At 66.0% G+C, this 42,056-nt stretch carries 40 protein-coding genes; 30 read left to right on the top strand and 10 right to left on the bottom strand.

Annotation, left to right across the window (positions count from 1 at the left end):
• The first annotated feature begins 156 nt into the window (after positions 1-156).
• Entirely contained in the window at positions 157-570 is a 414-nt protein-coding gene (locus ACT4OC_RS03030; RefSeq protein WP_444837530.1) for a hypothetical protein, read from the top strand.
• A 349-nt stretch (positions 571-919) separates the two neighbouring features.
• Here ACT4OC_RS03030 and ACT4OC_RS03025 read toward each other — a convergent pair whose 3' ends face one another.
• On the bottom strand, positions 920-1,447 hold the full coding sequence (locus ACT4OC_RS03025) for a D-glycero-alpha-D-manno-heptose-1,7-bisphosphate 7-phosphatase (protein ID WP_444837529.1): 528 nt from the start codon (positions 1,445-1,447) through the stop codon (positions 920-922).
• Complete coding sequence (gene waaF / locus ACT4OC_RS03020) at positions 1,444-2,496, bottom strand: lipopolysaccharide heptosyltransferase II (protein ID WP_444837528.1); 1,053 nt, start codon at positions 2,494-2,496, stop codon at positions 1,444-1,446. Before waaF ends, ACT4OC_RS03025 begins: the two co-directional genes overlap by 4 nt.
• A gap of 164 nt (positions 2,497-2,660) precedes the next feature.
• Here waaF and rfaD point away from each other — a divergent pair, with 164 nt between their 5' ends.
• From rfaD to ACT4OC_RS02995, 5 genes are read left to right on the top strand one after another with little or no spacing between them, the layout of a single operon-like run.
• Positions 2,661-3,641 carry an ADP-glyceromanno-heptose 6-epimerase gene (gene rfaD, locus ACT4OC_RS03015; RefSeq protein ID WP_444837527.1) on the top strand — a complete coding sequence of 327 codons (981 nt, stop codon included), beginning with the start codon at positions 2,661-2,663 and terminating at the stop codon, positions 3,639-3,641.
• Between the two features lie 25 nt (positions 3,642-3,666).
• Positions 3,667-5,136, top strand: a complete 1,470-nt coding sequence (gene rfaE1 / locus ACT4OC_RS03010; RefSeq protein ID WP_444837526.1) for a D-glycero-beta-D-manno-heptose-7-phosphate kinase — start codon at positions 3,667-3,669, stop codon at positions 5,134-5,136.
• The gene (locus tag ACT4OC_RS03005; protein WP_444837525.1) at positions 5,133-6,419 is read left to right on the top strand and encodes an O-antigen ligase family protein; all 1,287 of its coding nucleotides are present in this window, start codon (positions 5,133-5,135) and stop codon (positions 6,417-6,419) included. The genes rfaE1 and ACT4OC_RS03005 overlap by 4 nt, the downstream gene beginning before the upstream one ends.
• Positions 6,416-7,747, top strand: coding sequence for an O-antigen ligase family protein (locus tag ACT4OC_RS03000; RefSeq protein WP_444837524.1), 1,332 nt, complete (start codon positions 6,416-6,418; stop codon positions 7,745-7,747). Before ACT4OC_RS03005 ends, ACT4OC_RS03000 begins: the two co-directional genes overlap by 4 nt.
• Positions 7,744-9,693, top strand: a complete 1,950-nt coding sequence (locus ACT4OC_RS02995) for an SDR family NAD(P)-dependent oxidoreductase (protein ID WP_444837523.1) — start codon at positions 7,744-7,746, stop codon at positions 9,691-9,693. The genes ACT4OC_RS03000 and ACT4OC_RS02995 overlap by 4 nt, the downstream gene beginning before the upstream one ends.
• Positions 9,694-9,713: 20 nt before the next feature.
• Here the strand turns inward: ACT4OC_RS02995 and ACT4OC_RS02990 are convergent, their stop codons facing one another.
• Complete coding sequence (locus ACT4OC_RS02990; RefSeq protein WP_444837522.1) at positions 9,714-10,457, bottom strand: glycosyltransferase family 2 protein; 744 nt, start codon at positions 10,455-10,457, stop codon at positions 9,714-9,716.
• 73 nt (positions 10,458-10,530) lie between these two features.
• Positions 10,531-11,499, bottom strand: coding sequence for a lysylphosphatidylglycerol synthase transmembrane domain-containing protein (locus ACT4OC_RS02985; RefSeq protein ID WP_444837521.1), 969 nt, complete (start codon positions 11,497-11,499; stop codon positions 10,531-10,533).
• Positions 11,500-11,685: 186 nt separating this feature from the next.
• Between ACT4OC_RS02985 and ACT4OC_RS02980 the strand changes: the two genes are divergently transcribed.
• The 10 genes from ACT4OC_RS02980 to ACT4OC_RS02935 all read left to right on the top strand — a co-directional run bounded on the left by ACT4OC_RS02980 (position 11,686) and on the right by ACT4OC_RS02935 (position 24,056).
• Entirely contained in the window at positions 11,686-12,672 is a 987-nt protein-coding gene (locus ACT4OC_RS02980) for an NAD-dependent epimerase/dehydratase family protein (protein ID WP_444837520.1), read from the top strand.
• A 7-nt stretch (positions 12,673-12,679) separates the two neighbouring features.
• Positions 12,680-14,092 carry a mannose-1-phosphate guanylyltransferase/mannose-6-phosphate isomerase gene (locus tag ACT4OC_RS02975; protein WP_444837519.1) on the top strand — a complete coding sequence of 471 codons (1,413 nt, stop codon included), beginning with the start codon at positions 12,680-12,682 and terminating at the stop codon, positions 14,090-14,092.
• Between the two features lie 236 nt (positions 14,093-14,328).
• Positions 14,329-15,333 (top strand): NAD-dependent epimerase/dehydratase family protein, encoded by a 1,005-nt coding sequence (locus ACT4OC_RS02970; protein WP_444837518.1) that lies wholly within the window; start codon positions 14,329-14,331, stop codon positions 15,331-15,333.
• Between the two features lie 67 nt (positions 15,334-15,400).
• Positions 15,401-15,955, top strand: a complete 555-nt coding sequence (locus ACT4OC_RS02965; protein ID WP_444837517.1) for a sugar transferase — start codon at positions 15,401-15,403, stop codon at positions 15,953-15,955.
• Between the two features lie 219 nt (positions 15,956-16,174).
• Complete coding sequence (locus ACT4OC_RS02960; RefSeq protein WP_444837516.1) at positions 16,175-17,140, top strand: Gfo/Idh/MocA family oxidoreductase; 966 nt, start codon at positions 16,175-16,177, stop codon at positions 17,138-17,140.
• A gap of 30 nt (positions 17,141-17,170) precedes the next feature.
• Positions 17,171-18,316, top strand: coding sequence for a DegT/DnrJ/EryC1/StrS family aminotransferase (locus ACT4OC_RS02955; protein ID WP_444837515.1), 1,146 nt, complete (start codon positions 17,171-17,173; stop codon positions 18,314-18,316).
• A 158-nt stretch (positions 18,317-18,474) separates the two neighbouring features.
• On the top strand, positions 18,475-19,998 hold the full coding sequence (gene murJ / locus ACT4OC_RS02950) for a murein biosynthesis integral membrane protein MurJ (protein ID WP_444837514.1): 1,524 nt from the start codon (positions 18,475-18,477) through the stop codon (positions 19,996-19,998).
• Between the two features lie 170 nt (positions 19,999-20,168).
• The gene (locus tag ACT4OC_RS02945; protein WP_444837513.1) at positions 20,169-21,020 is read left to right on the top strand and encodes an outer membrane protein; all 852 of its coding nucleotides are present in this window, start codon (positions 20,169-20,171) and stop codon (positions 21,018-21,020) included.
• A gap of 181 nt (positions 21,021-21,201) precedes the next feature.
• Positions 21,202-23,514 (top strand): xanthine dehydrogenase family protein molybdopterin-binding subunit, encoded by a 2,313-nt coding sequence (locus ACT4OC_RS02940; protein WP_444837512.1) that lies wholly within the window; start codon positions 21,202-21,204, stop codon positions 23,512-23,514.
• Positions 23,515-23,612: 98 nt separating this feature from the next.
• Positions 23,613-24,056, top strand: coding sequence for a cytochrome c (locus tag ACT4OC_RS02935; RefSeq protein WP_444837511.1), 444 nt, complete (start codon positions 23,613-23,615; stop codon positions 24,054-24,056).
• A 93-nt stretch (positions 24,057-24,149) separates the two neighbouring features.
• On the opposite strand, the gene ACT4OC_RS02930 is transcribed toward ACT4OC_RS02935, so the two are convergent.
• Positions 24,150-24,569 carry a CHRD domain-containing protein gene (locus ACT4OC_RS02930; RefSeq protein WP_444837510.1) on the bottom strand — a complete coding sequence of 140 codons (420 nt, stop codon included), beginning with the start codon at positions 24,567-24,569 and terminating at the stop codon, positions 24,150-24,152.
• A gap of 152 nt (positions 24,570-24,721) precedes the next feature.
• On the opposite strand from ACT4OC_RS02930, the gene ACT4OC_RS02925 reads away from it, so the two are divergent.
• The gene (locus ACT4OC_RS02925; protein ID WP_444837509.1) at positions 24,722-25,660 is read left to right on the top strand and encodes a c-type cytochrome; all 939 of its coding nucleotides are present in this window, start codon (positions 24,722-24,724) and stop codon (positions 25,658-25,660) included.
• A 20-nt stretch (positions 25,661-25,680) separates the two neighbouring features.
• Here ACT4OC_RS02925 and ACT4OC_RS02920 read toward each other — a convergent pair whose 3' ends face one another.
• The 3 genes from ACT4OC_RS02920 to ACT4OC_RS02910 all read right to left on the bottom strand — a co-directional run bounded on the left by ACT4OC_RS02920 (position 25,681) and on the right by ACT4OC_RS02910 (position 27,466).
• Complete coding sequence (locus tag ACT4OC_RS02920; RefSeq protein WP_444837508.1) at positions 25,681-26,526, bottom strand: DnaJ domain-containing protein; 846 nt, start codon at positions 26,524-26,526, stop codon at positions 25,681-25,683.
• A 205-nt stretch (positions 26,527-26,731) separates the two neighbouring features.
• Positions 26,732-27,088, bottom strand: coding sequence for a hypothetical protein (locus tag ACT4OC_RS02915; protein ID WP_444837507.1), 357 nt, complete (start codon positions 27,086-27,088; stop codon positions 26,732-26,734).
• A gap of 132 nt (positions 27,089-27,220) precedes the next feature.
• Positions 27,221-27,466, bottom strand: a complete 246-nt coding sequence (locus ACT4OC_RS02910; RefSeq protein ID WP_027556262.1) for an Lrp/AsnC ligand binding domain-containing protein — start codon at positions 27,464-27,466, stop codon at positions 27,221-27,223.
• Between the two features lie 162 nt (positions 27,467-27,628).
• On the opposite strand from ACT4OC_RS02910, the gene thiD reads away from it, so the two are divergent.
• The 4 genes from thiD (at position 27,629) to ACT4OC_RS02890 (ending at position 31,537) form a co-directional block, all read left to right on the top strand.
• The gene (thiD, locus tag ACT4OC_RS02905; protein WP_444837506.1) at positions 27,629-28,429 is read left to right on the top strand and encodes a bifunctional hydroxymethylpyrimidine kinase/phosphomethylpyrimidine kinase; all 801 of its coding nucleotides are present in this window, start codon (positions 27,629-27,631) and stop codon (positions 28,427-28,429) included.
• A gap of 208 nt (positions 28,430-28,637) precedes the next feature.
• A complete protein-coding gene (locus ACT4OC_RS02900; protein WP_444837505.1) occupies positions 28,638-29,450 on the top strand; it encodes a UDP-2,3-diacylglucosamine diphosphatase in 813 nt (270 codons plus the stop codon).
• Positions 29,450-30,505 (top strand): glycosyltransferase family 4 protein, encoded by a 1,056-nt coding sequence (locus ACT4OC_RS02895; protein ID WP_444837504.1) that lies wholly within the window; start codon positions 29,450-29,452, stop codon positions 30,503-30,505. The genes ACT4OC_RS02900 and ACT4OC_RS02895 overlap by 1 nt, the downstream gene beginning before the upstream one ends.
• Before the next feature lie 42 nt (positions 30,506-30,547).
• The gene (locus tag ACT4OC_RS02890; RefSeq protein WP_444837503.1) at positions 30,548-31,537 is read left to right on the top strand and encodes a threonine/serine dehydratase; all 990 of its coding nucleotides are present in this window, start codon (positions 30,548-30,550) and stop codon (positions 31,535-31,537) included.
• A 76-nt stretch (positions 31,538-31,613) separates the two neighbouring features.
• On the opposite strand, the gene ACT4OC_RS02885 is transcribed toward ACT4OC_RS02890, so the two are convergent.
• The gene (locus ACT4OC_RS02885; protein WP_444837502.1) at positions 31,614-33,425 is read right to left on the bottom strand and encodes a caspase family protein; all 1,812 of its coding nucleotides are present in this window, start codon (positions 33,423-33,425) and stop codon (positions 31,614-31,616) included.
• A gap of 155 nt (positions 33,426-33,580) precedes the next feature.
• Positions 33,581-34,840 (bottom strand): hypothetical protein, encoded by a 1,260-nt coding sequence (locus tag ACT4OC_RS02880; RefSeq protein WP_444837501.1) that lies wholly within the window; start codon positions 34,838-34,840, stop codon positions 33,581-33,583.
• 79 nt (positions 34,841-34,919) lie between these two features.
• On the opposite strand from ACT4OC_RS02880, the gene ACT4OC_RS02875 reads away from it, so the two are divergent.
• From ACT4OC_RS02875 to ACT4OC_RS02835, 9 genes are all read left to right on the top strand, one after another.
• Positions 34,920-36,119 carry an MFS transporter gene (locus ACT4OC_RS02875; RefSeq protein WP_444837500.1) on the top strand — a complete coding sequence of 400 codons (1,200 nt, stop codon included), beginning with the start codon at positions 34,920-34,922 and terminating at the stop codon, positions 36,117-36,119.
• A gap of 210 nt (positions 36,120-36,329) precedes the next feature.
• Complete coding sequence (locus ACT4OC_RS02870) at positions 36,330-37,466, top strand: MlaE family ABC transporter permease (RefSeq protein WP_444837499.1); 1,137 nt, start codon at positions 36,330-36,332, stop codon at positions 37,464-37,466.
• A 2-nt stretch (positions 37,467-37,468) separates the two neighbouring features.
• Positions 37,469-38,242, top strand: coding sequence for an ABC transporter ATP-binding protein (locus ACT4OC_RS02865; protein ID WP_444837498.1), 774 nt, complete (start codon positions 37,469-37,471; stop codon positions 38,240-38,242).
• Between the two features lie 9 nt (positions 38,243-38,251).
• Complete coding sequence (locus tag ACT4OC_RS02860) at positions 38,252-39,124, top strand: MlaD family protein (protein WP_444837497.1); 873 nt, start codon at positions 38,252-38,254, stop codon at positions 39,122-39,124.
• Positions 39,125-39,304: 180 nt separating this feature from the next.
• Positions 39,305-39,487, top strand: coding sequence for a hypothetical protein (locus ACT4OC_RS02855; protein ID WP_444837496.1), 183 nt, complete (start codon positions 39,305-39,307; stop codon positions 39,485-39,487).
• Positions 39,488-39,497: 10 nt separating this feature from the next.
• Positions 39,498-39,719 (top strand): hypothetical protein, encoded by a 222-nt coding sequence (locus tag ACT4OC_RS02850; RefSeq protein ID WP_444837495.1) that lies wholly within the window; start codon positions 39,498-39,500, stop codon positions 39,717-39,719.
• Positions 39,716-40,210, top strand: coding sequence for a hypothetical protein (locus ACT4OC_RS02845; RefSeq protein WP_444837494.1), 495 nt, complete (start codon positions 39,716-39,718; stop codon positions 40,208-40,210). The genes ACT4OC_RS02850 and ACT4OC_RS02845 overlap by 4 nt, the downstream gene beginning before the upstream one ends.
• A gap of 114 nt (positions 40,211-40,324) precedes the next feature.
• Positions 40,325-41,011 (top strand): LysR substrate-binding domain-containing protein, encoded by a 687-nt coding sequence (locus ACT4OC_RS02840; RefSeq protein ID WP_444837493.1) that lies wholly within the window; start codon positions 40,325-40,327, stop codon positions 41,009-41,011.
• 86 nt (positions 41,012-41,097) lie between these two features.
• Positions 41,098-41,526 (top strand): hypothetical protein, encoded by a 429-nt coding sequence (locus tag ACT4OC_RS02835; protein WP_444837492.1) that lies wholly within the window; start codon positions 41,098-41,100, stop codon positions 41,524-41,526.
• The last annotated feature ends 530 nt before the right edge of the window (positions 41,527-42,056 follow it).

Here is a 42,056-nt window from a genome sequence, read left to right as displayed (position 1 = left end):
GCGGCTGATCTGAGCAACTCCGACCGATCGGCGCTGCTGCGCAAAAGCCGCGCGCGAGCGCTTTTTCACCGGTCGAAGGGTTGAGACTTTTGTCCTTGCTTGGACGCGTGCCCGCCATTCTAATGGAGGTACTGGTGGGGACAGGGAGGACAACGCATGAGGAGATCTATTCTTGTGGCCGTGAGCGGTGTTGCGCTGCTGCTGGCTGCGTGCGGCAGAGACCCGGGGCCGAAGGGCGATCCGGGGCCACAAGGGCCTGCCGGACCGCAAGGCGCTCAAGGCATCCAGGGCGCGGTGGGGCCGCAAGGCCAGCCGGGTCCCCAGGGACCGCAAGGCCAGCCCGGTCCCCAGGGACCGCAAGGGCCGCAAGGACCGCAGGGGCCTCAGGGCGCGCCCGGCCCCAAGGGAGACTCTGGGCAGGCGGGGATCCGCTCGGTGCAGGCGGACGGCAGCGTCAGCTGCGATGCGAACGAGACGCTGGTGTCGGTATTTTGTCCCGCGGGCGGCGCGCCCGACGGAGCCAAGTGCGGCACGACGCCGACCGTCGGCCTCTGTCTGAAGAAGCCCTGATGCGGCAGTCGCCGTCGAGTCCGCCGGGTGTTGCCCGGCGGGCCGACCGGTCCGGAATTATTGCGTAAACACTACAAGCGATTTGGCTTAGCAGAACAGACATGTTCGTTGGGGAGGCCCCAATGAATACGGTGCTATTTCTTGTGCCAAACGTAGAGCCGCAGCATGTCGGGCGGCTGCCAAATCTCTCCAATACTACCTGTTCGGGTACCAAGGCCGCAATACACGGGAGGAAGAATGTCGCGGAGATATTCCGTGTTTTAGCTTCATCGTGATCCCGGCTTCCCCTTCGTCCTCAAAGCACGAGCTTTTTAGAGCTGCTTGCTCAGCATAGGCGACTTTGATCGGTCTACCGCCGCCGGCTGGTCAGGGCCATCACCTCGGCGACGAACGCGTCGAGATCGCCGCCGGCGAACAGGAAGCCGGGCAGGCCAGCGGCGCTTGCCGCCTCGAGATCGCTGTCGCGATCGCCGATGACGAAGCTGCCCTCGCGGCGCACCGGCCAGTGCTGCATCAGGTCGTGGATCATGCCGGGCGCCGGTTTGCGCCAGTGATGCTGCTCGAGATAGCCCTCGACGGTGCCGTCCGGATGATGCGGGCAATAGCGGATGTCGTCGATGCGGGCGCCTTGGGCCGACAGTTCGGCGCACATCCAGTCATGCAGGGCGTTGACGTCGGTCTCGGTGAAGAAGCCGCGGGCGACGCCGGACTGGTTGGTGAAGAAGAAGACGAGGTAGCCGGCATCGTTGAGCCGCCTGATCGCCTTCGCCGCATTGGGCATCCAGCGGATGCGCTCCTTGCTGCCCATGTAGCCGTCATCGTGATTGACGACGCCGTCGCGGTCGAGAAAGGCGGCGGGTCGCAGCAGCCCGGTCATGCCGCGCCGTTCGCGTTTGCCAGCACGGCTTGCGCGATCCCGACCACGTCGGCGGCGGATATGTCGCGCATGCAGTGGTGATCGTTCTGCCTGCAGACGGTGCTCTGACAGGGCTGGCAGGAGAGCTGCGTCTTGGTCTGCACGGTCGCGGCAAGTCCGTTGAGGGGCGCCCACAGATAGGGGCTGGTCGGGCCGAAGATGCCCATGGTCGGCGTGCCGACGGCGGCGGCAATGTGCATCAGGCCGGAATCGTTGGCGATGGCAACGCTGGCCGATGCCATCGCCAAAATGCCGTTGCGCAAGTCGTTGCCGGTGAGGTCGCGAACTTTCGGGCCTCCGGCGGCGACGATTTCCTGCGCCAGCGCCTTTTCTCCGGGGCCGCCGATCACCCAGACGTCCAGGCCCCGCTCGGCGAAGAGCCGCGCGGCCTCGGCGTAGTAGGTCCAGCGCTTGGAGGCGCCGACCGAGCCGGGCGCGAGCGCAACGGCCCGACCGCCGGGGAGCCCGTTGGCCTGTCGCCAGCGGTCGGCTTGCTCCGCGGGCACCATGAGCTGCGGCACCGGCCATTCCGGCGGCAACGGGGCGCCGTCGGGCAACGCAAGGGCGGCACACTTGTCGATGAAGCGGGGCAGGGCCTTTTCGCCCCAGCGCCACTGGTTGATCAGCCCGAACCGGACTTCCCCGACAAAGCCGACCCGTTCGGGGATGCCGGCCAGCGCCGGGGCAATGGCGGACTTCCAGGTGCGGGGCATCACGAGCACGGTGGTGTAAGCCTGCCGCCGGAGCTCCCCGGCGAGCTCCCGCTGCCTGGCGATTGCCAGCCGGCCGCGGGGCAGGTCCGCCAATATGCCCCTCCGGACGCCCGGCATGTAGTCCACCAGCGGGGCGCACAGCGAGGTTGTGAGCAGGTCCACCGGCCGGTTCGGCCAGCGCTCCTTCAACACCCGCACCACCGTTTGCCCGCGCACGAAATCGCCGATCCACATGTACGGAACGATCAGAATCGGCCTGACATCGGCCGGATCGGGTTGGATTGAATTATCGTTCATAATTTGGTGTGCGCCGGGCTCCGGCCCCGTCGGTAGCGGCTCCGGCGGGAGAGGTAAAGCGTTGGAAAAGCCTGTTCCGCCCTTCACCACATGGAACGACCCAGGTTGCCCCCCACGCGGGACTGGGGCAAAGGTGCCTGTGAATCATCAGGGCAGGGACAGGCATGTTGCTGGTGACCGGGGGCGCCGGTTTTATCGGATCGAATGTCGTGGCCGCGTTGAACGACGCGGGCCGCAGCGACGTCGTGGTTTGCGACCTGCTCGGCCATGACGGCAAGTGGCGCAACCTCGCCAAGCGGCAGCTCGCCGACATCGTGCCGCCGGCGCAGCTGGCGGATTGGCTGAAGGGCCGCAAGCTCGACGCCGTGATCCATCTCGGTGCGATCTCCGAGACCACGGCGACCGACGGCGATCTCGTGATCGAGACCAATTTCCGCTTCTCGATGCGGTTGCTCGACTGGTGCACGGGGAGTGCCGTGCCGTTCATCTATGCCTCGTCGGCCGCGACCTATGGCGACGGCGCGCAGGGGTTTGCCGACGATGCCTCGCCCACTGCGCTGAAGCAATTGCGGCCGATGAACCTCTACGGCTGGAGCAAGCACCTGTTCGACATGGCGGTGATCGACCGCGCCGCGCGCGGCGGGAAGCTGCCGCCGCAATGGGCGGGCCTGAAGTTCTTCAACGTGTTCGGGCCGAACGAGTACCACAAGGGCACGATGATGAGCGTGCTGGCGCGGCGTTTTGCCGACGTCAGGGCGGGTCGACCGGTGCAGCTGTTCAAGTCGCATCGCGAGGGGATCGCCGACGGCGACCAGCGCCGTGACTTCATCTATGTCGACGACGTCGTGCGCGTGATGATGTGGCTGCTGGCGACGCCGACGGTCTCCGGGCTGTTCAATGTCGGGACCGGTACGGCGCGCAGCTTCAAGGACATGATGCTCGCGGCCTACGCGGCGCTCGGAGCCTCGCCGAACATCCAGTACGTCGATATGCCCGAGCAGATCCGCGGCAGCTACCAGTATTTCACGGAAGGCAAGGTCGATCGCCTGCGCGGTGCAGGGTACAATGGCGGCTTCACGGCGCTCGAAGACGCGGTCGATCTATACGTCAAGGGGTTCCTCGATCGCGCCGACCGCTTCCGCTGAGCGGCGCAGGACGTAAAGTGTAGCGATGTTCGATTTCGACACTCTCGCGCAAGCGTTCGGCCGGCAGACGGTGCTCTGCGTCGGCGACCTCATGGTCGACGAGTTCGTCTATGGCGAGGTGTCGCGGATTTCGCCGGAGGCGCCCGCGCCCGTCATCGCCGCACAGCGCAGCGAGACCAATATCGGCGGCGCCGGCAATGTCGCGCGCAACATCGCTTCGCTCGGCGGACGCTGCATCTTCACCGGCCTGATCGGCGAGGACGAGGTGGGCGTGAAGCTCGCGGTGACGCTGGCGCAGGAGCCGGGCATCGAGAGCGTGCTGGTGCACGACAACGCTCGCCCGACCACGCGAAAAGTGCGCTTCGTCTCCGAGCATTTCTCCACCCACATGCTGCGCGCCGACTGGGAGCTGGCGCAGCCGGCCGCGGGCGAGATCGAGCAGAAGCTGATCGATGCGGTGCTGCCCAACATCGCGCGCGCCGACATCGTGCTGCTGTCGGACTATGCCAAGGGCGTGCTGACCGCGCGCGTGATCCGCAACGTGATCGAAGCGGCAAAGAGGCTCGGAAAGCGGGTGATCGTCGATCCCAAGAGTCCCAATCTTGCGATCTACCGGGGCGCGACCCTGCTGACGCCCAACCGCAAGGAATTTGCGGAGGCGACCCGCAGCCGCGCCGACAGCGACGCCGGTATTGCGGAGGCCGCCGGCGACGCCATCCATCTCGCCGATTGCGAGGCCATGCTGGTGACGCGGAGCGAGCACGGCATGACGCTGGTGACGCGCGAGGGCGAGTGCATCCACGTGCCGGCACTGCCGGTGAAAGTGCGCGACGTCTCCGGCGCGGGAGATACGGTTGCGGCGGCGCTGACGCTGGCGCTGGCGGCCGGCGCCGGTTGGGAAGCCGCGCTGCGGGTGGCGAATGCGGCGGCCGCGGTTGCCGTCGGCAAGAAGGGCACCGCGACGGTGACCCAGGCGGAGCTGCGGCGAAAGATCCTGCCGCACGCCTCGCTTGCGGCCGAAGAGAAGATCGCGCCGTCCGACGTGCTGGATGCGCAGCTCGCCGGATGGCGCAAGCAGGGGCTGCGGGTCGGCTTCACCAATGGCTGCTTCGACATCCTGCATCCCGGCCACGTCAAGGTGCTCACCGCGGCGCGCCGGGCCTGCGACCGCCTGGTGGTCGGCCTCAACAGCGACGCCTCGGTGCGGCGGCTCAAGGGCGATGACCGCCCCGTGCAGGACGAGCGGGCGCGCGCCGAAGTGCTGGCGGCGCTGGAGGCCGTCGACCTCGTCGTCGTCTTCGACGAGGACACGCCGGTCAGGCTGATCGAGCAGATCAGGCCGAGCGTGCTGGTCAAGGGCGGCGACTACACCCGCGAGCAGGTGGTCGGCCACGACCTCGTCGAGGCGCATGGCGGCGAGGTGCTGCTGGTCGACGTCCTCGAAGGCCACAGCACGACCTCGCTGGTGAAGCGCGCCCGCGAGGGACGGGCATGAGCGGCAGCGTTGCGGCAGCTCCCGCCTCGCCGCTGGCGGAATGGTGGCGGTGGCTGCGCCGGCCGGCCTTCTGGATGCCGGTGGCCGACACGTTCGCGGTGCTGACGGCGGCCTCGCTGCCGTGGTCGACGTCGCTGGTCGGGATCTTCACGGCATGCTGGCTCGGCGCGGCGGCGCTGACCATCGATTATCCGGTCTATCTCCGCTCGCTGAAGCGGCCGGCTTTCGCGCTGCCGCTGGCGCTGTTTGCGCTCGCCGCGGCCGGCACGCTGTGGTCGGAGGCCTCGTGGAACGCGCGGCTCTATGCCGTCGGCCCCGCGATCAAGCTCCTGTTCGTGCCGGCGCTGTTTCACTATTTCGAACGCTCCAGCCGCGGCATGTGGGTGTTCGTTGCGTTCCTGGTATCCTCCACGATGCTGATGGCGGTGTCCTGGCTGGTGCTGATCGAGCCGGGCCTTTCGCTCCAGAAGGTCAATCCGCAGCGCGGCATCTTCGTCAAGAACTACATCGATCAGGGGCAGGAGTTCGCGCTGTGCGCGGTGGCGCTGGCCTATCCGATCTACACCCTGCTGCGCGAGCGCAGGGTCTGGCCGGCGCTGCTCTTGCTCGGCATCGTGCTGGGCCTGCTCGCCAACATGACCTTCGTCATCGTCTCGCGCACGGCCATCGTGACGATGCCGATCATGCTGGCGGTGTTCGCGGCCCTTCACCTGAGGTGGCGAACCAGCGTGACGATCTTTGCCGCGGCTGCCTTGCTTGGCGGCGCGTCCTGGTTCGCATCGCCCCAGTTGCGCACGACGGTCGACAGCGCCTTTCGCGACTACCGACTCTACAAGGAAGAGAACGTTCCGACGTCGGTCGGCCTTCGCCTGGAATTCTGGCAGAAATCGTTGCGCTTCATCCGGGAAGCGCCGCTGGCCGGTCACGGAACCGGCTCGACGCGAACGCTGTTCGAACGGGTCGCCGTCGGCGACCCGACGGTACAGGCTTCGGCCAACGTGATCGGCAACCCGCACAACCAGACCCTCTATGTCGCCGTGCAGTGGGGCGCGATCGGCGCCGTCGTGCTGTGGGGGATGTGGCTCTCGCATCTGCTGCTGTTTCGCGGCGAGGGCCTGGTCGCCTGGATCGGACTGCTCGTCGTCGTCCAGAACGTCTTCACCTCGCTGTTCAACTCGCACATCTTCGATTTCCACCCGGGATGGATGTATGTGCTCGGCGTCGGCGTAGCCGGCGGCATGATGATGAAGCAGCGCGGCAACGCGACAGGCGGACCGCGATGAATATGGCAATTCCACCGCGCACCGCATCTTCGACGCGTTCCGTGCTCGCCACGATCTGGTCGGCCCGTCACGATCCGGCGTCGCGGATCCTGAACGTCGATCTGCTGGCCGTGCTGATGGCGGCGCTTCTGCCGTGGTCGACATCGGGGGTGGCGATCCTCAGCGTGCTGTGGCTGGCGGCGCTGCTCTGGACGCTCGAGATACGCGCCTTCGCGAACGCGCTGAAGCGGCCGGTCTTCTGGCTGCCGGTCGCGCTGTTCGCGCTGGCGGTAGCGGGAATCCTATGGTCCGATGCGCCGTGGTCCGTGCGGTTCCACGCAGCCGGTCAGGCCGTCAAACTGCTGTTCCTGCCCCTGATCATGTACCACTTCGAGCGGACGCCGCGGGGCAAATGGGTGTTCGTCGCCTTCCTCGCCTCATGCACGCTGATGCTGGCGATGTCGTGGATGGCGGCCGTCCTGCCCGCTTTCACGCTGAAGCCCGTGCGCGTCTGCGGTGTTTTCGTCAAGAACTATATCGACCAGAGCCAGGAATTCGCATTCTGCGTGCTGGCGTTAGCCTTTCCCGTGATGACGCTGTGGCAGGAAGGCAAGCGCCGGTCCGCGGCCTGGCTGATGGCGCTCGCGCTCGCATTCGTCGCCAACATGGTATTCGTGATCGCATCCCGCACCGCGCTGGCGACCATGCCGCTGCTGCTCGCGGTGTTTGCAATCCGCTATCTGCCGTGGCGCGGCATCCTCGTTCTCGGCATCGTCGGCGTCATTGCCGGCGCGGCATGGGCGATGGCGCCGCGGATGTGCCGTACCGTCGAGACGATCTCTCGCGACATCGCGCTCTATCAGCAGCAGAACGAGCCGACCTCCGCCGGCCTTCGCATGGAATACTGGAGCAAGTCGTTGCGCTTCATCCAGGAGGCGCCGCTGGTCGGGCACGGCACCGGCTCGATCCGCGGCTTGTTCGAAAAGGCGAGGGTCGGCCGGGCGGGAGGGGCCTCCGAACAGGTCGTCTCGAATCCGCACAATCAGACGCTGGCCGTCGCCATCCAGTGGGGCGCGATCGGCGTCATCCTGCTATACGCGATGTGGCTGTCGCATCTGCTGCTGTTCCGCGGCGGCGGTTTCGTGGCCTGGGTCGGACTGCTGGTGGTCGCGCAGAACGTCCTTTCCTCGCTGTTCAACTCGCATCTGTTCGATTTCCACGCAGGGTGGATGTATGTCCTGGGGGTTGGCGTTGCCGGCGGAACGGTGCTGGGCAGTGCTGGCACAGGCGGGCGAGATGGGGTATCAGCGGCCTCACTGCGGGAAAGCCGAGATTCCACCCGGTCATGACGAGCCTGAAGAACCTGACCCAGCGCAACGCGCTGATCGCCTTGCATGATGCGCTGGCGACGGCGGCGGCGCTGTTTGCCAGCTTCTTCCTGCGCTTCGACGGCGAGCTGTTCTGGAGCCGGGTGCCGCTGCTGCTGCAGATCCTGCCGTATTTCATCGCCTTCAGCGTAGTGGTCGCCTATGTCTTCAAGCTGACGACCACGAAGTGGCGGTTCATCTCGCTTCCCGACGCGCTCAACATCGTGCGCGTCGCCACCGTGCTGACGCTGGCGCTGGTCGTGCTGGACTACATTATCGTCGCTCCCGCCGCCGGCGGTACGTTCTTCCTCGGCCGCATCACCATTGTCCTGTACTGGTTCCTGGAAATCCTGTTCCTGGCCGCGCCGCGCTTTGCCTATCGCTATTTCCGCTACACGCGGGTGCGCCGCCATGCCAGGAGCGAGGGCGCCTCGCCGGCGCTGGTGATCGGCCGCGCCGCCGATGCCGAGGTGCTGCTGCGCGGCATCGAGAGCGGCGCCGTCAAGCAGCTCTGGCCGGTCGGCGTGCTGTCGCCGTCGCCCTCGGACCTCGGCCACACCATCCGCGACGTTCCCGTGCTCGGCGGCATCGACGACGTCGAGGACGTCATCCGCGACTACGAGCAGCGCGGCAAGCCGATCGCGCGCCTGGTGATGACGCCGTCGGCGTTCGAGCCGGAGGCGCGGCCCGAGGCGGTGCTGATGCGCGCCAAGCGGCTGGGGCTGATCGTCAGCCGCCTGCCGTCGCTGGAGAGCGGCGATGCGCCGCGCCTGACTGCGGTCGCGGTGGAGGACCTGCTGCTGCGGCCGAGCCACAATATCGACTATGCCAGGCTCGAGGCGCTGGTGAAGGGCAAGTCCGTCATCGTCACCGGCGGCGGCGGCTCGATCGGGTCGGAGATCTGCGACCGCGTCGCGACCTTCGGCGCCGCGCGCCTCCTGGTCATCGAGAATTCGGAGCCGGCGCTGTATGCCGTCACCGAGGCGCTCGGCGCGCGCGAAGGCATCGCCGCCGTCGAGGGCCGCATCGCCGACATCCGCGACCGCGAACGCGTCATGCGGCTGATGAGCGAGTTCAAGCCGGACATCGTGTTCCATGCCGCGGCGCTCAAGCACGTGCCGATCCTCGAGCGCGACTGGAGCGAGGGCGTCAAGACCAACATCTTCGGTTCCGTCAACGTTGCGGATGCGGCGCTCGCCGCCGGCGCCGAGGCGATGGTGATGATCTCGACCGACAAGGCGATCGAGCCGGTCTCGATGCTGGGGCTCACCAAGCGCTTTGCCGAGATGTACTGCCAGGCGCTCGATCACGAACTTGCCGCGCAGGTCGCTGGGCGGCCGCGCATGCGCCTGATCTCGGTGCGCTTCGGCAACGTGCTGGCGTCCAACGGCTCGGTCGTGCCGAAGTTCAAGGCGCAGATCGAGGCGGGCGGGCCGGTCACGGTGACCCATCCCGACATGGTCCGCTACTTCATGACCATCCGCGAGGCCTGCGATCTCGTGATCACCGCGGCGGCGCATGCGCTGGCGCCGGTGCGGCCGGACGTCTCGGTGTACGTGCTCAACATGGGCCAGCCGGTGAAGATCGTCGACCTCGCCGAGCGCATGATCCGCCTCTCCGGGCTCGAGCCCGGCCTCGACATCGAGATCGTCTTCAGCGGCATGCGGCCGGGCGAGCGGCTGAACGAGATACTGTTCGCCAACGAAGAGCCGACGGTGGAGATCGGCCTTGCCGGCATCATGGCGGCCAAGCCGAACGAGCCGCCGATGCCGACGTTGCGCAAATGGCTCGCGGCGCTGGAGCAGGCGATCGCCGGGGACGACCGCGCCACCATCAAGGCGGTGCTGAAGGACGCCATTCCGGAGTTCGGCGCGCCGCAGGCGCCGGCGCAGGAACCTGCCGCCGTCATCCGCCTGTCAAAGGCTTGATCGACTGAAGCGCGACAGGCTCATGCCCTGATCTGAAAGATCCGCCGCGCAAAGCGCAGGAAGAATGCCGCATCGATCGGCGGCGCGCCCAGGTGCTGGCGGCGCGAGCGCAGGCAATCGAGGTTGCCGCGGATGGTTACGCCGAGGCCGCGGGTCGAGATGCCGCCGATCTGGAAGTCGACGAAGACGCGCGGCAGATAGCGCGCGCGGAAATCGTGCAGCGCAAGCGCGCGCAGCATGTAGTCGTAGTCGGCCGTGGTAACGTAGCTGAGGTCGTAGTCGCCGACGGTCTCGGCGACCTTCCTTCGCATGTAGAAGGCCGGATGCGGCGGCACCCAGCCGAGCTGGAACGAGTAGCGGCGAAACGTGCCGCCATGCCAAACCCGCTTCAGCCGCTTGGTGCGATGATCGGTCACCATGTTGAGGTCGCCATAGACGACGTCGGCGTCCGCCAGCCCGGCGGCGACGTCGGCAAGCACGGCGGCGTCGTGGAAGGTGTCGTCGGAGTTGAGGAATCCCACCGCGTCGCCGCTGAAGCGGCGAAAGCCCTTGTTCATGGCGTCGTAGACGCCGTTGTCCGGCTCCGAGAAAGCGCGGATCTGCGGGCTGGCGAAGGATTCGACGATTTTGAGCGTGCCGTCGCGGGAAGCCCCGTCGACGATCAGCATCTCCTTGTCAGGATGCGTCTGCTTCAGGAAGGACTCGATGGTGAAGCCGATCGTCGCTTCCGAATTGAAGCTTGCTGTGACGACACTGATCTTCATGGATTTCCCGGCACGTCCATCATCTCATGTCCAGGCGACTGTTGTGTCGGCTTCGCTTCCGCTCCGGTTCGAATCATTGCGCCTGTTCGGGCAGGGCGATCGGGGCCGAGCCCTTGGCGGCCTTTTCCGCGCTGAGAATCCAGACCAGCCCCCCGAACGCGCCGACGACGAAGTAGACCGCGCCGAACAGCAGCGACACGTTCACGCCCTCATTGGCCAGCAGTCCCGCATAGCCGAACGCCAGGCCCATGGTGGCCTCGCGGACGCCCCAGCCGGCGATCGAGATCGGCACCATCGTGATCAGCATGACCGGCGGGACGAGCTGGAAGATCTGCCCGAACAGCACGGGGGCGGCGATCGAGCGCACCACGCACCAGGCGATCACCACCGTGAGCACGTGAACCAGCAGGGAGAGCGAGGCGATTTTAGGGCCGCGCTGGCGGCTGAAGAGCACGCGGTTGGCGATGACGGAGCAGGCATGCAGGTGGTGGGTGGCCCACCAGCGCTTCAGCCACGGCCATTGCAGCCGGCCGAGAACCAGAAAGCCGATTCCGCCGGCCAGCGCCGCGAAATCGACCAACAACAGCGCCGAGCGGCCGGCGGGATCAGATATCAGCCGGTAGCTCCAGGGCAGGCTCGCCACGATCACGATCGACAGCGCAATCAATCCGATGGCGCGGTCGACGAAGATGGAGTAGGTCGCAGCGCGCCAGCCGGCGCCGGCCCGCGCGACCAGCCATAGCCGCACCGCGTCGCCGCCGATCGAGGAGGGCAGCGTCTGGTTGAAGAAGGCGCCGATCAGGTTGAAGCGCATGGCCTGCGTCAGGGCGAGCGGCGCGCCACATTCGGCGCTGATCTCGCGCCAGCGCAGGACGCCGATGAATATCTGCAGCAGGGTCGCCGCGATCGCCAGCGCGATCCAGCCCAGGCTCGCCACGTTGAAGCGCGAGCCGAGCTCATGGAAATCGACCTTGCGCAGCGCCAGGTACAAAAGCGCGGCGGAAACGAGTATTTTCAGCGTGGAAAGCACAATCCGGCGCATCGGATAAGGACTGGATTCGGTTTGAGGAGGCCAAGAGCGCGGATCGCGGCAATCTGCGCCGAATTTGCCCGCCTTGGTATGGTTTCGTAACCGTTCTGGCAATAGCCGGCCGACGGGTATTGCGAGGTGCTCCGGGCGGCGGTTAAAGAGGCCCGCGGCCGGGCCAGGGGCGCCATCGGGGATTTGATGTCGGATCGGACGATATTGGTGACGGGTGCGGCGGGCTTCATCGGCTTCCATGTCGCCCGCGCCCTGCTGGGCGAAGGCCGGCGCGTCGTCGGCCTCGACAATCTCAACGCCTATTACGATCCGTCGCTGAAGGAGGCGCGCCTCGGCATCCTGCGCGCGCACGAAGGCTTCGAATTCCTACGCACCGATCTCGCCGACCGTGCGGCGATCTCGGAGGCTTTTTCAAGGCATGGCTTCGCAGCCGTGATCCATCTGGCGGCGCAGGCCGGCGTGCGCCATTCCATCGACTATCCGCATGCCTATTCCGACGCCAATCTCGAAGGTTTCATCAATATCCTCGAAGGCTGCCGGCGCAACGATTGCGGCCATCTGCTCTATGCTTCTTCATCGTCGGTCTACGGCGCCAACACGAAGCTGCCGTTCGCGGTTGGCGATCGCACCGATCATCCGGTCAGCCTTTACGCCGCGACCAAGAAGGCGAACGAGCTGATGGCCTATTCCTACAGCCATCTCTACCGCCTGCCGGTGACGGGCCTGCGTTTCTTCACCATCTACGGGCCGTGGGGCCGGCCCGACATGGCGTACTTCCTGTTTGCCAATGCGATCGTCGAGGGCAAGCCCATCAAGCTCTTCAACCACGGCAACATGCGCCGCGACTTCACCTATATCGACGACGTCACCCGGGTCGTGTCGCGCCTCGTCGACCAGGCGCCGCAGGAAGGCGCCGATGGCAGCCCGCCGGCGCGGATTTACAATGTCGGCAACAATCATCCGGAAGAGCTGTCCCGCCTGGTAGCCCTGCTGGAGAAGGAGTTGGGCCGCACCGCCGTAAGAGATATGTTGCCGATGCAGCCGGGCGACGTGACGGAAACCTACGCCGACGTCGGCGACCTGATGCGCGATGCCGGGTTCAGGCCGCAGACTCCGATCGAAGAGGGCATTCGCCGCTTCGTGAGCTGGTACCGCGAATACTACGGAATTTGAGGCGCCAATGGACGGACGAATTGTTCCACTGATCATGTGCGGCGGCGCCGGGACGCGGCTGTGGCCGGCGTCGCGCGAGGTCCATCCGAAGCAGTTCCTGCGCCTGTTCGGCAAGCACTCGACGTTCCAGGACACGCTGCTGCGGGTGTCCGACCGCACGCTGTTCGAGCGGCCGATCGTCATCACCAACGCGGCCTATCGCTTCATGGTGCTGGAGCAGCTCGCCGAGATCGCCCTGGAAGCCGACGTGCTGCTCGAGCCGGTGCGGCGGGATAGCGGTCCTGCGATCGCCGCGGGCGCCGCCTTCGCGCAGAGCCGCGACGAGGGTGCGATCATGCTGGCGCTCGCCGCGGACCACGTGGTTCGCGACGCCGCGGCCTTTGTCGCCGCCTGCCGCCAGGGGCTGGCTGCCGCAGCTGATGGCCGCATCGTGACCTTCGGCGTCCAGCCCGAGCGCGCCGCCACGGAGTACGGCTACATCAGCCCGGGCGCCGCCATTTCGGGCGACGTGCGCGCGGTCGCGAAGTTCGTCGAGAAGCCGGATCCCGCCACCGCCGCGGCCCATATCGAGGCCGGCTATCTCTGGAACAGCGGCAACTTCATGTTCCGCGCGGGCGTGCTGCTCGACGAGTATCGCAAGGTCGACGCGCAAAGCGTTGACGCGATTGCCGACTCCGTCGGCAAGGCCGGACGCGATCTCGGCTTCGTCACGCTCGATCCGGAAGCGTTCGGATCGGCCAAGGCGATCTCGATCGACTATGCGGTGATGGAAAAGACCTCGCTCGCCGCCGTCGTGCCGGTGGCCTGCGGCTGGTCCGACGTCGGTTCGTGGCACGCGGTGTGGGAGCTGTCGGCCAAGGACGCGCAGGGCAACGCCGCGCAGGGAGCGGCGGTCTTCGAGGACTCGCGCAACTGCAACGTCTCCACCGATCGGGCTCTGGTTGCGCTCGAGGGCGTCGACGATCTCGTGGTGGTCGCGACGCAGGATGCCGTGCTGGTGTCGCGCCAGAAGGACGCCAATGGATTGAAGCGGCTCGTCGCGCGACTGAAGGCCGTGGCACCCGAGGTGACCGAGAGTCACATCAGGGTGCATCGGCCCTGGGGCTCCTATCAGTCGGTCGACAATGGCGACCGGCACCAGGTCAAGCGGATCGTCGTCAAGCCGGGCGGGCGGCTGTCGCTGCAGAAGCATCATCATCGCGCCGAGCACTGGATCGTGGTGCGCGGAACCGCACAGGTGACGGTGAACGAACTGGTCAAGACCGTGCACGAGAACGAGTCGATCTACATACCGATCGGCGCAGTCCACCGGCTGGAAAACCCCGGCAAGATCCAGCTCGAGCTGATCGAGGTCCAGACCGGCAGCTATTTCGGCGAGGACGACATCATCCGCATCGAGGACGACTACCGGCGCGGGTGATGAGGGGGCCTCCATCGGAGCGACCGCCGTTCGGCTCCGTAACGGATTTATGACGGCCCCTTGGAACCAACGGATGGCTTGTCGGGCAGGTCGGCATGTAGTTGGATGCTATCCGGGGTTGCACAAGTGATTCGTTCAGGATAATCCGGAAAACGGACACCGGTTGCGCCGGGTGACGTGCGGCCGTTTATTGGCGGTTGTTCCGACGCGGAGCGGCTGGCTGGGTTCGGGCGGACGTGGCGCGGGCGCCGGCGTGGGACGGGCTGATCAAGGCAGCGGAAAAGATGATACTAGTCACCGGCGCCGGCGGGTTCGTTGGGACATCGTTGGTCTGCGAACTGGCAAGGCGGCGAATTCCCCACCGCGGGGTGACGCGCCGCGGCAAGAATCCCTTCGTCATTCCCAACATCGATGGGCAGACGGACTGGACGGCGGCGCTCGAAGGCGTCGATGTCATCGTTCACCTGGCGTCGCGCGCCCACTCCGACGGGACGGCGCCGCTCGACGAAGTGCAGGCCCAGCGCAATGACGTCGATGCGGCGCTCAATCTGGCGCGGCAGGCCGCCCGCTCCGGCGTAAAACGGTTCGTGTTCATCTCCTCCATCAAGGTCAACGGCGAGGCGACCACGGCGGGTCAACCATTCACCGCGGCTGATCGGCCCGATCCGCAAAACTCCTACGCGCAGGCCAAGCTCGATTCCGAACTCGGCCTGTTTGCGCTTTCGCGGGACACCGGTCTGGAAGTGACCGTGATCCGTCCGCCGCTCGTCTACGGCCCGGGCGTCAAGGCGAATTTCGGTACCATGATGCAATGGATCGATCGTGGCATTCCGATGCCGCTCGGTGCTGTCAACAACAAGCGGTCGTTCGTCTATGTCGGCAATCTGGTCGATCTGATCATCGTGGCGGCAGAGCATTCCGGGGCCGCCGGCGAGGTGTTCACGGTCAGCGACGGCGAGGACATGTCGACGACCGAACTGTACCGCCGCCTTGCGCGGGCGCTGGGACGGCAGTGCTGGGTCATGCCGGTCCCGACGTCGCTGTTGAAACTCGGCGCGACGATGCTCGGCAGGCGCGACGTTGCCAATCGACTGATCGACTCCTTGCAGGTCGATTGCAGCAAGACCCGCGAGATTCTCGGCTGGGTGCCGCGGATCGACGTGGACGACGGACTGCAGCGGACCGCCCGATCTTTTCAGCAGGCCGAGCTCGCCCTTGACCCGATAGCGAGATCGGCCTAGGCGGCTCGGGCAAGGTTTCCGGGCGCGCGCGATTCTTGGATGGCCGCTCGAGCCAGCGGTCAGGTTGATGAAGAGAGCGTTCGACTTCGTGGTTGCAGCGTTGGGGCTGGTCTTGCTCATGCCCGTGATGCTGATCATCGGCTATCTCGTGTCGAGATCGTCGCCGGGGGGCGCGCTGTTCGTGCAGGCGCGCGTCGGCAGGTCCGAGAAGCCGTTCGCCTGCTACAAGTTCCGCACCATGGCGCATGGCGCGCCGGTTGCGGGGTCGCATGAAGTGGCCGCGAGCTGGGTCACGCCGGTCGGCAAGCGGCTGCGCTCGCTCAAGCTCGACGAGCTGCCGCAACTATTCAACGTGCTGCGCGGCGACATGAGCCTCGTCGGCCCGCGGCCCTGCCTGCCCAACCAGGCAGAGGTCATCGCGGCGCGCCGCGCCCGCAACGTGTTTGCCATCCGCCCCGGCATTACCGGCATTGCGCAGCTCGCCTCCATCGACATGTCGATGCCGGAGAAGCTGGCGGAAGCCGACAGCCGCTACATGCAAGGCCGCAGCTTCCTCGGCGACCTCGGGATCATCGCCGCAACCGTGCTCGGTGGCGGGGCGGGGGACGCTCTCAAGGGCTGAATGCAAGGTGCGGGGCTGGCCGCGCCGGGTGTATGATCCACTGCCGGGCGTCCAGGGCTTGGTAATGGAGTGCAGCAAATTGTGTCTTCCAGAGCCGGGACCGGCCTGCTAAGCGGCTGATGGGGACAGCGGCGAAGCTTCGCCGCATTTTGGGATTCGCGAGCGTTTTGAACGGCTTGCGCTGGCGCTACCTGCGCGGGCGTTACAGAGGGGGACTGGATGCGAGTCGGCGTGATTGGCGCGGGCGTGATGGGGACCAACCACGCGCGCGTCTTCGGGGGACTGCCGAACACCACCATGGTCGGAATCGTCGATCCCTTGCCCGAGCACCGGACCCGGGCAACCGAGCTTGCCGGCTGCCGCGCATTCGAAACGCTCGACCAGCTGGTGGCCGAAGGCGTCAATGCCGTCACCATCGCAGCCCCCACGCACCTGCACCACGAGATCGCGCTCGCCTGCATCGCGCGCAGGATACACATCCTGGTGGAGAAGCCGGTAGCCTCCACGGTGGAAGAGGGGCGCGAGATCGTCGCCGCGGCCAGCCGCGCCGGCGTCACCCTGATGGTCGGTCATGTCGAGCGCTTCAATCCGGCGGTTGCCGCCATCAAGCAGGCCGTGGCGGGCGAGGACATCCTGTCGATCGCCATCACGCGCGTCGGACCGTTCCCGCCGCGGATGTCCAATGTCGGCGTGGTCATCGATCTTGCCGTGCACGACATCGACCTGATCCGCTGGTTCACCGAGTCCGACATCGTCGAGGTGCAGCCGCAGCTTTCAAGCGCGGTGGCCGAGCGCGAGGACATTGCGCTGCTGCAGTTCCGCACGGCGTCGGGCGTGCTCGCGCACATCAACACCAACTGGCTGACGCCGTTCAAGGCGCGCAACGTCACAGTGGCGACCCGCAACAAGTACATCATGGGCGATCTGCTGACGCGGCAGGTCACCGAATGCTTCGGCTTCAAGCCCGACGGCTCCTATTCGATGCGGCATCTGCCGGTCGGTCATGACGAGCCGCTGCGCGCCGAGCTGATCTCCTTCCTCAATGCCGTGCGCTCCGGCAGCGCGCCCGCGGTGACCGGCGACGAGGGCGTCGCCAGCCTTGAGATCGCGATCCGCTGCCTCGAGCATCCCGCCAGGCCCGCCGCCTCCGCCGAGCGCAAGGGTCCGCGCCGCGTGGTCGGCTGACCGTTCAATCCTGGAATTTTCGAAAGCATCATGAACCAGCACATGCCTCCGGAACCGGTCTCCTTCATCGACATCGGCGCACAGCGGCGGCGGCTCGGCAAGTCGATCGACGAGGCGGTCGGCCGCGTGCTCAGCCACTGCCAGTTCGTCAACGGCCCGGAAGTCACCGCGCTGGAGCAGGCGCTGGCAAACTATGCCGGCGCCCGGCATGTCGTGAGCTGCGCCAGCGGCACCGACGCGCTGGTGATGGTGCTGATGGCCGAAGGCATCGGCCGTGGCGACGCAGTGCTGTGCCCTTCCTTCACCTTCTGTGCGACCGGCGAGGCCGTGGCGCTGCTCGGCGCCACGCCGGTCTTCGTCGACGTGGACGAAGAGACCTTCAATATCGACGCGGCCTCGCTGGAGCGCGGCATCGCGACCGCGCGCAAGTGCGGCCTCAAGCCGCGGGCGGTGATCCCGGTCGACCTGTTCGGGCAGAGCGCCGATCACGATGGGGTCGCGGCCGTGGCGGAAGCCGAGGGCCTGTTCGTGCTGGACGATGCAGCCCAGGGCTTCGGCGCCAGCTACAAGGGCCGCCGGCTCGGTACATTCGGACGGGCGACCGCGACCAGCTTCTTCCCGGCAAAACCGCTCGGCTGCTACGGCGATGGCGGCGCCATCTTCACCGACGACGCCGATCTCGCCGCGCGGCTGCGCAGCATCCGCGTGCACGGGCAGGGCGCCGACAAATACGACAACGTCCGCCTCGGTCTCACCGGCCGGCTCGACACCATGCAGGCGGCGGTGCTGCTCGAGAAGCTCAAGATTTTCGACGACGAGATCGCCGCGCGCAATGAAGTTGCCAAGCGCTATGCGCGTGGGCTCGGCAATGTCGTGACCGTGCCGCATCTGGCCGCCGGCTGCACCTCGGTGTGGGCGCAATACACCATCCGCCTGCCAAAGGGCGTCGACCGCGACGGCTTTGCGGCGTCGCTGAAGGCCAAGGGCGTGCCGACCGCGATCTATTATCCGAAGTCGATGCACCAGCAGACCGCATACAGGGATTTTCCGGTCGCCGAAGGCGGCCTGCCGGTAAGTGAACAGCTCTCGTCCGACGTCATCAGCCTGCCGATGCACGCCTATCTCGACGAGCCGGCGCAGGAGCGCGTCATCGCCGCCGTGCGCGGCGCGCTTTAGGGGCAAGCCGATGCGCCGCCGGCATGGCGTTTTCATGCGAAGCCTGTCCCGCACTTGATGCGGGGCGGGTACCGGTTCGCATAACGCAAACGCGTCAAAGCGAGATTCGCAATTCGGCTCTGATGCAATCAGGGCCGAATTTGCTATAGAGGCAGCGAATGCTCGGACGTATTTTCACCGTCGGCGGCTATACGCTGCTCTCCCGGCTGACCGGCTTCGCGCGCGACATCATGCTCGCGGCGATCCTCGGCGCCGGCCCCGTGGCCGACGCCTTCTTCGTCGCGCTGCGGCTGCCCAACCATTTCCGCGCGATCTTCGCCGAGGGCGCCTTCAACGCCGCCTTCGTGCCGGCCTATGCGCATGTCCACGGCCAGAGCGAGGCGGGCGCAAAGGTGTTCGCCAGCCGCATCTTCACGCTGCTGCTTTCGGCGCAGGTGGTCCTGCTGGTCGTTGCCTGGCTGTTCATGCCGCAGGTGATCGCGATCCTGGCGCCGGGATTTTCAAATGACCCCGCGCGCGGCCAGCTCGCGATCGAGCTGACGCGGATCACTTTTCCGTACCTCCTGCTGATCACGCTCGTGACGCTCTATGGCGGGATGCTCAATGTGATGCAGCGCTTTGCCAGTGCGGCCGCTGCTCCCATTTTCCTCAATCTGTCGATGATGACGACGCTGGCGCTGGCGGCGTTCTTCCCGGGCGCGGGATATGCCGCTGCCTGGGGCGTGCTGATCGCCGGCATCCTCGAATTCTTCCTGCTCGCGGGCGATGCCTGGCGCAGCGGCATCCTGCCCCGGTTTGCCTGGCCAAGGCTGGATGAGGACATCCGCGCCTTCTTCCGTGCGCTCGGGCCCGCCACGATAGGTTCGATGGGAACGCAGGTCGCGTTGTTCGCCGATACCATCATCGCGACGTTCCTGGCCGCGGGTGCGCTGTCGGCGCTGTATTACGCCGACCGGCTCAACCAGCTGCCGATCGGCGTGATCGGGATTGCGATCGGCACGGTGCTGTTGCCGGAAATGTCGCGCCGCCTGACTGCAGGCGATTTCGACGGCGCGGCCATCTCGCAGCGCCGCGCCTTCGATTTCACGTTGCTGTTGTCGGTGCCGTTCGTCGCCGCCTTCATTGCGGTTCCCGACGTCATCATGCGTGCGATGTTCGCGCGCGGCGCATTCACCAAGGGCGATGCGGCGGCGGCCGGCGCCACGCTCGCCGCTTACGCCGTAGGGCTTATCCCGTTCGTGCTGATCCGAAGTGCGGTCGCGACCTTCTACGCGCGCAAGGACACCGCCACGCCCGTGAAGGCCGCGCTGACCGGCGTTGCCGTCAATGTCGCGCTCAAGATCGCGCTGGTCGGCTCGCTGGCGCAGGTCGGGCTTGCGCTGGCGACCGCAGTCGGCGCCTGGATCAATCTGCTGCTGGTGATTTTCTTCGCGGTGCGGGCAGGCTACCTGGCGCTGGATCGGACGCTGTTGCAGTCCTTTGCAAAGTTCGTCGTCGCCGGAGTCGTTCTCGGCGCTGCGCTGTGGTTGTCGGCGCGATTCGCCGGCAACGCTCTTGCGCAAATGAGCGCGCTTCGCGACGAGGCCATGCTCGGCCTTCTAGTCGTGGTCGGAACCGTGGTCTATGCCGCATCGGTCTTGGCTATGTTCGGGCGCCGCTGGCTGCTTTCGTTGCTGCGATAAACGACTTTGTTTTCAATCGCTTGAGGGGACGATTACGGTGCGCTGTCTCGGTGATGCGCGCGTGCAACATCTGCCCGAAATGTGGGCCCGGGGCCAACAATCAAGGATGGCATTCCGCGGTTCCGGCTTATGCTGGCTGCATCGGATTCCGTTTGGCGGAGGGGAGTGCAATGAAAGCATCGGCACTGAACTTTTTGGCGATGGCGGCGTTTTCGGCCATTGCGGTTTCCCCGGCGCTCGCCGCCGACTTGCCCGTCAAGGCCCCGCCCCCGGTCGTCGAAGTCTGGACCTGGGACAAGTGGTACGTCGGTCTCAACGGCGGATATAGCTGGGGCCGTTCGGACACCTCGGGCACGTTCTACAACAACAATACCGGGGCTCAGCTCAGCCCGACGCAGAACACGACGCTCCATCTGGATGGCGGCGTGTTCGGCGGCCAGATCGGCAAGAACTGGCAGAACGGCAAGTGGGTCTTCGGTATCGAAGCTGACGGCCAATGGAGCGGCGAGAAGGGCAGCGCGCTCTTCACTTGCGTTACGCCGAACGCGGCCTTTGGCACCCTCTGTAATCCGATTACGGGTGGTCCCGGCCTGGGCGTATCCCCGACGACGACGTTCAACCAGGAGATCGAATGGTTTGCGACCTTCCGCGGACGGGTCGGCGGCCTCGTTACGCCGACGGCACTCCTCTACGTCACGGGCGGCCTCGCCGTTGCCGGCATCAATACCAGCGGGGTGATCAGCGGCTTCAATGCCATCCAAGCCCCGACTTCCGTCGCCTGGGGCAATGACAGCACCAACTGGGGCTGGGTGATCGGCGCGGGTCTTGAAGCGCGGCTGGGCGGCAACTGGACCGGCAAGATCGAAGGTCTCTATATGGATCTCGGCAGCGTATCCGGCGCTCCGGTCCTGGCGACCAGCAACCCGCCGCTTCGTTTCGGCTACACGTCGGACATCACCGACGTGGTGGTTCGGGCCGGCGTCAACTATCACTTCGGCGGACCGGTGGTCGCCAAGTACTGATTTTTCGACGATGGTCTAAATCCCGACATCAGGAAGCCCCGGCATGGTCCGGGGCTTTTTCTTTCGATCGGTGCCATCTCACGCTGCAATGCGGCGAAATCGTTTTCATCGACCGGTTTGCGCCGCCGCGCGAACCGCTGCAATATGCCGGCCGGAATCCGTGACTGCAATCGGAGACGAGATGGCTGCTCCAATCAAATTCGGCGTCGGACAGAGCGTTCGCCGCAAGGAAGACGATGCGCTGATCCGCGGCAAGGGCCGCTATACCGACGACGTCGCGCCGCAGCCCGCGCTGCATGCCCTGATGCTGCGCTCTCCTCACGCGCACGCCAAATACACCATCGACGCTTCGAAGGCCCGCAGCCTGCCGGGCGTGTCGCTGGTCCTGACCGCCGAGGACGTGAAGGATCTCGGCGACCTGCCGTGCCTGTTCAACTTCGAGGTCGATCCCTTCACCGGCCCGCCATATCCGATCCTGCCGAGGGACGAGGTGCGGCATGTCGGCGATGCCGTGGCCTTCGTCGTCGCCGATACCGTCGATCATGCGCGCGATGCTATCGAGGCGATCGAGGTGAACTGGACGCCGCTGCCCGCGGTGGTGGGCCTCGCCAATGCCGTCAAGAAGGGCGCGCCGCAGGTCTGGCCCGACAAGCCCGGCAATTTGCTGTTCGACGTCTCGATCGGCGACAAGAAGGCGACTGAAGCCGTCTTCGCCAGGGCGCATGCGGTCGCGGAAGTGCGGATCGTCAATCCGCGCGTCGTCACCAATTTCATGGAGACCCGCGCGGCGGTCTGCGAATACGATGCCAAGCGCGATCACCTGACGCTCACCGTCGGCAGCCAGGGCAGCCATCGCCTGCGCGACATCCTCTGCCAGAACGTGCTGAAGATTTCCGTCGAGAAGATGCGCGTGATCTGCCCCGACGTCGGCGGCGGCTTCGGCACCAAGCTGTTCCCATATCGCGAATACGCGCTGATGGCGGTCGCCGCGCGCAAGCTGAAGAAGACGGTCAAGTGGACCGCCGACCGCGCCGACCACTTCATGGGCGACGCGCAGGGCCGCGACAACGTCACGGTCGCGCGCATGGCGCTCGCCGAAGACGGCAAGTTCCTCGGCATGGATGTCGATTTGATGAGCGACATGGGCGCGTATCTGTCGACCTTCGGGCCCTACATCCCGCATGGCGGCGCCGGCATGCTGCCCGGCCTCTATGACATCCAGACCTTCCACTGCCGCGTCCGCACCGTGTTCACCAATACCGTGCCGGTCGACGCCTATCGCGGCGCCGGACGCCCGGAGGCTGCGTATGTGGTCGAGCGCCTTGCGGATGCCGCCGCGCGGAAACTCGGCATGACGCCGGATGCGGTCCGGCGTAAGAATTTCATCTCGCCGAAGGCGATGCCGTACACGACCGCGACCGGCAAGGTCTACGATTCCGGCGACTTCACCGCGCACATGAAGCGCGCCATGGAGATCGCGACCTGGAAGGAATTTCCCAAGCGAGCGAAGGCGGCGAAGAAGTTGGGCCTCGTCCGCGGCATTGGCCTTGCGAGCTATGTCGAGGTCTGCGGCAGCATGGGCGCCGACGAGACCGCCAAGGTCGCGCTCGATCCCAACGGCGACGTCACCATCCTGATCGGCACGCAGTCGAGCGGGCAGGGGCACCAGACCGCCTATGCGCAGCTCGTCGCCGAGCAGTTTGGCCTCGCGCCGGAGCGCGTGCATATCCTGCAGGGCGATACCGACCAGATTCCGACCGGGCTCGGCACCGGCGGCTCGTCCTCAATCCCGAGCGGCGGCGTTTGCGTGCAGCGGGCCACGCATGAGCTCGGCAACAAGCTGAAGGAGATCGCGGCGCAAGCGCTGGAAGCCGGCATCGGCGACCTCGAAATCAATAACGGCACCGTGCGCGTTGCCGGCACGGACCGCTCGATCAGCTTTGCCGATCTCGGCAAGCGCCCGGGCGTCGATCCCGCGAAGCTCAATGCAAGCTCGAGCTTCAACAGCGCCATGGGCACCTACCCGAACGGCACGCATCTGGCCGAAGTCGAGATCGACCCCGCGACCGGCATCATCAAGATCGTCAACTATGTGATCGTCGACGATTTCGGTGTGACGCTCAATCCGCTGCTGCTGGCCGGCCAGGTGCATGGCGGCGCGATGCAGGGCATCGGCCAGGCGCTGATGGAGCAGGCGGTCTACAGCGACAAGGACGGCCAGCTCGTCACCGGCACCTTCATGGACTATGCGCTGCCGCGCGCCTCGGACGGTCCGTCCTTCGTGTTCGAGACCCACAACGTGCCCTGCACGACCAATCCGCTGGGCGTGAAGGGCGCCGGCGAGGCGGGCGCGATCGGCTCCTGTCCCGCGGTGGTCAACGCAATCGTCGAGGGGCTGTGGCGCGAATACAAGATCGACCACATCGACATGCCCGCGACCGCCGAGCGGGTCTGGATCGCCATCCGCGAAGCACAGCGCCAGCACAGGCTCTGACGGCTTTCTGCGCGGGAATATCCTGCCATCCAGGGGGTTCGACACGTTGATACCGTGTCGAACCCCGTCTCAGAGATTTTCAACGTGAGGAGCTCTCGATGAAGCGTGTTTTGTTGGCCGCGGCAGTGGTGGCAGCGGGCGCATCCGCCGTTATGGCGCAGCAGCAAGTCGCCGTTCAGCAGCAGAACCTGATGAAAGCGCAAGCCAGAAGCATGTACGGGGTCCTGGGCAAGATGGTGAAGGGCGATACGCCGTTCGATAAGGCGGCGGCTGATGCGGCGCTGAAGGCGCTGGCGGACGACGTCGCCAAGATACCGACCGTTTTCGCCACCAATCCGAAGCAAGACGTCAAGGACGCGACCTACGGCTCCTCGCGGAAGATATGGCAGAACAAGGCCGATTTCGACAACAAGGTGCCGTACGTCACCAAGGCCATTGCTGATGCGAAGTTCACCGACGCCGCCAGCCTGAAGGTGGCCTTCGATGCCATCGAGGCGAAGTGCACCAATTGTCACGACACCTACCGCGTCAAGCTGAAGTAATGTTCCGGACTCGCGAACTCGCGCGGTAGCATCCCAAGGAAAACGGGCGGTCGCCTGGTGGCGTCCGCCCGCTTTATTGTCTCTTCCGTCGACCTACTTCGTGACCTGACCGCGGATTTCGCCGGCCGGGTTCGCAGCCGTATGGATGTTGATGTAGTACTTGCCGGCGACGAGATCGGCGGCCTGGGCGTCGGTCAGCGTAGCGCTGCCCGAGACCGGGCTCGTGCCGGCATTGGGGATCGGAACCGCAACGCCCGCGTTCTTGCCGGCTTCCGCAGGCCCATGGAAATGCGCCGCGGTGGCCGGGCCGGACAGGCCCTTGTAAGTTACCGTCCAGCTCAGCTTCTTGGACGCCGGGTCATAGTCGAGCTCGGCAGTGCCGGTGGCCGCGCTGGTAACGGGGGGCACCCCGGCCTTTCCGTCCAGCGTCGCCTTCATTTTGTCCGCAAAGGCCGGTCCTGCAAAGGCAACCGCTGCACCGAACGCAAGCGTGGCAAGCATGGTCTTGGTCATGGGCTCTCTCCCTGTTGCTGTCAGCCTCAAAACAATGGCCGTCCAGATTTATTCCCGGATTGGTGTCGTCGGCACGATATTTCCGGCGAGCTTATACCGAAGAATGCGGCCATACTGGCTGACGACCGGTCCCCTGGATGACGGATTGCTGAATGCCGAAGCGTATCTTCCTCGCCCTGGCGCTGCTCGCTGCGATCGGCCTCGGCGTATTCTGGTGGCTCACCATTCCGCAAAGTATAGCAGCGGGCTCCCTGCCGGCTCGCCAGCCCGACGTTGCCAACGGGCAGGCAATGTTCAATGCCGGCGGATGTTCCTCGTGTCATGCGGTGCCGGACCAGCCCGATCGGCTGAAACTCGGCGGTGGACTCGCAATCCCGTCGCCGTTCGGCACATTCTATGCGCCGAACATTTCCCCCGATCCGAACGATGGCATTGGCCAATGGAGCGAAGCGGATTTCGTCACCGCTGTCGTGAAGGGGACGTCACCTTCAGGCGCCCACTATTATCCGGCATTCCCGTACACGTCCTATCAGCGTGCGAAGATCGAGGACGTTCGCGATCTCTTCGCCTATCTCAAAACGCTTGCTGTGGTCCAGGGTCGCGTGCGCGACCATGAGATGCCGTTTCCGTTCAACATTCGCCGCTCGCTCGGGATGTGGAAGCTATTGTTCGTCGACCGCAAGCCGTTCGTCGCCGATGGCGCGTATTCGGCCACATGGAATCGCGGTGCCTATCTCGTGAATGGATTCGGCCATTGCGCGGAGTGCCACAGTCCGCGGAATTTCCTCGGCGCCATCACCACTGCGCAACGCTTTGCCGGCGGACCAAATCCGGAAGGCGAGGGCTGGGTACCGAACATCACGCAGAAGGGCAGCCTTGCCGAGTGGAGCGTGAAGGATATCGCTTATTTCCTCAAGACCGGCGAACTGCCGGAGGGCGACAAGGCCTCAGGTCTAATGGGGCGCGTGATCAGGAATACCTCGCAGCTGTCCCCGCAAGATCAGCAAGCGATGGCCGAATATCTGAAGTCGTTGCCTCCGCTCGAAGGCCCGCCGCGGCCGAAGAAGAAGACCGAGCAGGACGGCAAATAGCGGTTTCGGGAAAGAGCCGTCTACGGTGTGATGGCCGCCGTCATGAGCCAGTGCGGGCCGGGCCCGTGGCTGACGACCGCCGGCGGTTTCTCTTTTGCCCGCACGACCGATTTGGCCTTGTCCTTCCTTGCCTTGGCGAGGCGCTTGGCCTGCGCCATGTCGGCAAAGGCGCGCTCGAAGTTGCGCATGCGGTAGAGCACGATGCCGCGATCGATATACGCCGGCGCGAAGCCGGGGTCCTGTGCGATCGCCAGATTGAAGTGCGCCAGCGCGGCGGAGAGGTCGCCGCCGCGATAGGCGAATATGCCGCGCTCGCGCTGGGTCCTGGCGTCGGCGGGGGCCGACACGGGCGAAGCGACAAGCGCGGGCAACGCGATGACGGCGAGCGGCGGATTGATCGCATTCGCGGCCAGCGCAATCGTGCCCGTCGTGCTGGGCTCGTGGGCGGCGGCGACAGCGTCGCGCCTCTCGGCCGCGATCTCGCGAACGCCGGCAGGCTGCGGCAAGGCCGCGGCGACCTCGACGGGCGCGGCCTCGGCGGCCCTCGCCGTGCCTTCCTCCATCGCCGATGTCTTCGACATATGGCTGAACACGGTGTAGCCCCCGATCAGTGCGGCCGCGATGAAGGTGGCCGCCATCGTATTGGTGGCGCCGCGGTGGATCTTTTCATAGACCACGGCCCGTGCCGGCGGCGCGGGCGGGCGCGTCGCAATCGCAAGCAGCTGGTCATAGGTGGCGCGCTGCTCGGCGTCGCTGAGAATGTTGTGCGCGCGGACCAGCTGCCTGAAGCGCAGCGCCGCGTCCGGATTATCCGGATTGGTGTCGGGATGGGTCGCTTTCGCGGCCCGCCGAAAAGCAACTCTCAAGCCCTCCGCATCATCGTTCGGAAGGGCTCCGAGCAAATCGTAGAGCGTCCCCATGGTGGTACTCGCGACTAATTCCCCCTCAGAAATTCCACCGCCGCGGAGCTTCTGACTGACGACTGCCTAGCTAACCGAAAACTTCGGGGCTTCCCCATGATGGACATATGGCAAAAGCATGCCGTAGCCGGGGTGCATTTAAGTCATAATATTACCGGCTGGCGGCCAGCGCAGGCGCCGGCCTGCTTGTGCAAGCCCCGGCGGCCTGCAATTCGCGCAGGCGCTCGCGCTCGACCTTTTCGGCGCGCCGGACGCAACGCCGCTCATAGGCGAGCTTGAGCCGGGCAAATTCCGCAGCATCCACCGTCCTGAGGTTGGCATTCCTGAACGCGCAATCGGTGGCGGGGCGGGGCTGGCAGTAGGCGGGCGGCTCGGCCAGGGCGGCATTCGCCTCTTGATGGCCTGGCTGCCGCGCGCAGCCGGCCGCCACGACAAGCGCGGCCAGGAGCGCGCCCGACCTTGCGTGCGCGACGGTCAGGCTCGCGATGGCTGATCCAAAATGGGACATGTTGGCTGCTTTCCGAAGCATCGCCCGTCATCCGCGCAATCCCGCGGCAACGGCGATGGCCCCCCAGCCAAACGACGGCAGGATGAACGCAAAACTTGAATCGAACGTAAACCCGGCGGAATCACGGCCCCTTCAGGAGGAGCCGAACGCCTTGAAGGTGATGATCGTGTGGGTGTCCTGGATGCCGGGAAGTATCTGCACCTTCTCGTTGATGAAGTGGCCGATGTCGGTGTCCTTGTCGACGTAGAACTTCACCAGCAGGTCGTAGTCGCCGGCGGTGGAGTAGATTTCGGACGCGATCTCGGCTTCGGCCAGCGCGTTGGCCACCGTGTAGGACTGGCCGAGCTTGCATTTGATCTGGACGAAAAAGGGCACCATCGCCGAAGGTCTCCGAGGTGGGCAGGCCGGGCCAATAGGCCAAATCCGGCGAGCCATTGCAAGCCAGCTTGCTGGCCATGACCGGTCGCGTTAGGACAGCCCCAAAGGACAGCCCAAGGGACAGCCTATGGCCCCGTTCCCACCAGCCGCATGAGCCCTGCGATGACCGTGCCGATCGCGCTGACCGTGGCCGGCTCGGATTCCTCCGGCGGCGCCGGAATCCAGGCCGATCTGAAGACCTTCGCCGCGCTCGGCGTCTACGGCGCTTCCGTCATCACCGCGCTGACCGCGCAGAATACGCAAGGCGTCACCGGCATCCACCAGGTGCCGGCGGATTTCGTCACCGCGCAGATCGATGCCGTGTTTGCCGATCTCGCGGTCGGCGCCGTGAAGATCGGCATGGTGGCGGAGCTCTCGGTGATCGCCGCGATCGCGGCCGGCCTCGCCAAATGGCAGCCGAGGCACGTCGTGCTCGATCCCGTGATGGTCGCAACGTCCGGCGACCGGTTGCTGAAGGCCGACGCGGTCGAGGCGCTGCGGGCAAAACTCATCCCGCTGGCGTCGCTGATCACGCCGAACCTGCCGGAGGCGGCTGCGCTGCTCGATGAGGCCGTCGCCACAACCGAGGGCGCCATCGCCGATCAGGGCAAGCGGCTGCTCGCGCTCGGCTCGCGCGCGGTGCTGATCAAGGGCGGCCATGGAGAGGGCGCCGAGAGCATCGACTATCTCGTCACCGGAAGCGGCACGATCCCGTTGTCGGCGCCGCGCGTTGCGACCGACAACACGCATGGCACCGGTTGCTCGCTGTCGTCGGCCATCGTCGCGGGTCTTGCCAAGGGCGAGGACATGGAGACCGCGGTTCGCAACGCCAAGGCGTGGGTCAGTGCCGCGATTGCTGCCGCCGACCGCTTCAGCGTCGGTCACGGCCACGGGCCGATCCATCATTTTCACAAGCACTACTGACTTGTGCTGCGATCTCCGGAACTCGGCGGCGTTAACATTTCTTTTCAGCAACACTTCCCGTCATTCTGCGGTCGGCGAGTCCCCTGTCGCCTGACTGTCGCATCGCGCTGCTATTCGCTCTCACAGGGGACGTGCAACTGATTCACGTGAGGCTATCAGCCGCGCGGACCGTCATCGGCCTGTCATGGGAATCTGCTAGGGCACGTCCATGGGAAGTAACTCCTCGAGTGATGAGAACCCCGAACGGCGCTTCCGCACTCTCTTCATCTCCGACGTCCATCTCGGAGCCCGCGGCTCGCAAGCCGACCGGTTGCTCGATTTTCTCCGCAGCCACGATGCCGATACCATCTATCTCGTCGGCGACATCGTCGACGGCTGGGCGCTGAAGTCGTACTGGTACTGGCCGCAATCGCACAACGACTTCGTGCAGAAGCTGCTGCGCAAGGCACGCAAGGGCGCCAAGGTGATCTACGTGCCGGGCAACCACGACGAGTTCCTGCGCAAATATTACGGCACGCATTTCGGCGGCATCGACGTCATCGAGAACACCATCCACACCGGCGCCGACGGCAAGCGCTATCTCGTGATCCACGGCGACATCTTCGACCTCGTGGTGCAGAACGCGCGCTGGCTCGCCCATCTCGGCGACAAGGCCTACGATTTCGCGATCCAGATGAATCGCCTCGTCAACTTCTTCCGCCGCATGCTCGGCGTGCCCTATTGGTCGCTGTCGCAATGGGCGAAGCTGAAGGTGAAGAAGGCGGTGAACTACATCGGCGCGTTCGAATCGACGCTCGCCGGCGAAGCGCGTCGCCACGGCTGCGACGGCGTGATCTGCGGCCACATCCACTACGCCACCATCCGCGACGAGCACGGCATCCGCTACATGAATTGCGGCGACTGGGTGGAGAGCTGCACGGCGCTGGTCGAGCACGAGGACGGCAGCTTCGAGATCATCACCTGGGCCGATCCGGCGCACCGGGTGGCCCCGGTTCCCCGCGTCGCGGCGCGCGCGGCCTGATGAAGATCCTGATCGCAACCGATGCGTGGCATCCCCAGGTCAACGGGGTGGTCCGCACGTTGGTCATGATGGCCGAGGCCGCCAAGGGGCTTGGCGACGAAATCGAATTCCTGACGCCGCAATCCTTCCGTACCTTCGCGATGCCGAGCTATCGCGATCTGCGGCTGGCCTTGCCCGGGCCCTCCGACATCGCCGGGCTGATCGAGCAGGCCGCGCCCGACAGCATCCACATCGCGACCGAAGGCCCGATCGGCTTCATGGTCCGCCGCTATTGCCGCAAGCATCGCCTGCCTTTCACCACGGGCTTTCATACCCGCTTTGCCGAGTATGTGTCGGCGCGCTCGCCGATTCCGGAGAAGTGGGTGTGGGGCCTGTTGCGCGCCTTCCACCGGCCGAGCCAGGCGGTGATGGCGGCGACCCCGGAGCTGGTCAGCGAGCTGCGTTCGCGCGGCTTCCGCAACGTGGTGCTGTGGTCGCGCGGCGTCGACACGAGGCTGTTCCATCCGCGCGATGTCGACATCTGCCTGCCGGCGCCGGTGTTTCTGTGCGTCGGCCGCGTGGCGGTGGAGAAAAATCTCGAAGCCTTCCTCGATCTCGATCTGCCCGGCACCAAGCTGATCGTCGGCGACGGCCCGGCGCGGGCGGGCCTCCAGCGCAGATTTCCGCAAGCCATCTTCCTCGGCGCGCGACATGGCGAGGAGCTTGCCGAGATATATGCGGCTTGCGACGTCTTCGTGTTCCCCAGCAAGACCGATACGTTCGGCCTAGTCCTGCTGGAAGCGCTCGCCAGCGGCCTGCCGATTGCGGCGTTTCCGGTGAAGGGCCCGCGCGACGTCATCGGCTCCGCACCGGTCGGCGTGCTCAGCGACGATCTGCGGTCGGCCTGCATGCAAGCGCTGACCGTCCCGCGCGAAGCTTGCGTCGAGTTCGCCGCGGCCCACACCTGGGAAGCTTCCGCCCGTGTCTTCATCGAGCATGCGCGGAGCGTTCGCTTCGACGAGCCCGAGCCGGAACTGGTCGAATTCGTGGCGGAAGACGCGCATTTCGCCCGCTAATCCGGCTTGCCCGCGCTGCAGGCGGCGCGATAAAATCGCCGCATGACCGAAACAAAGCCGAGCCTGTCCGTCAGCGCCGCCGATATCGAGGCGGCCGCCAAGGTGGTCGCGCCGTTCGCGGTGCGCACGCCGTTGCTGTCATTCCCAGTGCTCGACGAGCGCGCGGGCACGAAGGTCTTCCTGAAGCCGGAGATGCTGCAGCGGACCGGCTCGTTCAAATTCCGCGGCGCTTTCAACAAGCTCGCGTCGATCCCGCAGGCCAATCGCAGTGGCGGCGTGGTGGCGTTTTCTTCGGGCAACCATGCCCAGGGCGTGGCGGCGGCAGCGAAGATCCTCAGCATGCAGGCGACCATCGTCATGCCGGCCGACGCGCCGCTGTCCAAGCGCGAGCGCACCAAGTCCTACGGCGCGGAGGTGGTGCTCTACGACCGCGACAAGGAAGACCGCGAGGCGATCGCAAACGGGATTGCCGGCAAGCGCGGCGCCACCCTGGTGCGTCCCTATGACGATCCCTTCGTGATCGCGGGGCAGGGCACCGCCGGCCGCGAGATCGCGGAGGACATGGTCGCGCGCGGGCTGACGCCCGATATCGTGGTTGCGCCGGCCTCCGGCGGCGGTCTGATAGCTGGCGTCGCCACCGCGGTGAAATCGCGTTTCCCGGGCGCGGAGATCGTAGTCGCCGAACCTGCGGGCTATGACGACCATGCGCTCTCGCTGAAAGCCGGCCACCGCGAGCCGCATCCCGCCGCCGCGCGCACGATTTGCGACGCGCTGATGGCGGCGATGCCGGGCGAGCTGACCTTCGCCATCAACAGCAAGCTGCTGGCCCGCGGCGTCTCGGCCTCCGACGAGGAAGTCGCGGCGGCCGTCGCCTTCGCCTATCGCGAGCTCAAGCTCGTGGTCGAGCCCGGCGGCGCCGTCGGCCTTGCCGCGCTGCTCGCGGGACGCATCGACGCCAGGGGCAAGAACGTCGTCATCGTCCTGTCCGGCGGCAATGTCGATGCCGACCTTTTCGCAAAGCTGGTGGCTTAAGAGATGTCCAAACGTGGGGCGGGGCAGAGCATTGCTGCTCTGCCCCGCTTTCGTTGATCGGTTCGCATGCTTCCAATCAGAAGCGGCGCATCTGGTTGCCGCCCATGACCATGCGGGAGCCGCCGTTGTTTCCGCTGGAGTTCATAGTGCGGGGCTGCGCGTTGCCCTGGTTTAGCTTGTTGACCTGCGACGGGTTGTTGTTGAGCTTCATCACCGGGCCGGTGTTGAGCTGCTGCTGGCGCGGCACGCTGGTGACGCGGTTGACCGGCATGCTCGTCTTGACGTCGACCTTGGTGACCTGACCGGTGGGGATCCTGCCGCTATTGTTCACGGGCAGGGTCCCGACGTTGCCGCCGTTGTTCACCGGCAGCGTGCCGATCTTGCCGCCATTGATGCCGGTGTTGCCGCTGGTGGTGGCGGCGTTGCCGTTCGGCGCAGGCAGGGTGACGATCTTCTTCCCGGGCAGGCTGTCGGCCCTCGGCGCGACCTGGACCGGCAGGGTGGTGATCTTGCCGCCGCCGTTGATGCCGGTGTTGCCGGCATTGTTGTTGCCGGGATTGCCGTCGGTCTGCTTGCCCGGCAGGTTGATGCCGAGGCCGCCATTGACCTTCACCTGACCGTTCAGCTGGCCGTTGTTCGGGCCATTGATGTCGCCGATCTTGATGCCTTCCTTGGGCAGGCCGAAATTGACCGGCTGCTTCAGGTTGGGCGCGAGCTGCGGCGACACGATCAGCTTGGTGGCCTGCATCAGCGGCACGGCCTTCGGCGCGTTCTGGAGGTTGATCGCGACCTTCGCATACTGGGTGTTGCCGAAATTGTCGGCAAAGGTCTTGTAGGCGAACGGCGAGTTGGCGAGCACGGCCTTGTGCCAGGCCTGCGCCACCACGAGGTTGCGCAGCAGCCAGCGGATGCGGTCGCACAGCGGGTCGTGCGGATACATCGCGATGAACTGCTCATAGTATTGCGGCTGGCCCTCCGACAGCACGAAGTCGTAGGCTTGCTGCACCGAGCGGCTCGGCAGGTTGGAAGCTGCCGCCACCACCGGGCCGCGGCTCGGCGGACGGGTCGCCGCAACGGCGGTGTCGCCGAAGAAGTAGAAGTCCGAGGTCAGCGAGGAGCTTTCCCACGGTACCTGCTTGCCGCCGGTCGAGCCTGCCACATCGAGGCGGACGCGCTTGAACAGCTGCTCGATCGGCAGGTTCGGCTCGTTCGCCCGATTCAGGAAGGCCTGGAGGTACGGGCTGTGGTTGCCGGAGCCGTCGAGGGCTTCGGTGCCCGGCGCGGTCGAGTAGCCGACGATCGAGCCGTTCGGCGCGTCGACGATGGCAAGGCCGCGGCCGGCATCGTTGACGCCGGGGAACGGGTTGTTGCGGCAGGCATCGAGCAGGACGATGCGCAGCCGGCTCGGGATCGAATCCAGCGTCGCCATCAGATCGACCAGGCGCAGCGAGTTGCTGGTCAGGTCGTTCGGCGTGGAGACATTGGCGTCGACCGGGACGAGATAGTTCTCGCCGGCGAGCTGCACGCCGTGGCCGGCGTAATAGACCATCGCCACCGAGTTGGGACCGCGCGCGGCGACCTTGGACGAAAAGTCCTGCACGACACGGATCATGTCGTTGTGGGTCAGGTCGATCGCCGAGGTGACCTCGAAGCCGGCCTTGTTCAGGAACTGCGCCATGGCGGTGGCGTCGTTGTCGGGGTTGGCGAGCTCCGGCGCGTTCTTGTATTTCGCGTTGCCGATGACAAGCGCGACGCGCTGTTCGGGCCCGCGCAAGAGCGACGCGGACGTGCCTTCGGGAGCGGTTTGGGCAACGGAACCGGTCACGGAAAAGCCGAACAGGCTTCCCAGGAGGCCGGCATACATCAGCAGTGACTTCAAACGGGACATGACGTCCTCCTCAATCGGAATCTCGATGCGAGATTGGTTGCGGCGACGCTATGTCCGGGTTCACGCCAAGTGCGTGAGCTGCATCACGAAGGAACAATGCTGAAAGTGAACGCGAGATAAACGCGTGAAACACGGTTAATTGCTGGAGAATTCGATTACGAGAAAAACGCGATCTTTTCGGCCTGACTCATGCGGCGAATCGGCGCCAAGGGATCGTTGGCGGGCACGTTTGGCTTTTTCAGAATGCCGCTGGCGATCACCGCCGCGCCGATCGAGACCGCGGCTTCACCAATTTGTGTAGAGGCAGGTGCGGATTCGATGGCCGGCGCGGCGGCCATTGCCGGCTCGGCCTGGACCGGCGGTGCGGCAGGTGTGGCGGTCTGCTGCAGGCTCGGCGCGATGGCTTCGGCGACTGCGGGCATAGCCCCTGCGACCTCAGGCCCGGCAACCGCCGTTTTCGCGACGGCCATCTCGAAGTCGTCTTCGATCGGCTGCGGCGCCGACATCTCGGCCGCGATCAGATCGAGCACCGCTTCGTCATGAGCGTCGGCCGCGGCCTCGTCGACGACCTCGATGGCGCCGACGACATCGGCGATCGGCGCGGCTGCCTCCGCGGCCGCTTCCATTGCCGGTTCAGCGACAGCCGCCATGGCGGCTTCCGCAGCTTCCGATACCGGCGGGTCGGCAAGTTCCGCAACATGCGCTTGGGCCGCGGATGCCCCGGCGACTTGCGCAACCGGCGCGTCCGCCACGGGCTCGGCCATGGCTGCGGTTTCCGGCGCAGGGCCTGCGGCTTCTTCCGGAGGTGCCGGGAAGCGGACGACGTTGGCATCGGCGGCATCCCCGGCCTCGCGGCGCGCCTGCTCGGGCGGCGCCTCGCTGCGGGAATATTCGTCGATCCGCGCCTCGATCGCGGCAAAGGCCTGATCGACCGCGACGCGCGCCTCGCCCAGGGAAAGCTGTCCGGCGCTGCTCTCGATGGCGGCGACTTGCGAATCCAGGATGTCGCAGATCCGTCCGTCGGCTCCGGTTTCGCGCCAGCGCCAGGAAATCTCGCGGATGATCCGCACGCCCTTGGCGACGGGGGTGAGCCATTCGTCGAAGGCAAGCCCGTCGAGCCCGGCATTGGCCGCCGCCTGCGCCTCGGTGACCGCCTTGCGGATCGCAGCCAGCGCCTCGGCGAGGTCGGCGTCGGCGGCGGCATCTTGCTGCGCGGCAAGGCTCTCCTCGATCCGTGCGACGGCGTCGAGCACCAGGCTTGTATCGGCATTGCGGTTGCGCTTGGCGTATTCGCCGAGAAACCAGCGGCCGCGCGAGGTCTCCATGAACGCGGCATGGATCGCGACATAGTCCTCCTCGCTCGGCTGCGCGGCGCGCGCCGAAATCGGAGAGAGGGCAAAGACTTCGTCAGCCATGTTAAACTCGGCGCGCAAATCAGTGCGCGGTTTGCCATATAACGAACAACATGAACGCACGCGAATCGCAACCGACTTGATGTCCAGCCAAGCACAAATCCCCACCGCGGCGCACGCTGATTCCAGGCGATTCGCGGTGGGGCTGGCGGCGTTCTACGCCTCGCTGTTTGGCCTCGTGGGAACGCATCTGCCGTTCTTTCCGGTCTGGCTGAAAGCCATCGGCATCGATGCCGCCTGGATCGGCATTATTACGGCACTGCCGGCGATCTCCCGCTTCACCGCGCTGCCCTTCGTCACCGGCCTTGCAGAACGGCGGCAGGCGGTGCGCCAGGCCATCGTGATAACGGCCTTCGCCACCGCCATCGGCCTCATCGCGATCGGCACACAGCATCAGGCGCCCGTGCTGTTCGCGATCTATGCGGTGACCTGCTGCCTGTGGACGCCGATGACGCCGCTCACCGATGCCTATGCCTTGCGCGGGGTGCGGCGTTACGGCCTCAACTACGGGCCGCTGCGGCTGTGGGGCTCGGCGGCGTTCGTGGCCGGCACGCTTGCCTGTGGGCTCATGATCGAGGTGATCGATGCGAAGCATCTGATCTGGGCGATCGCCTCCGTCGCGATGATAGGCGCCCTCGTCAGCCTCGGTCTCAAGCCGCTCGAAACGCCGAAACAGACCGCGGCCGAAACGCGCGGCGACAGCCGGCTGCTGCGCGATGCGGGCTTCCTCGCGATCGTCGCCACCTCGGCGCTGGTGCAGGGCAGCCACGCCGCCTATTACACCTTCGCCTCCATTGCCTGGCAGCAGGCAGGTTACGGCGGCCTCACCATTGCGGGGCTCTGGGTGCTCGGCGTGCTCGCGGAGATCGTGCTGTTTGCGTATTCGCCGCGCTTCAGGATGCCGTTCCCGTTGCTGATCGTGATCGCGGCGCTGAGCGCCGTCCTGCGCTGGCTGATCACGGCGCAATCGCCGCCGATCGCGGTCCTTGCCGTGGTGCAGCTAGCGCACGGCCTGAGCTTCGGCCTGACGCAAGTCGCGACCATGGGCCTGATCGCGCAGCGCGTGCCCGGTCACGTGATGGCGCGCGGGCAGGGCTATCTCGTCGCGTGCGCCGGCATCGTCACCAGCACGGCCTCGATCGCCTCGGGTGCGATCTATTCGCAATACGGCGAGCGCGTTTACTACCTGATGGCCGCGATGGCGCTCGCCGCCGCGCTGATCATGTGGCTGTCGCGCCATCGCCTCGCGCCTCAACCCGGCGGCGAGGCCTCCGGCGGATAGGCCGGGCCGCCGGCGACCGGGCCGGCGGTCAATTCTCGCGGACCGGTTTGTGAAGGGGGCGGAAGTCATTTTAAACTCTGATGATTCTGGACCGTGCGCCGACTGGCCCTGACCGATAAGGGCTGGTACATGACGGTTTCGAGATGACGAGGGGCGGCATGTCGCCAACCGCGGGAACCCCTGCGGGACAGCGGCGCCGGAGGTGGCGGTTTGAACGGCGACCCGACATTGGAGCGGATTGCACGGGGCAACGGGCTCGCGCTTTGCGCGGCCGGTCCCTGGATCGCCCGCCATGCCGCGGTGCTGGAGGAGATCGTCACCGACGCCGAAAAGCTCGGCGGCAGCCGTCCCAACATCTTCATCGACGTCTCGCAGGTTTCCCGGCTCGACACCTTCGGCGCCTGGCTGATCGAGCGGCTGCGGCGCAGCCTCAGCATCAGGGGTGGGGTCGAGGCGCAGATCGCCGGGCTCTCGGCCAACTATTCGAGTCTCGTCAACGAGGTTCGCCGCGTCAAAGACGCGCCGGCCGCCGACAGCGAGCCGGTGACCATCTCAGGCATGCTCGAAGGGGTCGGCCGCAGCGTGGCCGGGATCGGCGGCACGTTCGTGGGCCTGGTCGACATGCTCGGTGCGGTGCTCGCCGCGGCCGGCCACGTCCTGATTCATCCCCGCAGCTTCCGCCTGACCTCCACCATCCATCATCTGGAGCAGGTGTGCTGGCGCGCGGTGCCGATCATCGTTCTCATCACCTTCCTGATCGGCTGCATCATCTCGCAGCAGGGCATCTTCCACTTCCGCCAGTTCGGCGCCGACATCTTCGTGGTCGACATGCTGGGCGTGCTGGTGCTGCGTGAGATCGGCGTCTTGCTGGTCGCCATCATGGTCGCGGGCCGTTCGGGCAGCGCCTACACCGCCGAGCTCGGCTCGATGAAGATGCGCGAGGAGATCGACGCGCTGCGCACCATGGGCTTCGATCCGATCGAGGTGCTGATCCTGCCGCGCATGCTGGCGCTGGTGCTGGCGCTGCCGATCCTGGCATTTCTCGGGGCGATGGCCGCGCTCTATGGCGGCGGGCTGGTCGCCTGGCTCTATGGCGGCGTCGATCCGGAAGCCTTCCTGCTGCGCCTGCGCGATGCGATCTCGATCAACCATTTCGTGGTCGGCATGGTCAAGGCGCCTGTCATGGCGGCCACCATCGGCATCGTCGCCTGCGTCGAGGGGCTCTCGGTGCAGGGCAGCGCCGAATCGCTCGGCCAGCACACGACGTCGTCGGTCGTCAAAGGCATCTTCTTCGTGATCGTGATGGACGGCGTGTTCGCGATCTTCTTCGCTGCGATCGGGATGTGAGCATGGCGCTGCAACCTGCTTCCGACGCCATCATCCGGGTCCGCGACATCACCGTGCAGTTCGGCCCCACGCGAGTGCTCGACGGGCTCAATCTCGACGTCAAGCGCGGCGAGATCCTCGGCTTCGTCGGCCCCTCCGGCGCGGGCAAGTCGGTGCTGACGCGCACCATCATCGGGCTGGTGCCGAAGGTCGCCGGCCGCATCGAGGTGTTCGGCGTCGATCTCGATGCCGCGGATGCCAGGGAGCGCCGCTCGGTGGAGCGGCGCTGGGGCATCCTGTTCCAGCAGGGCGCGCTGTTCTCCTCGCTGACGGTGCGGCAGAACATCCAGTTTCCGGTGCGCGAATATCTCAGCCTCTCGCAAAAGCTGCTCGACGAGATCATGGTCGCCAAGCTCGTGATGGTGGGGCTGAAGCCCGAGGTTGCCGACCGCTATCCGTCGGAACTTTCGGGCGGCATGGTCAAGCGCGTCGCGCTCGCCCGGGCGCTGGCGCTGGACCCGGAACTGGTGTTCCTGGATGAGCCGACATCGGGCCTCGATCCCATCGGCGCAGGGGATTTCGACGAGCTGGTCCGCACCCTGCAGCGCACTTTGGGCCTGACCGTTTTCATGGTAACCCACGACCTCGACAGCCTTTACACGGCGTGCGACCGCATCGCCGTTCTGGGCAACGGCAAGATCATTGCGGCAGGATCGATCGCCGACATGAAGGCCTCGCGGCACCCCTGGCTGAATCAGTATTTCAACGGCAAGCGTGCCCGCGCCGTGGTGGTTTAGGAGCATTCGATGGAGACCCGGGCGAACTACGTCCTGATCGGCGCCTTTACGCTGGCGGTGATCGCGGCTGCGTTCGGCTTCGTGCTCTGGTTCCAGAGCCTGCATACGACCAAGCTGAGAAGCCCTCTGCGGGTGGTTTTCGAGGGTCCGGCCTCCGGATTGCGTAACGGCGGCAGCGTGAACTTCAACGGTATCAGGATAGGGGAGGTAATCTCCGTAAAGCTCGACAACCCGCGTCGCGTTGTCGCGCTGGCCATGGTCGAGAACAAGGCCCCGATCCGCAAGGACACCATGGTCGGTCTCGAGTTCCAGGGCCTGACCGGCGTCGCTGCCATCTCGCTGAAGGGCGGCGAGGAGAACGCAGCCCCCGTGCCGCTGGATGAGGACGGCGTGCCTGTGCTCACCGCCGATCCCAACGCGCTGCAGGACGTCACCGAGGCGATCCGCGCCACCTTGCAGAACGTCAACCGTCTGGTCGCCGAGAACCAGCAGTCGGTCAAGAACTCGCTCAATAACCTGGAGACCTTCACCGGCTCGCTGGCGCGCAATTCCGAGAAGATCGACAACATCATGGCCCGCGTCGACGGCGTGATGGGCAAGGCGGACAGCCTGATGCTCGGCCTGAACTCGATCGGCGGCGGCGCCACCGGCGGCGAGCTCGCGGCGATGGTGAAGTCGATCAAGGATCTCGCCGAAGATTTCGACAAGCGCTCCGGCGCCTTGATGGCCGACGGCCGCCGCACGCTCGGCGACATCAGCCGCGCCGTGAACAATTTCGACCGCAATCCGAGCCGCGTCATTTTCGGAGGCGGCAGCGCCGCACCGGCGGCGGAGCCGCAGAGGCCGGCGGCCGCGGCGCAGCCGCCGCGCCGGGCACAATAGACTCAGCTTGGTCCGCAGTCGTCCCGGCGAACGGAGCTGAATCAATTGCGGCGTCGCCGGTAGCAATCCGCCGGCATTTCCGTTCCTTCAGGCTGTTCCCGCGATCCAGTGTCGCGCGGCTGCGGGCAACCACTCGCTCCGGCATGCGTTGATCCCCGAGAACGGCATTGGAGTTTCGCCATGACGAAACCACCTCCGGTTCCCAGGGAGAACCAAAGCCACAAGGGCACCGGCGATGCGAAATCGGGCGATGCCCATCGGGCCAAGAGCGTCAAGCCGCATCGCATCGATCCCGAGCAGCAGGACCAGCAGGGAAACACCGCGCAGAACACGACCCATCAGGGTCTGCAGCAGGACCGCTAGCGAGGCTGCCATGTCCACTTCAACCAAAACCCCGGCGAGCATCCGGCAGGGCGGGCCGGGCGCCTCGCATGAGAATGCCAAGGCCCCGCTCGAGATCAAGAAACCGCCGGCCGACGATCCGCAGCGCAAGCACAGCAAGGTGTCCGGGGGCGGCGGCGAGCGCGACAGCCATCACACGCACGAGCCCGAGGACAAGGGCGGGCGCACGCATCCGGCAGGGAAGCAATCATGACCAGGCACGGCAAGACCATTCGTCCCAGCGACCTCGATCTACATCGCAATCCGCTGATCGGCGGCTCCAAGGGCGTTACCATGGCGCAGGCGAGCAGCGACGATCTCGAGCAGATCGAAGGCGAGAATACGTTCGAGGGCGACCTCGAGAACGACACCAATCCGCAAGGCGGCATCGACCGCGGGGACCAGCGCCGGGGGCGGCCGGCGCATCGCGACCACACGCAGAAACCGCGCAAGGTCGAGCGGCACGGCAGGAAGACGCATGAGCAGCAGATCCGCATGCTGGAGCGCAAGCCCGACCTGCCCGATACGCGGCAGATCGAGGAGGGCATGTCGGACATTCCACTGGCGACGTCGCGCTTGCCGCGGCACAGCGAAGCGCGCCAGTCCGAATTTGCGGTGAGCCGCGGCGGCCTCAACCAGGAGAGCCATCACAACAAGCACAACGACCCTGGCCAGCGCGGCCACAAGCCGCCGAGGCGTGGGTAAGAGACGGAGCGCAAACCGCGCCCGATGCCTGCTTCTTACGGACAGTTCGGCATGCCCGGGAGGCGCGCGCTGGCCAGCGCGCCGGACGACGTCGCCGGACCAGCGGACCCGACGGTGCCCGTGCTTGCCATCCCTGTCGTTGCCGGGGAACCCATTGCGCTGCCGGGGCCGCCGGCGCCCGTGCCAATACCGGAAGTGCTCGGTCCGCCCGCGGGCTCCGAGCCCGTGACGGGCCGCGCCGAGTTGGTGGTCGCGTCCCAGCACTGTCCGCTGATATCGCTTGACCTGCCGGGGCCGGTCTGTCCTGCCGCAAGAGCCGTTGTCCCGAGCAGCAAGGCTGCGGCCAGAGAAATTGCCTTCATTGCGTTTCCCTTTCTTTGGCGGGCGGTTGCCCGCAGGCAGGAAACGCCCGATCGAGACGCCGCGTTCCCGCTTGCGGCGCGGTGCTGCTGTTCGGCCCGCTGGATGCAGGCCAATGTCGCCGCGGAATGGATCGTGTTTCGGGCGAACTCGCTGCTGGCGCTGCGGTCCGCGGCCGCTGCCGGCCTCGGGGTCGCGGCGTTGCCCTGCTACTTCGCCGACCTTCTGCCTGCGCTACTCCGCTTCGCCGAGCCGCTGCCGGAGATGGAGGGATCGCTGTGGCTGCTGACCCATCCGGGGCTGCGCCGCGTCGCCCGCATCCGCACCGTGCTCGATGCCATGGCCGATCATCTGGCCGGACGGCGCGCCCTGATCGAGGGGTGCCAGCAACTGGCGGTTCCAGATAGCGGCAAATCGACCCCTATTAAGATTACCCCTTAACCGAAAATTAAGGATAGCTTTGCCCCTGCGAGGGCTGCGGCCTAGCGTGCGGCAGGTATTGTCGAGTCAATGAGTTGGTGCGTGCCATGACGCTCAAGATGGTCGGTGTGATCGCTTCCCTAAGCGCGGCTGCGCTTTCCTTTTCGGCCAGCGAGACGTTTGCAAGAGGCGGCCAGGGCGGTTTCGCCGCCGTGCCCTTCGTGCGCCCGGGCGTCCCGATCGGTGCGCCTCCCGTCGGGCACCATCATCGCCGCGGCTTCAGCTTCTGGCCCGGCGGCGGCTTCTATTACGGCGGCGCGCCCTATAGCGAGCCGCCGGCGCAGGCCGTTACGCCGCCCACCGACATCAACTACACCTACACCTACAAGCAGGACGTGCCGTGGGACTGGGCGCATCGCTACCCGCCGATGGTCACCCCGTCCGACCGGCCTTATGTGCCGGGCTGCTCGAACGAGCCGGTCACCGTGCCCGGCCGCAGCGGCGAGCAGACGGTGAATGTGATCAGGTGTTATTGATTGCGGCGGCGCCGATACCGCAGAGCGGCCAATCGCGAAGAGGCCTCGTCATCGACGGGGCTTTTTCTTTGCCGTTGCTGCCCTAACCCGACTCATTTCGCGCGCTCGCGCGAGATCGAGGCCAGCCCCCACCAACGGTGAACGGCGCAATGCCGCGAGAATGCCGCCCTTCTTCGGCGGTTCGCCGGCGGCACTACCTCGTGTCACGCCGCGCTCTTGTTGCCGCTTACGGTTAGCGATATCTGCCATCCCTGAAGCTCGTGAATATAGGTTCGTAGGAGGGGTTGAGCTAAAGCGAAACCCATCGTTCTTGCCGCGATGATTGATGGGTTTCGCGAAGACGCTCAACCCATCCTACAAAACAAAACGGAGGCCGTGAGACCTCCGTTTATCATTTCACAGTTTCGCTTCCCGACTTATCCCAGCCGGCCCGCGGCGTGGGCGAGCAGGGTGTAGACGAGGCCCGTCTCCGAGGTGAGGTGGGCACGCAGCGCCTGCGGGCCGCGCTCGTCGCGGGCGACTTCGTCCAG

Origin of the sequence: Bradyrhizobium sp., from assembly GCF_052389815.1 — a bacterium.
Taxonomy (GTDB): domain Bacteria; phylum Pseudomonadota; class Alphaproteobacteria; order Rhizobiales; family Xanthobacteraceae; genus Bradyrhizobium.
This window is presented reverse-complemented; position numbering and strand designations above follow the sequence as displayed.

Excerpts from the sequence above, each read along its gene's own strand:
- ACT4OC_RS03025 (WP_444837529.1), bottom strand. The coding sequence starts at position 1,447 with ATGACCGGGCTGCTGCGACCCGCCGCCTTTCTCGACCGCGACGGCGTC.
- ACT4OC_RS02860 (WP_444837497.1), top strand. The coding sequence starts at position 38,252 with ATGGAGACCCGGGCGAACTACGTCCTGATCGGCGCCTTTACGCTGGCG.
- ACT4OC_RS02935 (WP_444837511.1), top strand. The coding sequence starts at position 23,613 with ATGAAGCGTGTTTTGTTGGCCGCGGCAGTGGTGGCAGCGGGCGCATCC.
- ACT4OC_RS03000 (WP_444837524.1), top strand. The coding sequence starts at position 6,416 with ATGAATATGGCAATTCCACCGCGCACCGCATCTTCGACGCGTTCCGTG.
- ACT4OC_RS02875 (WP_444837500.1), top strand. The coding sequence starts at position 34,920 with ATGTCCAGCCAAGCACAAATCCCCACCGCGGCGCACGCTGATTCCAGG.
- ACT4OC_RS02855 (WP_444837496.1), top strand. The coding sequence starts at position 39,305 with ATGACGAAACCACCTCCGGTTCCCAGGGAGAACCAAAGCCACAAGGGC.
- ACT4OC_RS03005 (WP_444837525.1), top strand. The coding sequence starts at position 5,133 with ATGAGCGGCAGCGTTGCGGCAGCTCCCGCCTCGCCGCTGGCGGAATGG.
- rfaE1 (WP_444837526.1), top strand. The coding sequence starts at position 3,667 with ATGTTCGATTTCGACACTCTCGCGCAAGCGTTCGGCCGGCAGACGGTG.
- ACT4OC_RS02965 (WP_444837517.1), top strand. The coding sequence starts at position 15,401 with ATGAAGAGAGCGTTCGACTTCGTGGTTGCAGCGTTGGGGCTGGTCTTG.
- waaF (WP_444837528.1), bottom strand. The coding sequence starts at position 2,496 with ATGAACGATAATTCAATCCAACCCGATCCGGCCGATGTCAGGCCGATT.
- ACT4OC_RS02890 (WP_444837503.1), top strand. The coding sequence starts at position 30,548 with ATGACCGAAACAAAGCCGAGCCTGTCCGTCAGCGCCGCCGATATCGAG.
- ACT4OC_RS02895 (WP_444837504.1), top strand. The coding sequence starts at position 29,450 with ATGAAGATCCTGATCGCAACCGATGCGTGGCATCCCCAGGTCAACGGG.
- murJ (WP_444837514.1), top strand. The coding sequence starts at position 18,475 with ATGCTCGGACGTATTTTCACCGTCGGCGGCTATACGCTGCTCTCCCGG.
- ACT4OC_RS02955 (WP_444837515.1), top strand. The coding sequence starts at position 17,171 with ATGAACCAGCACATGCCTCCGGAACCGGTCTCCTTCATCGACATCGGC.
- ACT4OC_RS02880 (WP_444837501.1), bottom strand. The coding sequence starts at position 34,840 with ATGGCTGACGAAGTCTTTGCCCTCTCTCCGATTTCGGCGCGCGCCGCG.
- ACT4OC_RS02930 (WP_444837510.1), bottom strand. The coding sequence starts at position 24,569 with ATGACCAAGACCATGCTTGCCACGCTTGCGTTCGGTGCAGCGGTTGCC.
- ACT4OC_RS02985 (WP_444837521.1), bottom strand. The coding sequence starts at position 11,499 with ATGCGCCGGATTGTGCTTTCCACGCTGAAAATACTCGTTTCCGCCGCG.
- ACT4OC_RS02940 (WP_444837512.1), top strand. The coding sequence starts at position 21,202 with ATGGCTGCTCCAATCAAATTCGGCGTCGGACAGAGCGTTCGCCGCAAG.
- ACT4OC_RS02960 (WP_444837516.1), top strand. The coding sequence starts at position 16,175 with ATGCGAGTCGGCGTGATTGGCGCGGGCGTGATGGGGACCAACCACGCG.
- ACT4OC_RS03030 (WP_444837530.1), top strand. The coding sequence starts at position 157 with ATGAGGAGATCTATTCTTGTGGCCGTGAGCGGTGTTGCGCTGCTGCTG.
- ACT4OC_RS02885 (WP_444837502.1), bottom strand. The coding sequence starts at position 33,425 with ATGTCCCGTTTGAAGTCACTGCTGATGTATGCCGGCCTCCTGGGAAGC.
- ACT4OC_RS02865 (WP_444837498.1), top strand. The coding sequence starts at position 37,469 with ATGGCGCTGCAACCTGCTTCCGACGCCATCATCCGGGTCCGCGACATC.
- ACT4OC_RS02900 (WP_444837505.1), top strand. The coding sequence starts at position 28,638 with ATGGGAAGTAACTCCTCGAGTGATGAGAACCCCGAACGGCGCTTCCGC.
- thiD (WP_444837506.1), top strand. The coding sequence starts at position 27,629 with ATGACCGTGCCGATCGCGCTGACCGTGGCCGGCTCGGATTCCTCCGGC.
- ACT4OC_RS02910 (WP_027556262.1), bottom strand. The coding sequence starts at position 27,466 with ATGGTGCCCTTTTTCGTCCAGATCAAATGCAAGCTCGGCCAGTCCTAC.
- ACT4OC_RS02945 (WP_444837513.1), top strand. The coding sequence starts at position 20,169 with ATGAAAGCATCGGCACTGAACTTTTTGGCGATGGCGGCGTTTTCGGCC.
- ACT4OC_RS02845 (WP_444837494.1), top strand. The coding sequence starts at position 39,716 with ATGACCAGGCACGGCAAGACCATTCGTCCCAGCGACCTCGATCTACAT.
- ACT4OC_RS02915 (WP_444837507.1), bottom strand. The coding sequence starts at position 27,088 with ATGTCCCATTTTGGATCAGCCATCGCGAGCCTGACCGTCGCGCACGCA.
- ACT4OC_RS02835 (WP_444837492.1), top strand. The coding sequence starts at position 41,098 with ATGACGCTCAAGATGGTCGGTGTGATCGCTTCCCTAAGCGCGGCTGCG.
- ACT4OC_RS02975 (WP_444837519.1), top strand. The coding sequence starts at position 12,680 with ATGGACGGACGAATTGTTCCACTGATCATGTGCGGCGGCGCCGGGACG.
- ACT4OC_RS02850 (WP_444837495.1), top strand. The coding sequence starts at position 39,498 with ATGTCCACTTCAACCAAAACCCCGGCGAGCATCCGGCAGGGCGGGCCG.
- ACT4OC_RS02925 (WP_444837509.1), top strand. The coding sequence starts at position 24,722 with ATGCCGAAGCGTATCTTCCTCGCCCTGGCGCTGCTCGCTGCGATCGGC.
- ACT4OC_RS02995 (WP_444837523.1), top strand. The coding sequence starts at position 7,744 with ATGACGAGCCTGAAGAACCTGACCCAGCGCAACGCGCTGATCGCCTTG.
- ACT4OC_RS02980 (WP_444837520.1), top strand. The coding sequence starts at position 11,686 with ATGTCGGATCGGACGATATTGGTGACGGGTGCGGCGGGCTTCATCGGC.
- rfaD (WP_444837527.1), top strand. The coding sequence starts at position 2,661 with ATGTTGCTGGTGACCGGGGGCGCCGGTTTTATCGGATCGAATGTCGTG.
- ACT4OC_RS02990 (WP_444837522.1), bottom strand. The coding sequence starts at position 10,457 with ATGAAGATCAGTGTCGTCACAGCAAGCTTCAATTCGGAAGCGACGATC.